Source organism: Enterococcus sp. AZ079 (assembly GCF_050547255.1).
GTDB classification, from domain to species: Bacteria; Bacillota; Bacilli; order Lactobacillales; family Enterococcaceae; genus Enterococcus_D; species Enterococcus_D casseliflavus.
Genome location: NZ_CP172955.1, coordinates 586,200 through 643,870 on the forward strand (window position 1 = coordinate 586,200; position 57,671 = coordinate 643,870).

A 57,671-nucleotide genomic window follows, 5' to 3' on the forward strand; every position below is an offset into this window, starting at 1 on the left:
CCTCGTATCCTAGGCGCTGCTAGCCGTTTACGTTCAGAAGAATTAATTGAACCTGTTTTGATCGGTAACCCGGTTGAAATCGAAAAAGCAGCGGAAGCTCGCGGAATCAACGTATCAAACTTTGAAATTTTAGATCCTGAAAATTATGATCGTTGGGATGAAATGGTTGAAGCTTTTGTGGAACGCCGCAACGGCAAAGCAACGAAAGAACAAGCAGAAGAAATCTTAAAAGATGTCAACTATTTCGGAACAATGTTGACTTACATGGGCATTACTGAAGGAATGGTTTCAGGAGCGATCCATTCTACGGGTGATACAGTAAGACCCGCTTTACAAATCATCAAAACAAAACCAGGTGTGAGCCGTACAAGTGGTGCTTTCTTAATGGTTCGTGGTCGTGACCAAGAAAAATACTTGTTCTCAGACTGTGCCATCAATGTAAACCCAACTGCACAAGAATTGGCAGAAATCGCTGTTGACTCAGCGAAAACCGCTGAATTATTTGAAATCGATCCAAAAGTTGCTATGTTAAGCTTCTCAACGAAAGGGTCTGCGAAAGCACCAGAAGTAGATAAAGTCGTTGAAGCAACAAAAATCGCCAAAGAATTGGCACCAGAATACCAAATCGATGGAGAATTGCAATTCGATGCTGCGTATATCTCAGCAGTTGCGCAATTGAAAGCTCCTGAATCTGAAGTAGCAGGTAAAGCAACCGTCTTTGTTTTCCCAGATTTACAATCAGGAAACATTGGTTACAAGATCGCCCAACGTTTCGGTAACTTTGAAGCGATTGGACCAATCTTACAAGGATTGAACAAACCAATCTCTGATTTGTCTCGTGGTTCAAATGAAGAAGATGTCTACAAATTATCAATCATTACTGCGGCACAAACACTAATGGAAAAATAAGCAGCCAATCGCTGCACTTATGAAAAACTGATCCCTTGAGGGTCAGTTTTTTGTTTTGCTCTTGGAAAGTTGAGGGCAGCAAAGGAGGAAGTGTGCGCAAAAGCAACGATCCAGTGATCGTTGGGGAATTTTTCCTAAGCTCCTTCTTTACAATTCCTTGAAAAACAAGCTATACTAGCAACTAGTAAATTAGATTGATCAAAGGATGGGGACTATGTTTACCATTAACGACTTAGAAGCAACCGCAGCATTTGCAAAAATCATTGGAGAGGCAGCCGAGCCAGGGGATAATCTGGTATTGACGGGCGATTTAGGTGCTGGCAAAACAACCTTGACGAAAGGCATCGCCTTGGGGCTAGGAATCGAGCAACTGATCAAAAGTCCGACCTATACGATCATTCGTGAATATACCAATGGGCGGCTACCGCTGTATCATATGGATGTCTATCGGGTGGAATACGGTGCAGAAGATTTAGGACTGGATGATTATTTCGAAGGGGATGGCTTGTGTGTGATCGAATGGGGCAATCTCTTAGAAGCCTCCCTGCCAGAGGATTATTTAGAACTGATTTTGGAAAAAGATGATACAGATGAACAAAAACGTCTTGTGAAATGTCATGCATATGGCACCAAAGCAACCGCCTTTTTGCAACGGATCACAACAAAATGGCAGGCAGCCCATGAGTGAGATCCAATTACAGATCAAAGAAGCCACGGGTGCTGATGCCAAAGCTGTGTTAGCAGTCAGTCAACAGCTAGGAGAAGAAACGGATTTTCTCTTGATGGACGAAAGCGGCTTGGCGTTACCAGAAGCCCTATTGGCAGAACACCTGGACGCTATCTATGAACGGGATGACTATTTGCTGTTGTTGGCATTTGATCAAGAACAATTGATCGCCATGGCATCAGTCAAAGGCCACGAAGATTGGCAATTAGCCCATGTCGGGGAGATCGGTATCTCGATTTTAAAAGACTATTGGGGCTTGGGCTTAGGTTCGCTCCTGATTGAAGAATTACTGGACTGGGTAGTAGAAGTTGGCGAATTGACCCGCATCGAGTTGACCGTCCAAGCGAGAAATCTACGGGCGATTCATCTGTATCAAAAATTTGGTTTTCTAACAGAAGGCTGTATGAAAGAAGCGGTGCAAACCCGCGAGGGGCAAAAAGTTGACGTCTTGATGATGGCACGTCTTTTTGAATCATAAAAAGGAGTGAAGGAAATGGAGTTTCGGGAACCGACGATCGCAGACTGCGATCAAATCGAAGCGTATCGGCAAGCCTTCGAGAAGAATCAAGAAGTCATTCACGGTGGGGCAGGACTTGTAGAAAGTCCCACAGCCAAAGACTGGCTAGAGGGATTGGCGGATTTTAAAACAGCAGAAACGGTACCAGAAGGATTCGTTCCCGCCCGTACCTATCTTGCTATCCAAGATCAAAAAGTGATCGGTCTCTTGAATCTGCGTCTGACACTTAATGCGTATTTGCGCCAAATTGGCGGACACATCGGGTATTCGGTGCACCCAGACCATCGAAAGCAAGGCATCGGCTCGGCAATGTTGGCACAGTCATTGGTAAGTGCCAAACAATTTGGCTTGAACAACGTGTTAGTAACCTGTGAAGAAGCCAATCGCGCCTCCGCCAAAGTCATTGAAAACAACGGAGGTAAATTGACAGAAAAAGTCTTTGATCCTGAAGATGGCGCTATAATCTGTCATTATTGGATCGATCTGACCTAAAATGAATCCTTTCTTAAATGAAAACGTGCGTCCTAAAGGCTAGCGCAATGCTGACTTTAGGACGCACGTTCTTATTTATTTGACTAAAACCAATTTTTTTAATGGATCGATACCAAATTCTTCTTCTTGACGCAATAAGATTTGGGCACATGCCCGACTATCTTCTAGTGCATCATGGTGGTTTAGTAAAGGAATCTGTAATTGCTCACAAACCGTGTTTAATTTATGATTTGTAAACTCTGGATACAGTTTGCGGCTCGTTCGCACCGTACATAAGGAAAGATAATTTGGTTGTGACAACCCATAATAATCAAGACATCCCGCCAAAACCCCAGTATCAAAACCAGCGTTATGCGCAACGATCAAACTGTTCAGTTGATAATATTGTTGGATTTGTTTCCATACGTCAGGAAACTTAGGCGCTTCTTGTACATCTTCTGGACGGATGCCATGAATTTGAATGTTTTTCCAAAAAAATTCCGTTTCCGGTTGGATCAATGTGTAATATTCGCCCACGATTTTGCTATCTTGTACCATGACTAGTGCAAGGGAACAGGCACTATGCTTTTGATAATTTGCTGTTTCAAAGTCCATTGCGATAAAATTCATCAGACTCACCTCATTGCCATTCTAGCACAAAATCAAAGAATGAAAAGCGAACAAACGTTAAGAAAAACTGAAGTTTTCTTACGGTTAGTTGAGATCCAGTTCCACCGGACAATGGTCACTACCAATGATATCTGTATGGATCTTGGCGTCTAGCAAGCGCTCATTTAAGTCATCCGAAACGACAAAGTAATCGATGCGCCAGCCAGCATTGTTTTTGCGAGCGTTGAAACGGTAGCTCCACCAAGAATAAATACCTTCTGCATCTGGATAGAAATAGCGGAACGTATCGGTAAAGCCAGCAGCCAAAAGAGTCGAAAACTTTTCCCGTTCTTCAGGTGTAAACCCAGCACTTTTTTGATTGGTTTTCCAATTTTTGATGTCGATATTTTTATGGGCAACATTCAAATCACCGCAGAGAATCACTGGCTTTTGTTGTTTCAATTCAGTCAAGTAAGCCAAAAAGGCATCTTCCCAAGTCATGCGATAATCCAAGCGGCGCAATTCATTTTGGGAATTCGGTGTGTAGCAAGTAATCAAGAAAAATTCAGGATACTCCAGCGTGATGACGCGACCTTCCGTATCATGTTCTTCGATCCCTAATCCATAACGGACCGATAGTGCAGGTTCTTTTGCGAAAATTGCTGTGCCAGAATAGCCTTTCTTCTCCGCATAATTCCAGTATTGATGATAGCCTGGTAAATCCAATTCAATCTGACCTTCTTGCAGCTTTGTTTCTTGTAAACAAAAGAAATCAGCATCGAGGGCTTCAAACACTTCAGAAAAATTTTTTTTAACGATGGCCCGTAAACCATTCACATTCCAAGAAATAAATTTCATCGAGATTCCTCCTTATTTTCCACTACGCCTCCCATTTTACCTAAAAAAGCCAGAAGCGCAAAGCAAGTGAGCGGAATAAGGAAAACAAGGAGGAAGAATGAGGATTAAATTTGGATGCTAGAGAAAATTCGTTTGTAGTACGGAAAAGGAACGATGGCTTCTTACGTTTACTTCCATTTTATGATACAGTCATTTTGAAAAGGGGGCAGTTTCATGACGATCAAAGCGCAAGTTTCAGCGAAAATGACTTCGAAAAATCAAATAACTATTCCAAAAAGTGTGCGGCAAATACTAGGCTTAAAAGAGAATCACTAGGTAGTTTTTGAATTTACCCCAGAAGGTGAGATCAAGGTAAGAGGCGAAAAAGCAGCACCTTCTTTTGAAGATTTTTGGAAACAAGAATTAGCGATCATAGAAGAAATGGGGAAATTTGACACAGGTGAGATGTTTTTTGAAAAAGATTTAGGTGAGGAGAACATTGAATGGTAAGGCAAGGAGATATTCTTTTATTGACTTAAATCCCACCAAAGGAAATGAAATGGCAAAAAAAGACCGTGTGTAGTGGTTAGTAATGATTATTATAACAAGAGTTTCAATAACGTCTTAGTGATGCCACTCAGTAGCTCAAAAAATATGTAGAAGAAAAATTTGCTCGATCGAATGCGTTTCAAACAGTTACCGAAACACAATAAAGTAAAGTTCAAGGGACGATTCTTTGTCAGCATATTTGCAGTGTGGACTTCTTGCATCGCAGCAACTTAGAAGTAGTCGATAAAGTCACTACGGAGATGAAAGAACGATTATCTGAAATAACAAAACACTTTTTTTGAAGCTTACTCTTTATTAATCAGGTCATTCGATTATTAAGCTTTTCTTTGATTCACCAGAGGTAGCAACTTTTCCTTGAACATGCTAAAATAAGTGAGATGTTTATTGTGAAAGGAAACCTTCTCGTGAATAAAGACTTGATGATTGCGCAATTCCCTGAAATTGCCTTATTAAAAGATGAACCCTTATTGAACTATACGTATACAAAAACTGGTGGACCGGCAGACATTTTGGCTTTTCCAAAAACAGCAGAAGAGGCCAAACAGCTGCTTGATTATTGCCGAGAACAAGCGATTCCTTGGATCGTCTTAGGAAATGCCAGCAACTTGATCGTCCGTGATGGTGGTATTCGTGGCGTGGTGATCATGCTATCAGAAATGAACCAAATCGTGGTAGACGGCACTTCTTTGATCGTCGATGCTGGAGCAAAGTTGATCGATACCACCTATGTCGCTTTGCATGAATCGTTGACTGGTTTTGAATTTGCCTGCGGGATTCCTGGCAGTGTCGGCGGTGCCGTCTTTATGAATGCTGGCGCCTATGATGGCGAGATCCAAGATGTCTTTGCGTCCTGCGACGTTTTGCTGGCTAATGGTCAAATCGTGACTTATACCAAGGAAGAAATGGAATTTGCTTATCGTCATAGCAAATTGCAAGAGCAAAAGATGATCATTTTAAGCAGTCGCTTTGATCTAGCAAAAGGCGATCAAGAGCAAATTAAAAAGCGGATGGATGAACTGACAGAATTGCGGCAATTGAAGCAACCGCTAGAATACCCCTCTTGTGGGAGTGTCTTTAAACGTCCAGTCGGTCATTTTACCGGCAAGCTGATCCAAGATGCAGGCTTACAAGGATTGAAATGGGGCGGAGCCCAAATTTCGGAAAAACATGCGGGCTTTATCGTGAATGTCGATCAAGCCACTGCAACGGATTACGTCGAACTGATCGCTCATATCCAACAAGTCATCAAAGAAACCTTTGATGTCACCTTAGAAACAGAAGTCCGAATCATCGGCGAAGAATAGAATAGCGAAAAGATTGTCCTGAGGGGCAGTCTTTTTTTTATGAGAGCTGATAAAAAAGAGCTTAGGTTTGTAAGCTTTCTCAGTCTTCGGTACAATAAACGAAAAGGAGTGAGCAGGATGAAAAAGTGGGGACGCGTCATTTTGTTTGTTGGGTTCGCCTTTCTTTTCGGCGGTTGTACGAAATTACCGCAAGAACAGTTTGCCGAACAGTTGACGAATCAGCAAGCAGCGAATGCTGGTGAATTCCAAGCGACGATCGATACCTTTGAGATGGGCAGCAGCAGCGAATACGGTCAAGAAGCCGATAGGTATGCCTCTATGTTGATGTCACAGTTAGTCGGCTCGTCATTTAAAGGGGACTTCGTCCAGGACAAAGAAACCAAAGCGATTTTACTCAATCTGGCAGTCGCTTTTGGGGGGCAGGAGCTGCCGATCAAGCTGATCGTCGATCCAGAAAAACAAGAAGCGTATGTGTCAGCTGAAATCTATGAAACACTGCAAGGGTATATCAGCGCATTTGGTAGTGACAGTTATGGGACAAAACCAGACGCTGCGGAATATGAAGGCAAATACCTGCGCATCGATCAAGAAACCTTAGATTCTTACTTTGGCGAAGGAACTTTTGCAGAGGACGGCGAGGGGACAACCGAAGCAGAAAAAGAGCCTGAAAACCTCTTTACCATGAACAGTCTTTTTCATAATGAGACATTTGCAGACTATTTGAAAACCTTTGAACCGGATGCTTTCAAAAGAGATGGAGATACGATCAGCCACACGTTTACCAAAGAAGAATTGGCAAATTATGCAGATTATGCCCAAGAACAAGGCGCCGATCAAAAGCAAGTCGCCGAATTAGAAACGATGTTGGAAGAAGTCGAGCAGTTTGACTTAACCATGACCGTCAATACGAAAACAAATCAGCAGAAAATGGCTTTTCACTTCGTGCAAGCGGATGAGCTGCAAACCACTATCGGAGCCACGGTGACTTTTACAGGGAAGAAAAGTGATACTGCTGTTGCAATCCCTACAGCGGAAGAATTGATTGACCCAGAAGAATTGTTTTCTCCCTATGATTATGGTTGGGATGACAGCTATGAAAATGATTATGATGATGAGTACTGGGATAGCTATGATGAAACCGATGATTGGTCTTCTTATATGCTGACGGATGAGGAGTTTGAAGAACTGCTGCTGCAAATCAAGCAAGAGCTGCCTTATTTGACCCAAGCAGATATCGATGATTATCTGACATTTTATGAAGAGTATTTGACCCAAGAGCAGTATCAAGAGCTTGTCGAAGCACTCCAAGTGACACAAAGTTTATAAGACACTCAAAAGGGAAGCGACCGCCTAAGTTAGCCAAAAAGCTAACTTTGGGCGGTCGCTATTTTTTTAGATACGATTTTTTTTGCGGTTCATGACTAAGCGCAAAAGGACGGTTCCAACTGCCATCGTGGCGATTCCCGCTACAATGGCTTCAGGTACACCTTGAGCGAAGATCACACCCAAAATCGCTGCATAGACAGCATTGCCAGCTTTCCCCACAACCTCCGCATATTCTTGCTGGAACAAGAAGTAGATCAAGTTCATTACCAGGATCGTATTCGTCAAGCCTCCAGCAACACCAGCAATCAGTAGCGAAAGACTTTGCTGTTTGTTTTTCCAGATTTTTTGACAGCCTTTGTACACAAAGTAAGGAACGACACCAATCAAAATACGAGGAATCAACGCTACGAGGATCGCTTTCCAGCTTCCTTGATCACTCCCATAAATCGGTACGAAAGGGGAGAAGACAAAAGAAAGCGGGGTGATGATCCAGGTCGAACGCACCATACTGATGATCCCAAAGGCGCCGCCTAAAAAGCCGCCGATCCGAGGTCCCAATACAATAGAAGCGATGATCACAGGAATATGCATCGTTGTCGCATTGATTGGTCCTAAGGGAATAAACCCAAGAAAGGGAACCGATGCTAAAAGAATCAAGATTCCTAAAAAGAAAGCTGTTAAGACAAGTTCAAAAGTTGATATTTTTTTCATTGTTAGACACTCCGTACTTCCAAAGCAGTCAATGCTTTTTCGAGAATCGTTTCTGTTGCTGCTAATGCGCCTCTGCCGAAATCACCGCAAGCCAGTAACGCTTCACGGGGTTCAATCTCTTGGAAGCCGACTTCTTTCAAAATCCCCAAATTTCTTTGAACAATCGGGTTTTCGTACATGACGGTATTCATGGCTGGCGCAATCAAGCGGGGCACGGATAACGGCAACGCTAAGGCAACTGTTGAGATCAAATCATCGGCTATCCCATGCGCCAGCTTGCCAATACTGTTGGCACTGGCTGGGGCGAGCAAGAAAAGATCGGCTTGTTTGGCTAGTTCAATATGATTGATGCGATCTGGTTGACGTTCTTGCATAACATCTACATGGATCGGGCGTTTGGATAATGACTGTAACGTCAAAGGCGTAATAAATTGTGTGCTGTTTTGAGTCATTAAGACATCCACTGCATAGCCCTTTTTGGTTAATTCATTGGTTAGGTCGGCTGCTTTGTATGCAGAGATACTGCCGCTGACGCCAAGCAGAACGTGTTTTTGTTTCATGTTTCTTTCTCCTTTTCTAAAAAACATCTAGCTAAGCACGCAGGTCATTGCGTAATGTGTCAACGATCAAGGTTGCGATCTCAGCTTTTGTGCGGCCAGTCCCGATTTGTCCTTCTTGTGTCAAAAGGTGTCCGACATGCTGGTTTCCAGAAATTTGCGTCAAGTCGTTGGCCAACACATAATCCGCTTGGCTAGCCAGCAGACTTTTTCGTGCGACCGCAAACAACTCGGCTTCCGCTACGTCTACTAATAATTTGAATCCGACTAATAAGGTTGTCGGCTGTAATGCTTTGATGGTTTGGATCACTTTCGGGGTTTTCTTCAACACTAAAAACAAATGATCAGTATTGGAAGAAACTTTGCCTGCCGTTGATTCAGATTGTGAGAGCACGTGTGCCATCAATGCCGGAGTGACCTGGTTGTCATAAGCTGGTAGGGCATCGTTGATTGCTTCATAAAACGCTGCTTCTGAAAAATGAGCAGCAGGGGTGAAATCACTGACTGCCATACTGTGGATCACAGCAGCATACGAATGGGTCGTCAATAAATCGGTCAACTGCGTCAACAAGTCCGTGGTCCCTTCAATGAAATGACAGGTAACGCATGGATCGGTCGGAGGTTGTTTGGCAGTTTTCGTCGTAACGTAATCGATGGCCACCTCAGGGTATTGCAGCCATTCCTTGGCAATGGCTTGACCAAGTGAGCCCGTGGAATGATTCGTGATTGCACGGACATCATCGATTTTTTCGGAAGTACCGCCAGCCGTAATCAAAATTCTCATTGCGCTTGTGACACCTCAACGATCGTCCGTCCTTGGTGCGTGCCTGCTAATAAAGCTGCCAACGTTTCTGGCAAGTCTTCCAAAGTGATGGCTTTCGTGTAAAGCTGATCGATCACATTCCACTCACCCGCTAATTTCTCCCATAATGCCGTGCGGATCTCATGGGAAACATTGACCGAATCGATCCCAATTACGCGAATCCCACGCAAAATAAATGGTAAGACAGTCGTTTCGATTTTGATTCCACCAGCATTGCCGCATAAGAAGGCACCGCCCCCATAAGCGATTTGCGGAAGCACTGCCGCAAGCAATGGACCGCCAACTGTATCGATGACCGCTGCAAACGTTTGTTTTGCTAATGGTTTGTCCTTTTCTGGTACCACGTCATCAGGACTGACGATTTTCGCTGCGCCTAGGTCCAACAACCATTGCGCATCGGTTTTCCGAGATAGCGCCACTATATTTGTATAGCCCAGTTTTTTCAATAAAGCAATGCTGACACTGCCGACGCCACCGCTAGCGCCTGTCACCAAAATAGCAGCGTCTTTTGCTAAGTGCAGCTGTTCTAATTCTTGCACCGCTAAAGCTGCTGTGAACCCAGCAGTGCCATAGGTCATACTGTCTTTTGCTGAAAAACCAGCAGAACGTTTCACGAGCCACTCGGCTGGGACCCGTTGAAATTGACTGTAACCGCCTGGGTGAGAAACCCCTAAGCCATAACCTGTCACTAAGACTTGGTCGCCTGGGGCAAAATCAGCAGACTGACTGTCCACGACTTCCCCTGCTAAATCGATTCCCGGCGTCATCGGATACGTGCGGATCACGCCGCCATTTTCTTTTGCTGCCAAGGCATCTTTGTAATTGACATCTGAGTAATCAACACGGACAAGCACATCGCCTGCTGGCAGCTCGTCAAGGGTTGCAGTTGTGAGTGAAGCAGTAAAATTTGGTTCATTCATGACACGAAAGGTAGAGAAATTCGTCATTTCAGACACTCCTTTGATGGTTTGTACTCATAATACCATAAGTTTTATTTTTTTAACCAGTGAAGCAAGAAAAGGCAGGTCTTCTTATCAAAAAATCAGCAAAAACAGATCATTATTAAATCTACCTTTTCTTCGTTAAAATAGAAGTTGTTCTTTTAAACCTTTAAAAAGCGAAAATGCCGGGACCACCAATCGTTTCCTTTATAACACAAGCGTTTAGCGTCACTCCTTTTTTTGATCAGGGAGAAAAGAATTCAAAAAAATGAAGAAAAAAGGCTTGTGTTTTTTGCAATTATTTGTATACTAGAAAAAGTGAAATTAAACATGAAGTTTACTTATAGCAAACTTTTTTATTTGAAGTTGTGTCAATCAAAGGGGGAATGAACATGGAGATTGGCGAGAAGCTGCGCAATTTGCGCGTTCAAAAGAATTTGACCCAAGAAGAATTAGGCGAGCGGACCGATTTGACGAAAGGCTATATCTCACAGTTGGAACGTGATTTGAGTTCGCCTTCTATGGAAACTTTTTTTACGATCTTAGAAGTTTTAGGCGTGACACCAGAGGAATTTTTCCGAGAAGAAAATGCGCAGCATCAAGTGGTTTATCGCGAAGAAGACAGCACGCTTTATTATGATGAAGAAAATGGCTATGAATTGAAGTGGCTGATTCCCGATTCCAATGAAAAAGAAATGGAGCCAGTCTTGCTGACCTTTGATAAAGCGGGCGAATACAAGACCTTTGAACCATCGTTAGCAGAAACATTTATCTATGTCTTAGAGGGCAGTGTGGCCTTGACACTAGGAGAAACGCAGTACAAGGCTCGTAAAGGCCAATCGATTTATTATCAGGCGACTGAGCCGCATCAATTAAAAAATATTGCGGGCAAAAAAAGCCGTGTGCTTGTAGTCGTGACAGATTCTTATTTATAGTACAGGAGGAAAGAGTGTGGGAAAAACAATAATTTCATTCAACAATGTGGTGAAGCGATTTGATGATGATGAAACAGTTTTGAAAAAAGTGAGTTTTGATATTGAAGAAGGTCGCTTTTATACATTGTTAGGTCCTTCAGGTTGTGGAAAAACAACCATCTTACGCATCATTGCGGGTTTTTCGGACGCAACAGAAGGCGACGTTTATTTTGATGGACAAAGAATCAATGACGTTCCTGCCAATCAACGGCAAGTGAATACTGTCTTTCAAGATTACGCCTTATTCCCACATATGAACGTTTTTGAAAATGTGGCATTTGGTCTGCGAATCAAAAAATTACCAAAAGATGAAGTGAATAAAAAAGTCTTAGAAGCGTTGCGGCTAGTACAACTTCCTGGTTATGAGAATCGTGAAATCAGCGAAATGTCAGGAGGCCAACGTCAACGGGTCGCAATCGCACGAGCGATCGTCAATGAGCCCAAAGTATTGCTTCTTGATGAACCATTGTCCGCATTGGACTTGAAATTGCGAACTGACATGCAATACGAGCTGCGGGAATTGCAGCAGCGACTAGGCATCACCTTTATTTTTGTCACCCATGACCAAGAAGAAGCGTTGGCGATGAGTGATGAGATTTTCGTTATGAACAAAGGGAAGATCGTCCAAAGCGGCACACCAGTGGATATTTACGATGAACCAATCAACCATTTCGTGGCGGATTTTGTCGGTGAAAGCAACATCGTCACAGGTACGATGATCGAAGACAACTTAGTGGAGTTTGTCGGCAAGCAATTTGAATGTGTCGATGGCGGGATGCGGCCGAATGAAGCCGTTGAGATCGTGATCCGTCCAGAAGATTTGAATTTGACGACCGTTGAAAAAGGCAAGCTGGTCGTTGAAGTAGACACGCAATTGTTCCGAGGCGTGCATTACGAAATCATTTGTTACGATGAACAAGGCAACGAATGGATGGTTCACTCTACAAGAAAAGCCACTGAAGGAAGCAAGATCGGTCTTTCCTTTGAACCAGAAGATATCCACGTCATGCGTTTCAATGAGTCCGAAGAAGATTTTGATGCTCGTTTAGAGAGCTACGAAGATTAGGAGGGAAAGCTAATGACGAAAATGCGTCGTTTTTATGCGATACCCTATGTCTTTTGGTTATTGCTATTTGTTATTGCACCAGTCCTATTGATCATCTACCAATCCTTTTTTGATATGAACGGCAACTTTTCGCTGGTCAATTATCAAAGCTACTTAGGTTCTGGCAAATATTTGATCATGACCTTAAACTCGGTTTGGTATGCCTTTTTGATCACCGTGATTACCTTAGTGATCAGCTACCCGACAGCCTATTTCTTAACTAAGCTGCGTCACAAAGATTTGTGGCTGCTGTTGATCATCTTACCAACGTGGGTCAACTTATTGTTAAAAGCCTATGCGTTTATTGGGATTTTCGGCATTCATGGCAGTGTCAACAACTTCCTAGAAATCATGGGTGTTGGACCAAAGCAGATTTTGTTTACCGACTTTAGCTTTTTGACGGTTGCCGTCTATATCGAACTGCCCTTTATGATCATGCCGATTTTTAATGCCTTAGAAGAAATGAATCCCTCTTTGATCAGTGCCAGTCGCGATTTAGGGGCAAACAGCTATGATACGTTTCGACGAGTGATTTTCCCTCTGTCGTTAAACGGGGTGAAAAGCGGCGTCCAAGCCGTCTTCATTCCGTCGCTCTCCCTCTTCATGTTGACCCGTTTGATTGGGGGCAATCGCGTGATCACGCTTGGTACGGCGATCGAGCAGCACTTTCTCGTTACCCAAAACTGGGGCATGGGTTCGACCATCGGCGTCATTTTGATCATCGCCATGTTCCTCGTGATGCTGTTTACGGGAGAAAAGAAAAAAGGAGGGCAACGTAAATGAAAAAATTTCGCTGGTCGAATCTTTATCTGATCGTCGTCTTTATTCTTTTGTACGTGCCGATCTTTTATTTGATTTTCTATTCCTTCAATGAAGGAGGCACCATGAATGCTTTTACGGGTTTCACTTTTGAACATTACCAATCCGTCTTTCAAGATACCCGCTTGATGATCATCGTGTTGAACACCTTTATGCTGGCATTTTTATCAGCATTACTGGCAACGATCATCGGCACATTTGGAGCGATGGGCATCTACTATACCCGCAAACGTCGAACGAGAACGGCATTGTTGAGTTTGAATAATATTTTGTTGGTTTCACCAGATGTCATCATTGGTGCCAGCTTCTTGATTTTCTTTACGATGATCGGCAACTTGTTCCGTGGGTTTAGCTTAGGCTTTTTCAGCGTATTGCTTTCGCATATCGCCTTTAGTATCCCGATCGTGGTCTTGATGGTCTTGCCGAAACTGCAAGAGATGAACGATTCAATGATCGATGCTGCCCGTGATTTAGGCGCGAATAATTTTCAAGTCATTAAAAATATCATTTTGCCTTTCTTGACACCGGGCATCATCGCCGGCTATTTCATGGCCTTTACTTATTCACTCGATGATTTTGCCGTGACATTCTTTGTGACAGGCAATGGCTTTAGTACCTTATCGGTAGAGATCTATTCTAGAGCACGTCAAGGAATCAGTTTAGAAATCAATGCATTAAGTACACTTGTCTTCTTATTCTCCATGATCCTGGTGGTAGGCTATTACTTTATCAGTAAAGAAAACGGCGCGAAGAAATTGCGTAAAAACCGCCGTGTGGAGGTGGCAAATCTGCGATGAAACGACTACAATCTCTGATTATCGGTATTGTTGCGATCGTCCTGATCTTGCTCTTTGGTGTCCGTGAATTGGAACGCTCCTCTGGTATGGCAGGCGCTGAGGTCGTCAACATCTACAACTGGGGCGACTACATCGACCCTGATTTGATCAGTAAGTTTGAAGAAGAGACAGGCTACAAAGTCAATTATGAAACCTTTGACTCAAATGAAGCGATGTTCACGAAGATCCAACAAGGCGGTACGTCCTATGACATCGCCATACCGAGTGAATACATGATTGAGAAAATGATGGAACAAAATCTTTTAAAACCATTGGATCACAGTAAAATCAAAGGGTTAGACAATATCGACCCTCGCTTTTTGGACTTGAGTTTTGATCCTGGCAATCAATATTCCATCCCTTATTTCTGGGGAACACTGGGGATCGTCTATAACGATAAATTCTTTGATGAAGGTGAGATCACCCAATGGGACGATCTTTGGAAACCCGAATTAGCAAATAGCATCATGCTGATCGATGGCGCGCGTGAAGTGATGGGATTAGGTTTGGACAGCTTAGGCTATTCTCTAAACAGTAAAGACGACGATCAGCTGCAAGAGGCATTCAATAAGCTACGGACCATGACCCCAAACATCAAAGCCATCGTCGCAGATGAAATCAAGATGTACATGGCAAATGAAGAAGCATCGGTTGCGGTCACATTTTCTGGGGAAGCAGCCGACATGATGTACGAAAACGAGCACATTCATTACGTGATCCCTTCGGAAGGCTCCAACCTGTGGTTTGATAATATGGTCATTCCTAAGACCTCACAAAACGAAGCCGGCGCCTACGCCTTCTTGAACTTTATGCTGGAACCCGAGAACGCTGCACAAAACGCAGAATACATCGGCTATTCCACACCTAACCAAGCAGCCATGGCATTACTGCCTGACGAGATCACCGAAGACGAACAATTCTATCCATCCGATGAATTAATGGAACACCTCGAAGTCTATGAAAACTTAGGTGCTGAGTATCTGGGCATCTATAATGATTTGTTCTTGGAATTGAAGATGTATCGGAAATAGTGTTAAAACTCAGTAAGAATGGGGATTTATCAACGTTCTAAAGAGCTAAAAATCATCCTTTTTCTATCTGAGTTTTCCAATCTTCTACCAAAAGTGGCTGAAAAGCCGCTTTTTTTATGTTATTTTATTTTTTCTACCACGTTTTACTACCAGAGAAAAGTGGTGAAATCAGTTTAGATTCTTTTGGTTTTAAGGTAGTTAAGTAAACAGAAAAATAGCCGGAAGTATATCTCTTTTACGCTTATTTCAAGAAATTTCCTTTTTTATTATAGAAAAAGACTACATGGAGTGATTATCATGTAAATGATACAATTAATAGAAGGTGGTGTGAAATGATGAATCATGAGAGAACGGTCAGCATTCTTAAGAAGTTATCTCAGTCTGAGTACATCAGCTCTGAAAAGTTGTCTGTCGCACTGGGCTTAAGTAGTAAAACAGTCCTAAATGAGATCAAAGAGATAAATAAAAAATTGAATGTTTTTGACGCTAGTATAGAAATGAAACCTAAATCTGGATGTCGTTTAGTTATTCATAACAAAGATTTATATTTAAAGTTTTTGACATCACTACAATTATCACCAGATGATGGAGTACCATCAACTCCCGATGAACGTATTCGATATATTATAATTACTTTACTGGAAGCGAAACATTGGATAAAACTTGAGGAGCTATGTGAAGAACTCTATATATCTCAATCTAGCCTTTCAAAGGATTTGAAAGAGGTGAGGAATTACTTCACTAAATACAATTTGAAAATTGAATCAAAGCCTAATTATGGGATGCGAATTAAGGGGGATGAATTTGACATTCGGCTATGTCTAGTTAGTATAGTTACCGATCAGAATGCAAAATTTTTTGATCAAGATATAATAACTAGAGAAGAAAGAAATAATATTATTATAATCAAGAGTATTTTAGATCAAGTATTTGAAGAGGTTGATTTTCAAATTACTGATATTTCTTATCATAATTTAGTGTTTCATATTTTATTCTCTTTGAAAAGAGTTGCTGAACAACATTATGCACAAATATCTGAAAAACAACTAGTTTTACTTAAGCGAAAAAAGGAATTCTATATTTCGAAAAGAATAATGGAGAGTGTCTATAAGGAATTTCAGTTTTCTCCAAAAAAAAGTGAAGAAGAAATTGCTTATATTGCTATTCATCTTGAAGCTAAAAGAACAGTTGGAATAGATAATTTAAACCATAATATAGTCATAACGGATGAAATTAATGAAATGGTCTCATTGATGCTGAATGAGGTGAAGGATATTTATTATATTGATTTTAATGATGATTTTGACTTAAGGATGATGTTAGCTCTTCATCTGATTCCGTTTAATGTGCGAATGAAGCATGATTTAATTTTACGTAATCCATTGTTAAAAGATATAAAGACACAATATACATTTGCTTTCAATTTAGCAGTTGCTGCCAGTGATATATTACGAAAACACTTTAATAAAAGTATTGAAGAGGAAGAAATAGCATACTTTGCTCTACATTTTAATTTAGCATTGGAAAGAAAGAAGAGCAATATTGAAAAGAAAAGTATTTTAATTGTTTGCGGTACAGGTAGAGGTACTGCTCAACTACTTCTTTTTAGATTTAAAGAAAATTTTGGTAAATATTTAAAAAATATTTATACTAGTGATGTATTAAGTGTTAAAAACCAGGATTTCAGTAAAATTGATTATGTAGTAACTACCGTTCCTTTAGATGTAGAAATACCTGTCCCAATTTTAGAAATAAAGTCATTAATGGGAGAAACGGATATAAAAAAGGTTCAAAGATTTTTAACAAATAGTGGGAAGAGTTTTATAGAAAAGTATTTTTCGTCTGATCTTTTTTTTAAAAATATCGAAGTTTCCACCAAAGAAGAAGTTATTAGATATATGGTTGATGAGATTAAAAAAGTACGCTCTGATATAACGGATGAATTTTATGATTCTATCATAAAAAGAGAAAATCAAGCAACTACAGAGTTTGGAAATTTATTAGCAATACCACACCCATATAGAGCAATGTCAAATGATACATTTGTTTGCGTGTGTATTTTAAAAAAACCAATAACATGGGATAAAAAAAAGGTACAGCTTATATATATGACATCGATGGAAACTAATACTGATAGGGATCTGATGACATTTTATAAAGTAACGAGTAAGCTTTTGGTAAATAATAATTATATAAGGGAAATAATCCAAACAAAAAGCTTCCATTTTATGATTGAACTCTTAAGGAGTATTGAGGAAAACATAGATTGAAAGAGGTGAAATCGATTGAATATTTTATTAGCGTGTAATGCAGGCATGTCTACAAGTCTATTGGCTGAAATAATGAGGCAAGAAAGTACAAAGCAAAACAAGAAGAATACAATATGGTGCATTGATATTGAAAAGGTCGGAAAAGAATTAAATAAGTGCGACATTTTACTTCTAGGTCCTCAGGTAAAGCACACTTTAAAAAGATTGACTAATGAGTTTGGAGGTCAAATACCCATTATCATGATACCACCAAGTTATTATGGTCGTTTGGATGGTAAAGGGGTATTAAGTGTTGTAGAATATGAATTTGAAAATTACTATCATAAAAGAAAATAATTTTAAATTAAAAAAGTTTTAGTGAAGAAAATTCTTTTATCTTCACTAAAACTTTTTTAATTCTGACTTTCGAAACTTCCACATTGATTGTGGAAAAAGACGAAATGGAATTAGAAGTTCATAGAGTTTATTCTTAAAGAGTAGAAAGAATACTATATAAAAGGAGAGTTTTTATGGACGAAAGCTATGCAGTATCATTTGGATTAATACTCAATGCAGGGAATTCCAAATCAAAGTCTATAATGGCTATTGAATCAGCCAGAGAGTTTAATTTTATTGAGGCTAAGAGTTTGATCGAAGAAGCCAGTGAAGATTTAAGATTAGCTCATCAAATGCAAACGGATATGATTCAAAAACAAGCTAAAGGAGAGGAAGTGAATGTCGATGTAATCTTGATTCATGCTCAAGACCATTTAACGATGGCTACATTGATGCTAGATCAAGCACAAGAATTTATTAATATCTATGAAATGTTAAATAGTTTTTCTAAATTAAAGGAGGAACAATAGTTATGAGAATTATGTTAGCTTGTAATGCTGGAATGTCAACAAGTTTAGTAGTAAGTAAAATGCAAGAAGCTGCAATTGAAGAAGGAAAAGATTATAAAATTTGGGCTGTAGAACAAGGTGAAGTTCAAGATGAATTGGGTAATTTTGATGTTTTGTTATTGGGACCACAAATTCGGCATATTCAAAAAAGAATTAATAAATTAGTTGGTGATCAGGGGAAAGTTGCTGTTATTGATCCAACTGCGTATGGTATGTGTGATGGAAAAAAAGTATTAGCACAAGCCGAAACACTGATGAAGGGGAATTAAAATGAGCGCATTTGAAAAGATACAAGATAAATTATTAGATGTAGCTGCTTTAGTAGACGAGAATAAGTACTTAGGTGCAATTAGAAGTGCGTTTACAGATTTTGTTCCATTTATCATTATTGGGTCTTTCGGTACATTGCTAAATACTCTGGTAGCGGGAGAAAACGGTTTAGCACAATGGATTCCATGGCTTACTAATTTATCTCCAGCATTTTCTATGATAAATTTTGTTACAGTCTCATGTATGACTATCCCAATAGTTTTTCTGATTGCGATGAATTTGGCTAAAAAGCAAGAGATGCCAGAATTTATTTCTGGTATCTGTGCCTTAGCATCTTATTTGCTTGTATGTCCGTCAACAATACCTGTTTTAGTTGAAGAAGCCGAAAACACTGTTGTTGGACTTGGGTCTAGTGTGATTGGCGCTCAGGGATTATTTATTGGTATGATTATGGCAATTATTTCAACGCAGTTTTTAAAGAAGTTGATGTCTATCGAAGCTATTAAAATTAAATTACCAAATTCTGTTCCACATGGTATTGCAGTTTCTTTTAATACCCTTATTCCAATATTTATTATCCTTATTATTACGGCAGTGTTCGGAAATATTTTCTATTTATTTACAGATAGCTATTTAAATGAATGGATTTATGCTATTGTACAAACCCCGTTACAAGCGGCGTTTCAATCTCCAGTTGGAGCTATACTGATGGCAATTGTAAACCAATTGTTCTGGTTTTTAGGAGTACATGGTGGTATGGTAATCGAACCAATTAGAGGTCCGCTTTCTGCAGCAGCTATAGCAGAAAATATTGCAGCAGTTAACGCAGGCGGTATTGCACTAAATCCAGTGACTAGAGGTTTTTGGACTTGCTTTGTAGTAGCTGGAGGAGGAGGAATAACGATATCTTTGATTCTCGCAATTCTAAAATTCTCAAAACGTGAGGATCATAAAGCTATTTCTAAATTGTCGATTTTGCCTGGATTATGTGGAATAAACGAACCAATAGTATTTGGTCTACCTTTAGTACTAAATCCAATTTTTGCTGTTCCATTCATATTTAATTCTGCAATTGCAGCTGGAATTGCATTATTCGCTACTAATATTGGCTTTATAAATGCAGGAATTTTTGATGTTCCACCAGGACTTCCGCTTTTTATAAATGCATTTATTGGTTTTGGCTGGAAAGGGATTATTGTTCAAGCCGTTATCATAATAGTAACATTTTTCACTTGGACACCATTCGTCTTGATGTCAAACAGTGAAAAGAATGTTGAATCAATAACAGAATAATAAGAAGAATTGGGAGTGAGCAAATGGCGTTTCCTAAAAATTTTTTATGGGGTGGAGCAACTGCTGCTAATCAATATGAAGGTGGTTGGAATGAGGATGGAAGAGGTATTGCTGTTCACGATTTAATGACAGACGGTACGAAAGAATCACCTCGTCGAATATATTGCAAAAATAAATATGGTGATGAGATTTCAATTCAGCAAGGAGAGTGTATTCCCTTTGGCTATGAAGGCTTTTTAAAAGAAGGGTATTATTATCCCAGTCATCAGGCGACCGATTTTTATCATCATTACAAAGAAGATATTGCTCTGATGGCGGAAATGGGATTTAAAACATATCGTCTTTCAATTTCATGGACTAGAATTTTTCCTAATGGAGATGATACGGTACCTAACGAAAAAGGTCTAGAATTTTATGATAATGTTATTGATGAATTGAAAAAATATGATATTGAACCTTTAGTTACTATTTTACATTTTGATATGCCTTTAAATTTAGCTACTAAATATGGAGGTTGGATTAACAGGAAACTAATTGATTTTTATTTAAATTTTGCTGAAACTTTATTTGAACGATGGAAAGATAAGGTTACTTATTGGATCACAGTAAATGAAATCAATGTTCTTGGAGGGTACTGGACATTAGGATTGGCTTCAAATAATAGAAAGGACAGAGCGCATTCTAATCAAGGGGAAATACCACTGGCAGATGGTGGAATTAAGTTTCAATCTATTCACCACTTATTAGTAGCAAGTGCAAAAGCAAATAAATTAGCCCGTAATATTAATCCTAATTTTGTATTAGGAACAATGTGTGCTTTATCAGGTATTTATCCTGCCACATGTCATCCAGAAGATGTTTTCGGGGCTTACGAATTTAGAAGAAAAGCATTGATGTTTTGTGATGTTACCTGTAGAGGAAAGTATCCAAATTATACTCAAGCTATTTTCGATGAATATAATTTTGAGTTGAAAGTTGAACCAGAAGATAAGAAATTACTTGAAGAGAATACTTCAGATTATCTTGCATTTTCTTATTACCGAACAACTGCTTTCGATCGTAACTCGCCGAACACAACTACAACGGGGGGGCAACAAGCCTCTGCAAACCCTTATTTAGAACTTACTCCTTGGGGATGGCCGATAGATCCAATTGGGTTACGATTTGTATTAAATGAGCTTTATGATCGTTATCAAAAACCATTATTTATAGTAGAAAATGGGATGGGAACTACTGATACAATTGAATTAGATGGAAGCATTCATGATGTGGATCGAATTAACTATTTAAAACGTCACATTGAAGAAATGAAAAAAGCAGTAGAAATTGACAAAGTCGTTTTACTTGGCTATACATCTTGGGGATGCATTGATATCGTTTCTGCTGGTACTGGTGAAATGAAAAAGAGATATGGATATGTATATGTTGATTTAGATGATAAAGGCAAAGGAACACTAAAAAGAATCAAGAAAGATTCATTTTACTGGTATAAGAATGTAATTGATTCTAATGGAAATAATTTGGACTTCTAGTCTTAAAATTAGTTTGACTGTTCTTATCCGTTTACAGAGTTGACGATTACTAGTCATATGTCACAAAATGAGTGAAATAGTGAAGCCTAATCATCATTAATAGATGATTAGGTTTTTTATTTTTATCTAATTACTTGAATTGCCTTATAATTTTCTAATTATTGGTACTAATCGTGATTTGGTTTTGAGCCATTGTTTTTTTGAATACATTGCTATCTATAGTGATTTATCTAACCAATGGAGTATTTTAGAAAAAAAGTTACTGAGTAGGGGAGAGTTTTGGACAAAATGGAAATTTCCTCCAGAAGTAACTGCTCCTCGATTGAAATCAATCAAATAATTAGAATTTGAGAATGTACCGATAATTTGTATGACATGTTCTGATAAAATATATAGTAAACACTTCTGAAGGTTGAGATGTGTACAGATTTAACAAATCACTTATCCTTTTCGGAAAAGTAAAATGAACTAATCAGAGAGTCATCAAAAATAAGTAGGGAAGCTGGACTTAATGGCTTTTTCACGTTGATTACGGAGATATCAGTCAGTTTGATTAATTTTTATGATTCAAAATAGAAAGACAAACTCCAGGTCGGGTTTCGCCACAAGCGAATTACCCGATCTGGAGTTTTGTCTATTGCAGGAAGGCGTAGCCGGACTGCATGAATAAAGCCCCCGGTTCTAACAGGGGGCTAACAAAGAACAGGAAACTGTGACAACTACCCATTGGGGAGTGTCCTAGCAGTATTTTCTTTGTCACGTGCTTATAAAACTTGTCACCTTATTTTGATGATGGATACGCTACATTTAACAGGTGTTCTTTCTCGATTTCCATTGCAAATGGTAAATAAAGATATTGTTGTTCTAGTAAGTATTGATTGGCCTCTGTGTACTGATAAGAAGCGGTTTCTTTTGAATAGACCAACGGGGTAATTTGAATATCGCCGGTCAATTGATTTATTGAGTATAGGAGGATGGCTTTTTCAACTAGTTTCTTGGGCAATTGCTTTCCAAAATAGGAATAGGATTCTTGATTTGCTAAATAGACGAGTAAGCGATCCACACTAAAGTTGGAGAAGGTAAAGGGCATCATGTGCAGAATATGGTTTTGATTATCATGGTGTAAATAGAGCTGAGCTTCTTTACCAAAATTGGTTGAACCAAGGTAAAGCCGCTTTTTCTCGTCGATACATTGGAAAGTAAACTGATCTTGTTCAGTTGGTGGAATGAGATTTGTAATAAAAAATTCAATCATTCGATCCATTTCTTTTTCACTAACAAGACTTGCTTGTTTTAGTTTGTCTACTATCAGTCCTTCAATCTTAGGATCAAGCTTACCTGCCTTTTTTTGAAGCATTTCTAAAATGTATTGGTTTTCTCGCTCACCATATAAAAGATATTCATTGGTGACATGACCTACCTCTGCGATTTGATGAAGGGTTTCGGTTTTTGGAAGGTTAATCCCACGCTCCCAGTTATTGACTGTACTTCGCGGTAAATCACCAATTAGTTTGCCAAATTTCTCCATACTCAACTTTAGCTCTTGGCGAATCTGTCGAATTCGATTGCCCACGGCTTGCTTGTCTATCTCCATGAAAAATCCTCCTCATGATAAGTTCTTAAATTTAGTATACATGTGTACTTAAAAAAAGTCAAAATGTATTGACTTAAAATAAATACAGGCGTACAATTGGTATGTACTTAAAATAAGTGCGAAAGTTCTTTGACAAACAAATAGTAAAAGGAGGGTTTTCTATGAATCAAGTTAATCAACATGATCTCGGGGAAGCCATTCGACTTTCTCGAGAAGAAAGGGGGTGGACACAACGATTTTTGGCAGAAAAAGTTGGGATTTCGAGATCGTTATTATCGAAAGTAGAAAAAGGAACGAGACAATTAAGTGAAGAAAAACTGAATCTCGTATTGGATAGTTTGCGAGAAGAGATCGTTCCAGTTAATCGCGTTTTGATTGACTATCTAACCATACACTTTTTCTCGAATCAACATTTAAAGCTAATTGAAGAGATCATTGAAATGCCCATTGAACGTTTTGAGGAACTGGATTATGCGCCAAAAGGATATACCGGGCAGTACGTATGGAATCAAGTAATTACGATTCGGTACTCTATTGAAGATACGGTAAAAGGAACTGTGATGGAGTTTTCAGGTCAAGGCTGTAAACATCTTGCCATGCGTTTGAAGACCGCAAAATCAAATTGGCAAGAGTTCTTCCGTAAGGTATTAGACTATCAGGGAAATTTTACACGGATTGATTTTACTTTAGATGATTTTGTGGGGAGTCTCAGCATTCCAGAACTTAAGCGTAAGGTAACACTAGGCCATGTGTGGACCACTTTTCAAGTGAGTGAATCCCATGGTGGTACGGATATTATAAATAATGAATCAAATGGCGAAACATTGTATTTAGGCTCAAAGAAGAGTCAGTGTCGCTTTTGTTTTTATCAGAAGGATTATGAACAACGAAAGCGACGAGGAATTCCTTTAGAAGAAGCAGAAGTAAAAAATCGCTTTGAACTACGGTATCGAAAAGAGAAAGCGCAAAGCTTGGCAAAGATTATTTCAAAAACCCATGATTTAACCAAACTGTTCTTTGAGTTACTTAATGGAGCAATTTGTTTTTATGACCGTGATCCAAATGATCCAGTTGCAAAAGTTGATGCCAAATGGGCAGCCTTTATTAGCAATTATGGCGCAATCACCATTTCTTTAGATACAATTCCTCAAAGTTTTGAGAAAACCATGAGTTGGTTAATTCATGGTGTTTCACCATCATTAGTTTTTATTGCACAGGTCGATCAAACATTTCATTCTTCCTTGTTGCCTTTGATTATTGAACAAGGAGAAATGAATCCAAGACAGATCAAACTTCTCCAAAATATGAAGGCAGACCCGGAGTATTATCAGGAGGAGGTTGAGTATTATGAACGAAAATTACAAAGTATATCAAATGAGAAAACAAGCTACTAAAAAAGCAAAGTACTGCTTACACAACAAGTTGTGCAACGTACTCCGCCTCGACAAGACGAGTATAACACACCCATCGAATGATAAACAATTGATTATAAAGAGGATTATTTTAAAAGGAGTAAAGAATCAGGAGGTGAGAGATTGGAAACAAAATGTGATTTCATGGTAAATCGTGCAATTCTGATAGAAATGGGCTTTAAACCTAGTCAAGCTGCACGAATGATTAAAGAGAGCAAGGCGTATCTTGCAAGGGTTGAAGGTATTGATTTTTATAATAATCGCCAAGTTGGTGTGGTGCCATCTCGAGTAATTGAACATCTTTTTCACATTCAAGTTGCGGAATAAACAGTACAAGCTCGGTACTATTAAAGTAGCTTTTCTCAAGTACAGGGAGGAATGGAACGATGCCAAAAATTAAAAATATTTACCAAGATAAAAAGACAAAAAAATGGTTCTTCCGAGCATATCTAGGTATAGATGAAAATGGAAGAAAGGTTCAGAAGACTAAACGAGGTTATGCTTCACAAAAAGATGCCAAAATTGCTTATGACAAGTACATGGAAACACATGATTTTAACAAGACGATTCCTAATCAACTGTGTTCTACCAATCAAATGACTTTCGAAGAGTTTTACAAGGATAGGTTTGTAAAATGGTACGAGAGACAGGTCAAAAGTCAAACATATGAGAATGCGCAATTCATTTTCGAAAAGCGTATGCAGTTTTTCTATCATTTTCGTGTTCGAGATATTACAAGTCACGATATTGAGGATTGGTTATTTGAACTAAGCCAGACAGAGTCACGTAATTCACGGAAAAAAGTCAATGGCGAAACGTTATCAAAATCTTATATCAATCGGATTCGAGGGCACCTAAAAATTGTATTGGATCGGGCTATTAAAGAGGGGGTGATTGCTAAAAATCCCGTTGAAGATGTTTCTTCGCTTCCTTCTGAGAATAAGAAAGTTGAGTTTTGGGAACACAGTGAGTTTCTAAAAGTGATGAATGAATTGAAGGATGATAAGATTCAAACCCACCATCGGAAGATTGTGTATGAAATGCTATTTTATACTGGCATTCGGATTGGAGAACTTGAAGCTTTGTCTTGGTCAAATGTAGATTTCGAGAAAAACACGATAACGATTGAGAATACATTGATTTATAATACAAAAGACGATTGGTACTTTTCGACTCCCAAAACTAAATGCGCTTATCGAACGATTGGGATGGGGAAGAAGCTTTCCTTAAAGCTCAGACAGTGGTATGACTTGCAAAAACGTATTGGAAATTTTGAATATGTTGCTCAGTTGGACGGAACCTTTACGCCACCTTATTCTTTTTCGAACTGGTTAAAAGAAGCTGCTAAAAAAGCGGGTGTCAAACCGATTAAACTTCACGCGCTACGACATTCTCATGTTGCATTTCTGATTGAGCAGAATATTCAACCGCTATCTATTCAAGAGCGATTGGGTCATGCAAACATTCAAATCACTTTAGGAACTTACGGTCACTTATATGCGAAGTCAGATCAACAAGTGGTAAGTGCAATTGATGAAGTTCAAGATGATGTTATTATAGTTGGAATTGATAGATGATCATTAGTAGTTTAAGTTTTACGCAATTCTACTAGCTAATGTACGAAAGCTTTCATTTTGAAAATGTACAGGAAGTAATAGTAAAACTCGATAAGAATGGGATTAAACCAGCAATCTTCGAGTGAGCCAACCTGTAAAAATGATATTAATTTTTCTTCCACAGAATAGCCGTTAAAGTTGATAGGCACACTACCACCATCTTTTGGTGGTTTTTTATTGAAAGGAGTAGCGAATGAAAATAAATACTAAGAAGAAAATAGAAATCTGTGCTAAAGCTATTCTACTAGCATAGGTTCTTTTTCAGTTATCAGCCCATTAATTGCGATGACTGATATTAATAGCTCGGAACAAGTTTCAGTCAAATATAGTGATTAAGCATACTACGATCTTGAAGGTAAGCATGCTAACGGATCAAGCTTTAGCCACTTCAGCGCGCCTACAAAGACCTGATGCAAAATACTAGGGCGATGGGATTCGGGATCAGTTTAATTTTTGGGTGGCACTGGGTCGGATGAGTGAGGTGGGTTATCAGATGATCCTTGATGAGATAAACAAAGTTTTTTTCTCAAGCAAGTAAAAGGTCGCGGTTATATCGATACCGGTATCAGTGTGATCAGTGAGTTTTGTACGCCACTAGTACCCAAAGGACATGAGTTATTTCAAGTTATTTTGAGCCTTGTTAAAGAGCATCCTTTAAATGTTCAAGATGAAAATGGGGCTTGGAAGTCTAGAATGAATGGGGTTTATCATAGTAATTATAGTAAACTATGTTTTCTCAGATGATTATGATTTATGATGAAAGAACCATTGTGTAGCAACAATGGTTCTTTCAACTGATAATTTGCGTTATAATTATTGGAAATTGAAATAAATTGTTGGAGGAACTCTTTTCATGAAATTACGTTTTCAATGTACCACCCACGAGCAAGTAAATGTCAATCTCCAAAGACTGGTCGAAATATTGAAAGATGATTATTTCTATTTGAACGAATCATACAATTCAGTGGACGAAGCGAGATATTACCCGATTATGGTTAAATCAGGATTTCCCAACCTTCATGTTGGGACTGTTGAATTTTCTCAGAGAGTTGTACCCAATGGAAATGGATTTGTTCAATTTCTCGATGGGTGTTTGGAAGTCGATGATAAGCTGTTAGATTTTTCAATAATTGACAATGATGATAACAACAATTTTGAAAAGTTTAAATTTAAACTGATGAAATTTTTTCTTAGGGAAAACGGAGTCAAGTATTTCTCCAGGATTGTGGTTTATGAAGATTTTCAGGCAAAAAAAATCTCTGAAGCGTTATTTAGCCTTGTTTATGAATTAGAAAATAAATTTAGAGAGATTCTTGATAGTGTGCTAAGCAGAGAGCTTGGTCCCGATTGGCTACGAAAATATGATGTGGCCTATTCATTAAATAAAAAACAAGGTGCGTTTAAGCAAGATATAACTGATTACTCCTTTGTAGATGCACGACTTTTGGGTCTATTAACTGATCAATTGCTTGAACTTATTGAACCTGCAAAATATACCATTGGATCAAAAGCAAATGATTCACAGTTTGTCAAAGATCAGCTCAGCAAAATGGTTAGTGCGCTTCTTGATAAAACGAGTACGGCTGACAAGGTAGTTCAACTTCTTGTAGAAGGTGGCCTGATTGAAAAAGATTCTGGCTTTTCTTTGCATGAGGAATATTTTAAAATACTGGATATTGATGGGGGTGACAGACGCTTTAAAAACAGATGGGGACAGGCCACGTCGTATCGAAACCATATAGCCCACACGAAACTGTTAGATATTAAATTTTATCTTAAATCTAGTAATCTTTTTGACTCCCTCATAATGAGTATGGATGAGTTTCTGCGAAATAGAGATGTAGTGACCAAAGAGAGAGCAGTTTATTTCATCGATGACTCTGCTCATCTCCCGGAAGAATCTACTACAATAGTTGATAATACCAATGATAATGAAGTTGATTGGGACCTGACTCCTGAAGAAATTGAGGTTCTTGACGATGAATTTACTAAACAGAAAGAAGAAGAATACAAGTTAATGGCACAGATGGAAGCAGGGGTGAACGTTAGAGAACGTCCAGCTATCCTCACCATTTTTATGGATGCGATAAACTCAAATATTGATGAGTTATATAATGTTCTTGATTTAAACGATGCAGAGATTGTTCTAAATAACTCTTTTTCTGATGATCCCTCAGGAATTATCTTGATTCAGGCACAGCACAAATATCTGAAAGATAAGCATTATACAATACGAGTAGCTGAAGTCTCCATTAATGATGAACAAAGTTCTGAAAGCTTCGTCAAATTACTTGCTGAAAGTCAAGATTCTGAAAAAGAAATATTGGTGACTTATATAAATGGTGGATACCAATTAGATCCTGAAAGTAACATATTTATGCCGGTTACAGAGGACGAATTATACACGAATCTATTGGAACATTATGTTGATGAAATGACTAGTAATCCCAACGAAATGATTCCCAATTATTTAGAAATGATAAAAGAGGATTCTAAAAATTATATTCGTGGTACAGAAGGCGAACCCGACCTTCTGATTGAAGGAGAATGCCCATACTGTGGGGATTATGGTACGGTTACTACTGAGGAATCATATTTTGAGATGATGGATAAAAGTCAAGAACCAGGAGACGGCATTTGCTTGAAATGTGGGGCAATTTGTACGGTTGGTGAAAATGCGCAAGGGTATATCAAAATAGTACCTTATGGAGACGATCCTTATTATGCGGATCTCATTGACAAAGATGATTAACGTAGATTAATACATTACTAAGTGTAGAACATTTTTTATAAACACTCCCTTATCTATTTAAGTTTCTTTACTTTAAAAATTAGTTCACAAATTTTTGAAAATATTTTTTCTGAATAATCATGGCGGGACTGTGCGAAGCAAACAGTCCCACCATGATTATTTGAAGGTGGCAGTGTTTTTCTGCCACAAAATGTAAACTCCCGCTCGTATCTAACAGGGAGTTGTCACACGTATATAAAATTTGTCACCTTAGGTTGATTGAGAATACGCTACGTTTAACAAGCGTTCCATAGTGAATGGTAGATAGAGATGTAGATATTGATTGACCTCTGTGTATTGAATAAGAGGCTGTTTCTTTTGAACAAATCAACAGGGCAATTCGAATACCTCCGCTCAATTGATTACTCGAGTATATGTGAAATCATATCAGCAAGTGGTAAATGCGATTGATAATGTTCAAGAGGGCGCTATTCTTTCAAAAAATGACGATTTATTACTAGTCTGAGTTTTCCACTGCGCTACCAGAAGATAGACAAAAGCTTTTGTACCAGTGTTTTTGGTTGAGTTGCTCCTGTTGAAGATGTATCGGAAATAAGCAAACTGCCATTAAGCAGGGAATGGATCCTGTTTAATGGCAGTTTTTTTATAATTTACTATGACATATCAAATGAACCTCTAGGAATATGTATTAGAAAAGAAAATTTATAGAGAATAAACCTGCAATTGTTTCAATAATTAGAAAAAATCAACCTCGTTTTATTCAAAATGTTTCAAAAACCACTTGACCTAAAGTCAACTCTAGGTGGTATCTTTTTAGATAGAAGAAATGAGCAGCGATTGTTGAAACTCAGAAAAATTACGATTTCCCTTTAGGATAACTTGCTATTTCACGGTTTGACAGGAATTTAAAAAAGAGCGTCCAGCTCCGATTGCCGCTTTTTTCATTCCAGAAAACGATCCACTCATTTCGACTTCGTGTCTTTTTCCTTGTGAGTAAACACACGAACCATTCAAACATTTTTACAGGAGGTACGTACATGTTATTAGAAAAAATCAAAAGCCCCAAAGCGTTAAAAGAATTGACCAGTGGGCAACTTCAAGAACTGGTAGTAGAAGCACGAACTGCTTTATTGGAAAAAATCAGTCACCATGGGGGGCACAATGGCCCCAATCTGGGGATGGTCGAGATGACGATCGCGTTGCATAAAGTCTTTGATTCCCCCACCGATAAGCTGATTTTTGATGTGTCTCATCAGACCTATATCCACAAAATGCTGACGGGACGCGCCCATGCCTTTCTTGATGCTATGCAGTATGATGCGGTTTCTGGTTACACGAATCCGAAAGAAAGCGAGCACGATCTCTTTACGGTCGGTCATACCTCCACCTCAGTTTCGTTGGCAAATGGTGTGGCGAAAGCCCGTGACCTAAAAAATGAAACGTATAACGTCGTTGCCGTCATTGGCGATGGTTCTCTATCAGGTGGCTTAGCGTTTGAAGGCTTGAACAATATTGTGGAATTAGGCACCAATACTATCGTGATCCTCAACGACAATGACCAATCGATCGCGGAAAACCATGGAGGGATGTATCAGAATTTGCGGGCATTACGGGAAACCAAGGGGCAAGCAGCAGACAATCTGTTCAAAGCGATTGGTTTTGAGTACCACTATTTAGATGAAGGACATGACCTCGCTGCATTGATTGGTTTATTTGAAAAAGTGAAAGACATTGATCATCCTGTTTTATTACACATTCATACGATCAAAGGCAAAGGCTTCAAGTTTGCGGAAGAAAATCGTGAAAAGTTTCATGCAGGCGGTCCCTTTCGTTTAGAAACAGGCGAATATATTTCTGTTGGGGGCAATCAAGTAACCTACAACAGCTTAACGACGGATTATTTATTAGAAAAAATGGCGACAGATCCTACAGTCGTGGCAGTAAATGCTGGTACACCGATGCTGCTTTTTTCTCCAGAACAACGAGAAAAAGCAGGTAAACAATTTGTAGATGTGGGTATTGCAGAAGAACATGCGGTATCGATGGTTGCTGGGTTAGCAAAAAATGGAGCGAAACCTGTCTGGGCCGTTTTTTCTACCTTTATGCAACGTAGTTTTGATCAAATTTCCCATGATTTGGCCTTAAATCATCTGCCTGGAACGATTCTGGTATACGGTGCATCGATTCATGGAATGAATGACGAGAGCCATTTGGGAATTTTTGATATCCCCTTTTTGGCACATATTCCCAACCTTGTTTATCTTGCGCCAACCTCTAAAGAAGAATATCTAGCAATGTTGGATTGGTCGCTGGAACAAACCAACGCTCCAGTTGCGATCCGGGTACCGGTTGGACCTGTCAACGAAACGGTACGAGCAGCCTCTACTGACTACAGCGATCAAAAAAATGAGGTGACTCAAGCTGGCACGCAGGTAGCCATCGTCGGGGTCGGAAACTTTTATGCGCTAGCGGAAGAGATCGCAGAACAATTGAAAATGCAACATGGAATTACCCCAACGGTGATCAATCCTAAGTTTATTTCAGGGGTCGACAAAGAGTTGCTGGATGCTGTGGCACGAGCGCATAAACTCGTTGTCACGTTGGAAGACGGCATACGAGAGGGCGGCTATGGACAAATGATTGCCAGCTATCTTGGTGATCGTGAGATTGCCGTCAAAAACTATGGCTTAGAAAAGAAATTTTATGATAACTACCGAGCAGCGGACGTTTTATCCGAACTTGGTATCACTGCTGAGGCAATTACGAAAGATGTCATAGAACAGCTGCAGAAATAAGTTCTCTTAGGGTGTCTTGTGTGGCTGATAGGATTGTTAAAAAATGAATGATCGAAGGAAACCTTGCAGTAAAACAAACTGCAAGGTTTTTTCGCAAACAATCGGTGACGATCTCCAGCAAATGCAGAAAACCAATGCTTTTCAAGCATAAAGCCTCAGCGTAGGAAGCATTGGTCAAAAGCTGGCGATCCAGCAAATAATAAAGAGGTAGGAAAAGATTGCTTTGGTGTCTTATCCGGTTGAGCTCAGAGAAACAAAAAAAGTATTTTGTAAAAAGAAAAGGGGTAACTATGAAATTTTTTTCAATGAAGTTGCTGGCACTGTTGTCGGTGGCAATGGTCGTCTATTCGGCACCGGCGATTTCTGCCAATGTTCCCGCGATTGCGGCAAGCTTTCCAGAAGTAGATGCGGTCTACGTCGGGTTACTGACCACGATTCCGTCATTGTTTCTTTTGCTAGGGATTTTTACTACTAGCATGATCGAAAAAAGGATCGGCAAAAAATACACGATGGTCACCGGCTTGGTCATTGTGGCGATTTTTGGCACGCTGCCGGCATGGTATCAGGGGAGCTTTCCCGTCTTGTTTCTTTCGCGCGCGATTCTTGGCTTTGGGATCGGCTTATTCAATCGTTTGGCGATTCAAATGATTAGTTTGTTGTTTCAAAATGAGCCGCAAAAGAAAGCCAAGGCTCTTGGGTTAGAAAGTGCCGTCGGTGGTTTAGGCGGTATCTTTATGACTTTGCTGGTAGGACAGCTAGTGAAGATCAGTTGGGAGATCTCTTTCTTCGTTTATGGCTTTGCCTTGATCAGTCTCTTTTTTGTTCAGGTATTTATTCCCAACGAAACAAAAGGGATCACTGATGAGGCTCTGATAGCGAACGTCACGGTTTCAACAGAACGGAAACAAAAGTCATTTGTTTTGGGTGTGCTCTTGTTTCTGATCGTTGTCTTGTTTATCAACTACAATCTGCAGATCACCCCGTTGTTGTTGGAAAAAGGAATCGGTGATGCGACCGATGGCAGTAACATGATCGCCGCCATTGCGACGGGGGCATTTATCGCAGGCAATGCCTTTGGCTTGATATATAGCCGCCTACATCGCTGGTTGCTGCCCGTTGCGGCATTGCTTGCAGGAAGCAGCATCTATTTAACCTATCCCTTGCAGACGGTGGGGCTGCTCTTGGGTTGTTCTTTACTACTAGGCTTTGCCTTTCGCAGCATCATGCCTTTTTTCACCCACTTGCTGACGACTGGTGGTGAAGCGGAAGCTAAGTTTGGCACGATCGTCTCGATCGTTGCTTACAATTTAGGAGTCACGTTAGCACCTTATGCATCACGCTTGCTGATACTAGTCAGCGGCAATGAAACAGCAGGGATACAGATGATCTTATCAGGGGGCATGCTATGTCTGATTGGTATGATCGCCCTTTTGGGAAATAAATTCTTTTTGTATTTTGAACGAGGGTAGGCATACGCTGGCGTGCTCCACGCTTTTCTGTCTTCAATTCATCACTTTCAGTGCTTTTAGATAGAAAGAAACGTGAATGAATGGGACGTGTAAAACTAACAGCAGCAATCAGAAGGGAGAACCAGATGTATCTTTTTCAAAAAATTGAAGAAGCAGCGTTTAAACAAAATGATGCAAGAAGGACGATCGGTGATTTTTTACTAGGCAATCGGGAAAAAGTCAGTGAGTATACTATGGAAGAAATCGCAAAACTGACCCATACCTCAAAGCCGACGTTAGTCCGTTTTGCAAAATATTTTGGCTTTTCCGGTTGGAAAGAATTTGTGTATGCCTTCGTGCATGAACTGGCACACTTTGATGATGGCTCAGCAACGATCGATGTGAATATCCCTTTTGGTGAGGCGGCAGACACATTAGAAATCATTGAAAACTTGGCGAACTTACGCATGCAGACGATTAAAGAAACAGCGGCACTTATGACGGTAAAAGACCTGAATCAAGCCGCTCGACTCATCAATGGCGCTCAAACCATCGTCATCTATGGGCGTAGTCCAAATTCGTATTTCGGGCAGCTGTTTAAACGCAACTTAAACACGATTCATAAAAAAGCCTTTGTTGCGGATACGGACGAAGCGGGCTTGATCTCCCAAACGCTTACCCCGCAGGATTGTGCCATTCTTATCTCTTATTCTGGCAATAATTCAGAGACCTATCCTATGAAAAATGTGAAAACATTGCTGAAAAATGGTGTGCCAATTATCAGTCTTACGAGTGGTGGGGACAACTATTTGCGGGACTATTCGACGATCGTCTTGACGATTGCTAGCCGAGAAAAACTATATTCTAAAATCGGAAATTTTTCCACAGAAGAATCGATTCAATTCCTTTTGACGGTTTTGTTTGCTCAGATTTTTTCCCTCGATTATCAGGAGAATATCCAAATGAAAATCAGCAACGCTCGTTATTTAGAAACGAGCCGCAAAACGACGTTTAAAGAGATGGCAGAAGAATAAAAGGACCACACCAAAAACGGTGTGGTCCTTTTTCCCTATTCTAAATTGTTGGAAGTGGTTGATTTCAATTCGATCGGCTCACCGGCAGCAACTAGACGAATCCGTTTCGGATTGACGATCCGATCGTACAAAGCTTCAGGGTCCCCATTAAAAGCATCGATATGCGGAGCATCCACTGATCCCCAATGGGAGAGGATCAATTCAGCATGAGGATAGGTATTTGCCAGTTTCACGGCGTTCTCAAAGCCGATATGCCAAGCGTTGTCGTTAAAGTCAAACAAGATCGCATCTGGTTGAGGCATCTCTAATTGTTCTGGTAAAAGACGAGAATCGCCAGGAATCCACAAGGAACCATCCGGAGTATCGATCCAAAAGCCGCAATAGTCCTCAATTTGGAAGACACGGTCAAATTTTGTCGTCTCATTTTGCCAAAGGTGATACGCCTTTGTTAAAGAAATCTCCAAATTTTTAACGGTGAATGAATCATAGATTTCGTGACCTTGGGCAGCAACTTGAAAGTGCTCTTGCATAAGTTCGGCAACATATTTGGGTCCATGGAAGCTATCGGTAACCGGGACTAATTTTTCAATCGTCGGAATGCCGTAGTGATCATTATCTGAATGGGTGATCAATACCGCATCTAAGTGAGGGACTGCCGCCGGTTTGATTGGCAGATCGATCAGTAACGGCAGGTCAAATCCTTCTAAGACCGGATCGACCATGATACATGTACCACGGCTGTTTAGAAGAATACCGGAGTTTCCTAACCAGCGAATGATCGTTTGATCTGTTTTTTGAAAAGCTTCTTCATGAAAGAAAATCGTTTTTGGGGGTATTGCTTGTTTCACGTTTGTCATGTTTCTTCGTTCCCTTCGCCTGTTTTTTATAAATCCAACCTAGAATAGCCGTTCATAACAGGCTAGACCAAATCGTTGATTCAGTAAGGATTGCTTCAATGGTTGGGGGAAGAAGCAGTGGTTTGATCCGTTGTTGCGGGATCATCGGGGCGTTCTTTTTCGGTTGGTGGGTCCATTACGTTGAAAAAGCCTATTATGATCGCGATAAATCAAAAGTAACACAATCATCTAGTAAATTATATCATTGTTTCTAGTGGCTTCGTCAAGGCGATGTTTGGTCTTTTAATGGAATGGATTTCGAAAAAAGAGCGGTTTTTAATGAAAAGATGAAATCCATTTCGTCTTTGGGAAAATATATTGGAAACGCTATCTATAAATGGTACATTGCTGGCAGAAAGAACAGTATGTTATACCGGTAAGCACATACAACATAGATTTTCTTTGAAATTTATTTAGGGGTGGAATGTATGAGTGAAAATTATCAATCATTAGCAAAAAAAATCGTCCAGTATCTGGGGGGACAAGAAAATATCACGGATGCCTATCACTGTCAAACCCGATTGCGCTTTAAAGTCAATGAAGAAAAGCGTATAGATCAAGGAGAACTAGAGGCGCTCGATGGGGTTGCCAAATACATCAATAACGCAGGGGTACATCAAGTCGTGATCGGAACACATGTCAAAGATGTCTATGAAGAAGTCACAAAATTGGTTTCGCTTCAATCATCAGGGGCGTCGGAACCTGGGGAGAAAAAAGGACCAGTAGCTGCAGTGATCGATTTTGTGGCAGGAACGTTTCAACCAATTATTCCCGCACTGTCCGGTGCCGGAATGGTTAAGGCAGTTTTGGCTTTATTGATAGTTTTTGATGTGATCACGGCTGATTCGCAAACCTATTACATGCTGAATCTTTTTGCAGATGGTGTTTTCTTCTTCTTACCAATGATCCTGGCCTTCACTGTGGCACAAAAATTGCGATGCAATCCGATTTTAGCGGCTTCAGTGGCTGCTATGATGATGCATCCTAATTGGGGTGCCTTGGTCACAGCAGGCGAACCCGTTCACTTTTTTGGGGTTATTCCTTTTACATTAGCAAATTATACGGGATCAGTCATTCCGATCCTGATCGTGATTTTTTTCCAATCGTATGTCGAAAAGTTTTTGAACAAAGTGATTCCAAAATCAGTGGAGCTGGTTTTTGTTCCGATGCTAACATTCTTGATAATGGGTACATTAGCCTTCTCGCTATTTGGACCGATCGGTAGTATCTTGGGTGGTTATTTGGCAACATTCTTTACCTTCTTAAGTGTCCATGCTAGCTGGGTTCCAGCGGTTTTGATTGGGGGCTTTTTGCCAATCATGGTGATGTTTGGATTGCACAATGGGATTGCTCCTTTAGGGGTGATGCAAATGGCAGAACTTGGGTATGACAGTATTTTTGGTCCAGGGGCATTGGTCTCAAACATTGCTCAAGCAACCGCAGTAGCAGTTGTCGCATTGCGTACGAAAGAGAAAAAAACTAAGCAGTTGGCGGTATCAGGGGCAATCACTGCCTACATGGGGATTACCGAACCCGCTTTATATGGCATCAATTTGCCCAAAAAATATCCGTTGGTTGCGGCAATGATTGGTGGGGCTTCTGGTGGTTTGTATGCTGGCTTGACCAATACGCATCGCTTTGCGACCGGTTCGTCTGGTCTCCCAGCAGTCTTACTATATATCGGTGATGATACGATGCGCTATTTTTGGAACATCATTATCGCATTGGTGATTGCAGCTGTGGTGAGTGGGGCCGTTACCTATGTCTTAAGTTTCAAATATGAAACAAAAGTGACAATTGATGTTCCGGAGATGAAAGCAGTAGTACTAGAAGATACCGGCTTGATCAATCCTGTACCGGGAATCGTGATTCCGTTGAATCAAGTCAAAGATGACGCATTTGCTTCTGAAGCACTCGGAAAAGGATTTGCGGTCGATGAACCCATCGGTGAAGTCATTGCGCCTTTTGATGGAAAAGTCGCTGCTGTTTTTCCTACCAAACACGCGATTGGCTTGGTTTCAGACACCGGAATCGAATTGTTGATCCATGTCGGTTTAGACACAGTGGAACTAAATGGTCAGTATTTTGATGCTTTAGTAGAAGCAGAGCAAAAAGTTACAAAAGGGCAGCGATTGCTGACGTTTGATGTACCGCAGATAAAAGCTGCAGGATATGTCACACAAGTACCGATCATCGTTACCAATACACCACAATATACCGCAGTCGAACGTGTGAAAGAAGGTTTGGTAGCTAAAGAAGAGGAAGTACTTGTAGTCAAAGTTTAGGAGGAAATAACATGGGATTATCAGATGATTTTTTATGGGGCGGTGCAACGGCTGCCAATCAAGCAGAAGGTGGTGTATTAGCAGGAGGACGTGGCTTATCAAATGTCGACCTCTTACCAACTGGTCCTGATCGCGCAAGAGTCGCTGCTGGTGAGTTGGAGATGTTAGAATGGCAGGAAGATTCTTTTTATCCAGCCCAAACGGCCATTGATATGTACCACCATTATATGGAAGATATTACCCTTTTTGCCGAAATGGGTTTTAAAGTGTATCGGATGTCACTTTCTTGGTCAAGGATTTTTCCAAATGGCAATGACGAAGAGCCCAACGAAGAAGGACTGCTTTTTTATGAGAAAATCTTCAAAGAATTGAGAAAACATCAAATCGAGCCATTGGTCACGATTGCCCACTTCGATGTTCCGCTGCATTTGATCAAGGAATTTGGGGGCTGGAAAAATCGTCGGCTCATTGATTTCTATGTGACCTATGCGGAAACCGTCTTCCAGCGCTATCGCGGGTTGGTCAAATATTGGCTGACGATCAATGAAATCAATATTTTGCTGCATCAGCCTTTTGTAGGTGGCGGGATCGTCTTTAAAGAAGGGGACAATCGTCAAGAAATCAAATACCAAGCAGCGCATCATCAGTTAGTCGCCAGTGCCTTAGCAACCAAAAAAGCTCATGAGATCGATCCGACCAATAAAGTCGGCTGTATGCTGGCTGGCGGCAGTCATTATCCTTATACTTGCCGACCTGAAGATTACCAAGAAGCAATCAATCGTGATCGCGAAGGCTATTTCTTTATCGATGTGCAAGCCCGAGGCAAATACCCCAATTATGCCTTGAAAAAATTTGAGCGAGAAGGCTTAACGATCAAAATGACACCTGAAGACGAGGCGATTTTAGCGGCTTCTCCTGTTGATTTTGTCAGTTTTTCTTATTACTGTTCGCGAACGGTCAGTGCCCATCCAGAAGACTATGCGCAAGCGACCGGGAATCTCTTTCCATCAATTAAAAATGAACATCTACCATCGACTGAGTGGGGGTGGCAGATTGATCCGTTAGGACTGAGAAATTCATTGAATCAATTGTATGATCGCTATCAAAAACCGTTGTTTATCGTAGAAAATGGGTTAGGGGCGATCGATACCCCTGATGAGAACGGGTTTGTCGCAGACGATTATCGGATCAACTATTTAAAAAAACATATTCAAGCCTTCAAAGATGCGGTGATGATCGACGGCGTGGAACTACTTGGTTATACTACTTGGGGTTGTATTGATCTTGTAGCAGCCAGTACCGGTCAAATGAGTAAACGCTATGGCTTTATCTATGTGGATCGAGATGATCAAGGCAACGGCACCTTGAAACGAACCAAGAAAAAATCCTTTGAGTGGTATAAAAAAGTGATCGCTTCAAATGGGGAAGTTTTATAGCATACAAAAAGAATGACACATTTCCTCGTGTCATTCTTTTTGTATTGTGTCATCTAACATCAGGAAAGGGAAGCAACAACTCTTTTTTCACGAGCCAATGATTGGCGCTTTGCAACGGCTTGCTATTTTTTCCCTACAAAATGCGCAAAACGGACAAACTGATTTTGGGCTTCTTCTTGTAAAAATTCTTTAGGTGTCAGCTGAAATTCTTGTTTGAAGCATCGTAAAAAATGGGTATAGGAGTTGAAGCCGCAAGCTTCGAAGGTGGCGGTGGCGCTTCTGGTTTTACGTAAAATTTCTTTGCTCTTTAAGAGTCGTTTCTTGACGACATAAGCATGAAAGGCGACGCCAGTTTCTTTTTTGAAGGTCCTCGAAAGCGAGTATGGGCTCATGAAAAGGGCTTTGGCGACGGTCTCTAAGGAGAGATCAGCGGTCAAATGCTGATTGATATAGGTAATGGCAGCCAAAATGTCTTTATTTTTATAGAGTGAGTCGGATAAAAACAGCGGTTCTTTTTCCTGATAGGCAATCGTATTGATGGAAATCAAAAACGCGATCAAATGATTTTGATAAAGTAAGTCGGTGCCATAATTGCTATCCGTTTTTTTGCGCAAAGGTCGCAATAGCTGGTCTAGTTGGTCGGCATCGATCGATAAAATACGACTGTTGATGCCGCCGTTGCTACGAAAACAGGCAGTGAGATCTGTTTGGGTAGTGGAGAGGGCAGTGAGATAACTAGGATTGATATACAGGTAGGTTCGCTCGAAAAAATCAGAAGTTTGATGGACGATTCGATGCAAGACATTCGGAGGAATCAAGATGATCGTACCAGGTTCTAGAGGGAATTCTCCGCCATCGATAAAGAAGACCGCTGATCCTTTTAAGGTACAGTGAATCTCATAAAAACTATGGTAATGATAAAGGGTATTGTTTTCTTCTACGATGTCTTTGATATGAAAGGCCTCAAAACGATCGTTGATCATCGTATCCGCACTTTGCTTCTCCATGATTGGCTCCTTTCGTACTCGTTTGTTTTTATCATACAAGAATAGATAGTAAAATGTCAATAACTGCTATTTTTGTGTAAATGTAAGCGTGTTACGATCAATCTATCAAAGAGAAATGAGAGGATGAACCCAATGGTGATTTTAGAACAGTTATTTGTGGAAAAACGTGTTGTAGAAGAAAAAATTGATCGCATGATCGAAAATTTAACGACGATCAAGGATGATAATGGCGAATTTCTATTAGACTTTGACGGCTTGATCGTTGATGATAAAAGCTGGGGGATTTGGAACTGGCCGCAAGGGGTGGGACTATACGGCATTTATAAAAACTACCAAATCACCAAAAATCCCAAAGCGCTCCAAGTTGTGGAAGAATGGTTTGAGCAGCGGATGTTAGAAGGCGCGCCGCCTAAAAATGTCAACACGATGGCGCCGCTTTTGGCAATGGCGTATCTTTATGAAGACACCAAAGATTCTCGTTACTTGCCGTACCTTGAACAATGGGCGGAATGGGTCATGCATGATATGCCGCGAACCGATGAAAATGGTCTGCAGCATGCGACCTATGGACCAGAAAATCGCAACCAGCTTTGGGACGATACCTTGATGATGACCGCTTTGCCTTTGGCGAAAATTGGCATGTTGCTGAATCGTCCGGCCTATATCGAAGAAGCAAAACAACAATTTATGATCCATATCAAATACTTAGTTGATAAAAAAACTGGTCTTTGGTTCCACGGCTGGACCTTTGAAGAACGCCACAATTATGCGCAAGCGCTTTGGGCAAGAGGCAACTGCTGGATCACCATTGCGATTCCTGAGATCATTGACATTCTCGACTTGCAAGAAGGAGATGCGTTACGAGGCTTCTTGATCAATACCCTCTTAGACCAACTAGCTGCCTTGCAAGAAATGCAAGATGAAAGTGGTTTGTGGCACACCTTGTTAGATGATCCTAGCTCGTATGTGGAGGCTTCTGCGACGGCTGGTTTTGCCTATGGGATTTTAAAAGCCGTTCATAAGCGTTACATTGACAAAGCTTGGGAAGATGTTGCCTATAAAGCGTTAGCCGGTTTGATCGAACAAGTCGCAGAAGATGGAGAAGTCCAAAATGTTTCCATCGGTACTGGAATGGGAGAAGACTTGGCGTACTACAAAAACATCGCGATTACAGCAATGCCTTACGGGCAATCACTGACAGTTTTAGCATTTACTGAACTATTGGTTTCATTTTGTTAAGCAGAACACCTTACGTAATAAAGAGAGGAGCAGACAAAGATGATCAAAAAAGCGATTCGGATGAAGCTACATCCTGGTTATGAAGCAGAATATGAAAAACGGCATCGCGAACTATGGCCAGAACTAAAAGAGCAGCTCATAGCACACGGGGCGAAAAGCTACCAGATTTTCTTAGATCCAGAAAGCCTTGCGTTGTTTGGCTACCTTGAGATTGAAGATGAAACCCGCTGGCAGCAGTTAGCGGCAACCGAGATCAACCAAAAATGGTGGCAGTACATGGCAGAACTTATGGAAACAAATCCGGATGATTCGCCAGTGACACAGGAGTTAAAGGAAGTCTTTACGCTGTAAGCTAGACAAAAATGTTTATTTCTTAAAACGAACACGGTCGCATCAATTGTTTGACATCAATTACTGGTTAGTCAAAGAGGTAGTTCGCTCACGAATGTGAGCGGACTACCTCTTTTGTTGAAATAGCAACACAGTCATTTCGGATAGAAGAAACGTTAAGAGAGAAGTGCTTTTTCTTGCTGCTTCAAAAATTTCTTTGGTGTCATACCGGTAATCTTTTTAAACGTTTGAACAAAATATTCGGGGGCATTACTAAAGCCCGTCATCGCTGCCACTTCGTAGACTTTGTAGTTTTTCTTCAGCAGTTCTTGTGCTTTTTGGATGCGGTATTCGGCTAATTTTTGATTGAAGCGAATCCCGGTTTCTTTGTAATAGGTTTTTCCTAAGTATTCAGGATTTAAGTACAAAAGATGGGCGGCGATCCATTTCAATGACAATGCTTCATGGTCATAATATTCTTCGATGATCAGGTTGACTTTTTGGGACAGCTGCATGTTCTCGCTATCGTCTAAGCTGCCCCGCATCAAATCGATACAGTGAAGCAGCATAAACTGGAGTTCGTGCCAATTATTCAAGAGCATGATCTTTGGGGAATAGTCATCAAAGTAGATGTCTTTTTTGATGCGATGGTTTTCAAAAATTGCCGATAACAAATCGTTGACCTGCAGCCGCAATAGTTGGACAGGGTAAAGCTCCATGCGACAGGTAGAAAAAAAGTTTTCCGTAAGAACTTGGGCTAAAGTCAGTTCGCCTTTGTCGATCAATGCCAAAAGTTTTTCACGGTATTCCATATAGAGACTATTTTCATAGACATTTTCTTGTGAGATTTGGGCTTCTTGGATGACTTCAAAGGTATCAAAATAAAACTCCTTATCCAAGTTCCGCTTGCCTAAATGATAACTGAGTAAAAATTTTTCGGGGGTTTCGACCCAGCAATTGATGGCGATCCCTTTTCCTAGATGCGCAGCCTGTACCTTCGTTTTAAAAAAGAGATTAAAGGTATTTTCCGTACTGAAGTTCAGGATATAGCCAACTTTGTTTTGATGACCGATCACCAACTCGTGATGGTTCTCATAGCTTTCGATCCGCTTGGCGATGGCGTGATAGAATTTCGAATCAAATAAGTACATACAAAATGGAAAAACGAACGATTCAGGCAGCGGTTCTTCTCCGCAGCTATTGATGTATTGTTCAATTTGTTGTTTTAAATAGAGGGTAGATTCCATTTGACGACGTTCAGAACGTTCGATCGTCTCAGCCAACGCTTCTGAAAGCTTGCTCGGAAAAACAGGTTTTTCAAGGAAAAATTTGACCCCTAAAGCCATCGCTTCTTTGGCAAAGGAGAAGCTGCCAAAGCCTGTCAAAATAATGATTTGAATCGCAGGATTGATGGCTTTTAATTTTTTGATCAAGGCAAGTCCATTGACTTTAGGCATATTGATGTCGGTAATCACGATGTCGATGGTGTTTTGCTGACAAAATGCCAAGGCTTCTTCACTGTCTGTGTAAATTCCTTTGACCACTAATGGGAAATCAAAAGAAGCAACGAGGTTAGCCACACCATTTGCTATCAAGGGTTCATCGTCAACAACGAGGATATTTTTCATGTTTCACTCACTCCTTTTAAGGGGATCACAAAGCGCACCGTCGTCTTTTTGAAGGGAATCGAGGAGACGATGGCTAAGGACGCTTGATCACCATAATGCAGTTGCAATCGTTTTTGAATATTGGTCAATCCGATGCCGCCTTCTTTTTCAATCGAGAAGTTGGCTTTAAAACCAGGGCCATTGTCAGAGACACTGACTTGGAGAAAGGTTGCTTGTTGTTCAATCGTAAGGACGAGGCGACACGTCTCCTTCATATCATTGACGGCGTATTTAAAGACATTTTCAATCAATGGTTGAATCAGTAACTTAGGAATCTTAAAGGACAAGTCATTCACCAAAATTACTTCGATATACTCGATCCGTTTCCCGAAGCGAACGTTTTGAATATTGATATAGGCGTGCACGATATCTAATTCATCTTGTAGCGTTGTGAAGTCAGACTTGGTATCGATTTTTTTTCGAAACAAATAGGCAAGGGAGGTGACCATCTCTGAGATCTGCCACTGCTGATTTTCAATGGCGATCCAGTTGATCGAGTCTAACGTATTGTATAGAAAATGTGGATCTAATTGCGCTTGCAATCCTTTAAATTCGATTTCTTGGGACAATATACGCATTTCATAATTGTCCTTGATCAAGGCATTTAATTCATCGATCATCGTATTGTAGCTTTCATAAAGGACCATGATCTCTTCTTGACTATTTTCTGGGACAGCGAGGGTCTTTAAAGAGGCCAGTTTTTTCGTTTTCCGCAGAACGGCCATTTGCGAAGCCAAGTCAGCTAAAGGGCGGGTCAGCTGATTGCTTATTTTCCGAATCACAACAATAATCAAACATAAAAAAGGCAAACTCACAGCGATGGAAAGGCCTTGTAGTTTATAAAGATCCGCTAAGACTTGGTTTTCAGGCAGTAAATAAATGAAGGTCATATTCGGCATCGTCTTCCGATCCATTGCATAGTAGTACTGGCGATTATCAAACGTCATGGAGCCGATCGATCGCTGGAAGGTTCCCATTTTCTGCTGCAAGGTATTTTGATCCGCAGCGAGGGTTTGCTCGTCATTTGCGGTACTATAAAATTGGTTCTGATACGCCATGAAAAATTGGTTTTGTTCAGAGACGATAGGAAGACTTTCGATCTCGTTACGAAAGAAGGACGTATTGACTAGAAATATCACCGTACCAATATAGGTTAAAGAAAGATCGGCTGTTGAATAGATTTTTCGCAGGTAGACACCTTGAGAAAGGTCTTTTGCAAAAAACCAACTCCCTTTGGCAGGCTTATCGGGCAAAGTCTCGATCATATCTTTGATGGTTTGGCCATTAAAGATATGGTCGGTCTCGGCTAGAAAGTTGATCATGTTTTCGTTCGTTGGGGTAAAGAGATAGACGTTTTGAATCGTTGATTCATTGCGTACGAGGGCGTTGATTTCTGCACTTAAGGCATTCTTTTGGTCGATCGCCTCTAAGGATTGCAAGGAATCTTGTGCCAAGATCCTTTGCAGGCCATTTTGGATCGGTGCACTATCGATAATGCGAAAAGAGAGGGTTTCGACGGCAGTTAAACGTTTGGCAATATTTGTTGAAATGATCGAGACATCTTTATACGCGGCTTCTTTCAGCTGCGCCATGTAGACTTGTCGCCAAACTAAGGTCAGGAGAACAGCCAATGAGACGATAATTGCCACCGTCGCAAAAAAGACAAAATGTAACTGTCGCTCAAAAGGCTGCTTTTTAAAGTGATTGATCAGCTTCTGGGACTTCATGGACACTGCCTCGCTTTGCTTGCAATTGTTTGGTTTTTTCAATCATCTGACCATGAAAAAATTCAGCGAAAAACAAGAAAATCACCAGTCCAAAGACGAGTAACAAGGAGGTTTTGGCAGTCAATAAGAGAAACAATAAATACCAGGTAAACAACAAGGCAAGGCCTTGCAGTGGGTAGCGAAAGACTAGAAAGATACTGACGTACAAGGTCTGTTTCCAAGCGTGTTGTTCGGCTTTGGCATAGGTCATAAAGCTGATGAATGCAGTGTAAAGGAGGAGAATCGTTAAAAGTAAATAGACAGGACGCAGCCAAGCCATTTCAGTCGGGAAAAAATGAGTAATCCGTAAGTTAAACAACAACAGGAGTACTGTACTTAATAGTCCAATGCCAAAAAGGGAAAAGGTGCGAAAGGCTTGCTTGTAGGCTTGCCAGAAGGCAACAGCTGAATAGTCATGACCAGTTTTACGAAAATCATGTAAACATTTGATCGTGACAGCGGTGGCAGGACCGAAGCCAAAAATCCCCAACCCTAAAAGGGTAAAGAAAAGCCATAAAAGGTTTAATTTAGCAAAATAAGCTGTTACCGTAAAAAGACGAAACAGTCCGGTTTGTATTTTTTTCATTGTTTCCACCTACCTTGTTTTTTGAAAAGTAAGCCTTTTCAACGCTAGTATAGCATAGTATATTGGAAAAAATAGAGCATGTCTGTTTTTTTACATTTTTCATCTGTTTTTCTATTTTTTTCTAGCTATTGCCGGTGAAGGCTTAGCCTTCAGCAAAAACGGCAGTCTAGTTTTTCACATATTTGCTCTTGTTTTTTCATTTTTATTAACGAGGATTTCCATTACAATCACCTTGTAAGCGCAAACAAAAAGGAGTGTAGAAGAATGAAGAAAACTTTTTTAAAAGCAGCGAGCTTGTTGTTTCTTGGTGCGACCTTAGCAGCTTGTGGCAACAACGGCAATAGTAGCGGAAGCTCAGAAGCTGATGCAGATGGGAAAACGACGATTTCCTTTACCTGGTGGGGCTCAGAAGTCAGACACGAGAAGTATATCGAATCGATCAAAGAATTTGAGAAACAAAATCCTGACATCAAAGTTGAATATGAATATGGTTCTTGGGATGACCATTGGAAAAAACTAGCAACAAAAGCGGCTTCTGGAGAATTACCTGATGTGATCCAGATGGATGTGCAGTACATTGCGCAATATGGAACGAAAAATCAATTAGCAGATATGTCGGAATTTATCGGCAATGAGATTCAAACCGATGATATCAAAGAATCGATTTTAGCAACTGGCGAGTTAGATGGAAAAGTTTTTGGCATACCAACTTCTGTCAATACGATGGCGATGCTCTACAATCCATCATTGGTAGAACAAGGGGGCACTGGGATCGACTTTAGCAATTATACCTTCGATGACCTTGTAGAAAGTACGGCAGCGATCGCTGAAGCAACCGGTGATTATGGTTGGAATGATAACAATGACAACAGTACGATTTTGCAATACTTTTTACGTACTAAAGGCGAAGATCTATACCAATACGATGCAGACGGCAAACCAGAGATCGGTTTTTCCAAAGAAAACTGGGTTGAATTTATGGGGGCTATCGCGGACCTTACGGAAGCCAAAGCAATGCCAACCGCAGAAGTGACTAGCAATGCCAACAGTATGGATCAATATCCGTTTTCACAAGGAAAAGCAGCCTATATGATGACTTGGTCCAATCAATACTTGACCTATAAGGCCTCCGCCGCAGAAGATGTCGAAATCAACTTGGCTCGTCCATTCGACTCAGAAAACGGGGCGATGGCGTATCGCCCAGGGTTCTTTTATTCGATCGCGAATGCTTCTGAATCAAAAGAAGCAGCTGCGAAGTTTGTTGACTTTTTAGTGAATAGTGAAGAAGCCAATAAGATCATCGGTACTGAGCGGGGGATTCCTTCCAATGATGCCATCAAAGAATTGCTTTATGCCGACATGACACCAGAAGAACAAGAGTCCTCTGATTTCTTAGATGATATTGCAGACATCGTCGGTGATCCATCCCCAATCCCACCAATTGGGTTTGCTGAAATCAACACGTACTTTAAAGAGCTGTACGCAGAGATCACTTATGGCACGATGACACCAGAAGAAACTTATGATGCCTTTACGCAACGCTGCGAAGAAATTTTTGCAGAAAACTATCAATAAGCATAGCTGTGGCGCCTTTACTGACTTTTTCAGTAAAGGCGTTTTTTTAGGAGAAACAATGGAGGCAAAAAATATAGGTCCTCTAGTTTTTCACATTTCTGTGCTTTTTTTTCTATTCATTCTTAAGAAGCACTTTGTTAAAATCAACTTGTAAGCGTAATCAACTATAGGAGGTAGGAAGTGAAAATTATGGAACTACAATCAAAATCACCCACGGCAAAAGAGCCTGGGAAACTCAAAAGCTGGTTTAATCGATTACCAGAATCAAAACAGAATATGGTTACAGGCTATTTATTTATCTCACCCTTCATCATTGGCTTTTTTGCTTTTATTATCGTCCCGATGGGGATTTCTCTTTTTATGTCTTTTCACGACTATGATTTATTGACAGAGGCGCAATTTGTTGGCTGGAATAACTTTAAGACGATTTTTACGAATGATCCCAAGTTTGTTCAGTCACTGACTGTTACGCTGAAATATGTTGTGTTGGCAGTCCCTTTACGGCTGATCGTCGCATTAGCAGTGGCGATGCTGATCAACCGCCCATCGAAATTAAGCGGTGCTTATCGGGTATTATTTTATATCCCTTCGATTTTAGGTGGGAGCGTGGCGGTATCGATCATGTGGCGGAATCTTTTTGGCGATTCAGGGTTGATCAATGGCGTACTAGCGGCGATCGGCTTAGACCCGATCTACTTCTTTAAAAGTCCTGGCTTAGCGTTGATGACCTTGATTTTATTAGCAGCGTGGCAATTTGGCTCGTCGATGTTGATTTTCTTATCCGGTTTGAAAAATATTCCGAAAGATTATTATGAAGCAGCGGAAATTGATGGGGCAGGAAAAATCAGACAGTTTTTCAATATCACGGTTCCAGTCCTGACACCAATCATCTTTTTCAATCTGATCTATCAAACGATCATGGCCTTTTTGACGTTTACACCTGCGTTTATCATTTCGAATGGGACGGGTTCACCTCGTAACGGCACGTTAGTCTATTCCTTGTACATGTATCAACGAGCCTTTACCGATTTCAAAATGGGCTATGCTTCAGCCTTAGCGTGGATTTTACTGGTCATCGTTGGGTTGATTACGATTCTGTTGTTCGCAACATCGAAATTTTGGGTGTTTAAAGAAAACGAGGAGGTTTGATTGATGCGTGAACAAAAACAAAATTATTTCTTTGATGCCGTGATCTTAGTTGCTGCATTACTGATGCTTTATCCGATTTTCTGGCTGCTGTTTAGTGCCTTTAAACCTAGTAGTGACATTTTTCGAACGGCAACGGAGTTGATCCCCCGAAGCTGGACGTTAGAAAACTTTACCAAAGGGTTTGAAGGGATCGCAGGGATTCCCTTCATTCGCTATATTTTCAACTCGTTGCAAATCGCGTTGATTTCAATGGTAGGGGCGGTCTGTTCTTCGGCTGTCATTTCTTATGGATTTGGTCGAATTCCTTTCAAAGGAAAAGGCTTTTGGTTTGCTTGTATCTTGGTCACGATGATGCTGCCGCAAGAGATCATCATGGTGCCTCAGTATCTTTGGTTTAATCAATTAGGCTGGCTTAACTCGATTCGTCCGGTAACCGTTCCTTCATACTTCGGACAAGCTTTCTTTATTTTCATGATGGTTCAATTCGTCTCTGCGATCCCGACAGATTTAGATGAAGCAGCAAAAATGGACGGCTGTGGACGGGTCGGTATTTTCTTCCGTGTGATTCTACCGTTGATGAAGCCTTCCTTGGCAAACGCTGCGATCTTCTCTTTCTATTGGAAATGGGAAGAACTGATCGGGCCGATGCTGTACCTTACACGTCCGCAAAACTACACGGTATCGATTGCCTTAAAGCAGTTCCTAGATGCTAGCAGCACCTCCAATTGGGGAGCGATGTTCGCGATGTCTGTCGTCTCCTTGCTGCCTGTGTTGATCATCTTCTTTATTTTCCAAAAATACATTGTTGAAGGCATCAGCACGACTGGTCTTAAATAAGTGTGGAAAAAGATATTCGCTGTTTTGGAATATCTTTTTTCTATTGAATGAATTCGTTGAAGAAAGGACAAACCGATGCAACCATTTCAAGTAATTGATTTTCATGTCGTACCAAGCACGATCGGCGCTCATCAAGCGACCCTTACTTGGGAGAAGCCGCTGCACGCCCAAGCTATTTTTGGTTATCAATTGTTTTTAGACAACGATTTGATCCAAACCAGACCAACAAACAAGACGCATTGGACGTTGACAAACTTATCTGCCGATCAAACGTATCAAGTAACGATCATCTGCCTCGATCATCAGGGGTGCCTGCTTACAAATACCGCAGTCACGACGACCTTTCGTACAAAGAAAAAAAGTGTTTTGTTAGATGTTACGCAAGCACCCTACCATGCTGATAGCGCAGGCAAAGAAGATAGTACCACCATTCTCCAGCAAGCGATCAACGATTGCCCTAGCAATGGCACTGTCTGGATCCCAACAGGGGCGGTGATCCTTTCTGGTGCTTTGGAGCTAAAAAGCAATATGATTTTTCAGGTAGATGGCACATTGCAAGCAAGCCTCGACATAGAAACGTATCGGGTTGCCCCTCACGAGTATTTAGGAAGCGTGAATCAAGAGGGCTTACCATTAAGCCGTTATGAAGGCTGGGAATTGTTTTGCTTTCGTTCATTGATCAACATTGGGTATATCGATCAAGGCGATCGAGGGCGTATCGTTTGTGAAAATGTCCGTCTTTGTGGCAAAGGAACGATCATTGGTGGCGGGAATCCATTAGGACTGGCGATGCGAAACTCTTATGCAGACCGTGAACAGTATCCAGAATATGTTTCTGATGGAAAACCTGGAAGACGAGTAAGGGGACGTTTGATCTGTATGATGCAGGCCAAAAACATCCATTTGACAGAGCTGACGTTGAGTGACCCACCATGCTGGACTGTCCATATGATTTATTGTGACACCGTTGTGACCCACGGGGTGAATATTCAGTCCAAAGGCATCGACAATGGCGATGGTTGGGACCCAGATTCTTCGCAAAACTTGCTGATTTTTGACACCGTTTTTGATACGGGTGATGATTGTATCGCAATCAAATCTGGCAAAAATCCAGAAGGAAATCAGATCAATAGACCAGCGAAAAATATTCGGCTGTTTGATTTGGCTATTCGAGGGGGACATGGCATCGCGATTGGTAGTGAGCAATCTGGTGGTGTCGAAAATATCTCCTTTCGAGATTGCCAGCTGACCAATACGCTTTATGGGCTAGAATTGAAAGCGCAGAATGATCGTGGTGGCTATATTCGTCAAGTGACAATCATCGATTGCCTGTTGGATCGTTTCATGGCTCATCCTGTTGCTTACAATGCCGATGGTCAGGCAGCACAACAGTTACCAATCATTTCGGATATTTTGGTCAAGAATACCCGTATCGTAGGGCAGAACCCTTTGGTCGAGCTAAAAGGGTTTGTCGATGAACAAACACAGCAGGTTTCACCTATCCAACGCGTTGTTTTTGAGTCAGTTGCCTTTGAATCAGCTAAAGGGCAAAAGAAAATGATTTTTGAACAGTGTCAGGAGGTCAGCTTTAAAGAGGCAGCGATCATTGATCGAGCGGCCATAAGTGACACAATAAGTTGCCAAGAAACAGTCGAACTATCCATGGTGGGGCAAAAGAAACGCACGTAGAACAAGCTTTTGAAAATGATCTGCGTTGGTTCTCCCAATGAGAAACAGTTAGGTAAGCACCTTATTTCCTCCATTGACAGGTTGCGCCTTTTTGCTTTTGTAGACAAAAAGGCGCATTTTTCTAACAAGAAAGGACGTTGCAAAAAAAGACGATTCCCAGAAATCAAAAAGAACTTTCTTTTCCCGCTAAGGGGACTATAGTAAAGAATGTAGAGAAAAAAGACGCCAAAAATACATGGGAAAAGACAACGAGATGAGCCAAGAGGAACGCTTTACTTGATGGGCAGCGCCAGTAAGAAGCACTTAGTTCTATCCAAATAAACGATAGATGAAAAAAGGTTGGCGATGCGCAAATTTTTCAAAGTCATGGATATCGACAAACCTATTTGTAGCGTAAAACAAAAGCGCAGGAGGAAAGCAAGAATGGAAGACATCACGCAATTATTGCAACGAGAAATTGACCAAGCATCAACTGTGCAGGGAACAGTGATTACACCACCCGGCGCCTATCAAATCGGCGCACTGTTTTTAAAAAGCAATGTGCACTTGATTGTCTCAGAGGATACGATTCTGTATGGTAGTCAAGAACTGACCGATTATCCCGAAGTAAATAATCGGGTCGCAGGGATCAATATGAAGTGGCCTGCAGCGATGATCAATGTTTTTCACGCAGAAAATGTCATGATCTCGGGAAAAGGAAAACTTGATGGTCGTGGAGAAACATGGTGGCAAACGTTTTGGGGAACAGATGAAGCCAGCGGGATGATGGCGGATTACGCAAAGAGAGGCTTACGCTGGGCAGCAGATTATGATTGCAAGCGTCCACGGAATATCCTTGTTTATGAAAGTCAGCAAGTAACCATCAAAGATATTTCGTCGGTACAGTCGGGTTTTTGGAATACCCAACTCACGTATTCTCACCACATATTGATCGACGGCATCACGATAGACAATGGGAAAGGGCCTAGTACCGATGGCATCGATATTGATTCCTGTGAAGAAGTCACGATTCAAAATGCTCACATTTCCTGCAACGATGACAATATCTCGATCAAGGCGGGACGTGGAGCAGAAGCCTTAGCCCAGCAAAGAAGCTGTCGGAAAATCACGATCAAAGACTGTCAGTTAGGGTACGGTTCAGGAATTGCCATTGGCAGTGAAACCTCAGGTGGGATCGAAGAGATCAAAATCCAAAAAGTCGTCTTTGAGCAAACTGGCGCAGGGTTTCGGATCAAATCCGCCAACAATCGAGGTGGATTTATACGCAAGGTCACTGCTTCGGATTTAACGATGAAGGATGTTGGCTTTCCTTTTCTCTTACAAACAAATTGGTACCCAGATTATAGTTATCCAGAACTGCCAGCTGATTATGCGGAAGAGATTCCCGACTATTGGCACAAATTGATGGCACAACCGGCTGTTCCAGTAGGTCCAGCAAAGGTCTGCGACATTACTATTGAAAACGTGCAAGCTACCAAAACAGGACAACAAAGCGTGCGTGCTTTTTTCATCGAGGCCAGCCCAGCAGAACCGATCCGCAATCTAACATTGAAAAATCTTTCCATCCATGCCGATGAGTTCGGCAAGATTGCAGGGGTTGAGAACTTAAAGATGGTGGAAACGAAGTTCACTGCGTTAGCGCCAACCTTGGATCAAAATGATGTGTATGAGCGGTAGTACTCTTTCTGTCAAATATGAATAAGTGGTGATCCGCTTAGTACTACAAAACTGATGAATTATCAAAGAAGACCAATGAGTTGGTCTTTTTTTCATGATAAGATGTTCCCAAAGCTCTAACGAATAAGAACTTCAGTACTTAGGCTATGCTTTCTATAACTAGAATTTAAGAATGATAGGAATCAGAAAAACTGCGATAATAAGATTGATTGAGCGAACTAAGAACACGAAGAACTATTTATTCTTTTTCCTATAATTTACGATACCTGCAAATGTAGAGCAAAACTCCCTATCTAGCCATATATCAACGATTAACAAAAAATGTCAATTGCTGGAAATCCTGCTTTTCGTTATGCTTTTGGTATTGAAAGCGGTTTATTTAATCGGGCTCAACAACAAAATCTAAGGAGGAAAAGTAGTGAAAAAATTAAGTACGATTCTTGGTTTGGGGTTACTATCAGTTGCCTTTTTATCGGCATGTGGGAAGGAGGAAGCAGGTTCCACAACAGATTATGATACGATTTCGATTTTATCGCCGTACATTGAAACTGAACCACCTGCAAGTGACAACGAGATTTTGAAGCAATTAGAAGCTTACACTGGCAAAAACATTGATATTACCTGGGCACCCAATACATCCTACGAGGATAAAATGAATATTACGTTAGCTTCGGATGATATTCCAGAAGTGATGGTCATTCAAGGAAAATCAGGAGGGTTTATCAAGTCAGCAGAAAATGGCGCTTTTTGGGATTTGACCGACTATTTAGCTGATTATCCTAATCTCTCTCAATCTAACGAGGATGTTTTGCGTAATTCTTCTGTGAATGGCAAAGTGTACGGAATTTATCGGAAACGTGATGCGATGCGGACGGCGGTGATCATCCGAAAAGATTGGTTAGAAAACTTAAACTTAGATGTACCAGAAACGATCGATGATCTCTATGAGGTTGCCAAAGCATTTACTGAGAACGATCCCGATGGGAATGGTGAAAATGATACGTTTGGTTTGATTATTCCCCAATGGCCTGGCTCGATCAATTCAAATAGTCCTTACGATGTGTTAGCTACTTGGTTTGGGGCAGGAAATGCTTGGAAAGAAATAGACGGCACTTTAGAGCCATCCTTTATGCAACCAGAATACCTAGAATCAATGCAATTTGTTAAAGATATGGTGGAACAAGGCTATGTCAATCGTGATTTTGCAACTATGGCAGCAGATAAATGGGATGAGCCGTTTATCAATGGACGTGGTGGGATCATTATTGATACGTATTCACGAGCAGCACAAATCAGTAATAAATTATTGCAAGCTGGAGAAGAAGACCTCGTCGTCTTTACAGGGAATTTAAAAGATAATAGCGGTACGATGAATGCGTTACCGACAGATGGCTATTCTGGTTTCTTGGCGATTCCTAAGTCGAGTGTCCAGACAGAGGAACATCTAAAAGAGGTGTTGACGTTCCTTGATAAATTAAATGATAAAGAAGCACAGGTATTGCTGAACAACGGAATCGAAGGAATCAATTTTGAAGTAGTGGATGGAATGTCCGTCGCATTAGAAGGATCAGAAGCTGAAGCGTTAGCCAATGCGGTCAAAGGGTACTCACAAATTGGGATGAATGTAACGGAAGATACCCTGTACTATATTGCTAAGCCTGATACAGAAGCGGCTACTGAAAGCTATGAAAAACGATTGTCATTGATGGAAGCTGATTTAGAGCACGCTGTCTTTAACCCAGCAGCCTCCTATAATACAGATACGTATGTAACAAAAGGGGCACAGCTTGATCAGATCATTAGTGATGCGCGGGTTCAATTTATTGCAGGACAAATCGATGAAGCGGGTTGGGAAGCTGCGATCGAACTTTGGAAGAATCAAGGAGGCACGCAGCTGATGGAAGAAACGAATGCCCTTCATCAAGCACAATAACGACAGTCGAAGAAGGTTGAGTGGATCTTGCTCTCAACCTTTTTCTTTTTCAATGATTTTTTTCAGCTAATAAAATGGAGTAATAGTCAGGTGAGACGAGACAGGTAGTAAGAAATCAGAAAAGAAAAAATGGAAAAAAACAAGTGGAAACCCTGATCTAACGCTTGATATCAAGGAATTCAAAAAAAGTCAATTGTTAGAAATGTAGGTCAAGTTTACTATGAAAAGAGAAAAGTAGCTCATATACGCATAAAAGGAGAAGAAGAAATGTTAGCGAAATTGATCTATGAAAATCCGCTGAATCAAGCAGCAGATATTCAACACTTTATTGCTGAAGGAGAGCCCAAGATTACTTTCCAAGACGGGATGATTCTGGCGAATACGTATTCTGAAGAATCAAACAAACAACCACATTTTGTTTTATGGCTGCCTCAACAATTTCCAGCGGACCTACGAATCACCTGGCAGTTTCAACCACTGGCTGAACCAGGCTTATGTATGCTCTTTTTTGCAGCAGCCAATCGCAAGGGTGGCTCGATCTTCGATTCTGGAGTACCCAAACGAACCGGGGCATATCCCGAGTATCATTCTGGAGGGATCAATGCTTACCACCTTTCTTATTTTCGAAGAAAGTATGAGGAGGAACGGGCGTTTGAAACGTGTAATTTGCGCAAAAGCCATGGGTTTCATCTGGTCGCCCAAGGCGCAGATCCACTTCCGAGTGTAGCAAATGCCCGAGGGTTTTATCACCTAAAAATCGATAAGGTAGGTGCAACGATTTCCTTTTGGATCAACGACTTATTGGTGTTAAGGTACCTTGATGAGGAACAGTTTGGTCCCGTATTAACCAAAGGAGCGATCGGATTTCGGCAAATGGCGCCAATGAAGGCCCGCTATAAAGACTTAAAGGTATATTCCTTAGAGGAGGAACGGTGATGAATTGGCAGAAAGCATATCAAGCAGCAGATTTTGTCTTTTATTGTTTGCTGATAAATGTAACCGTTATTATAGGTGCACTAGTAGGTGGGATCATCTTTGGACTGGCGCCTAGCGTACAAGCAGGATTCCACGTAGCAAAGAAAACCCTTAAACAGGAATCGCCGCCTTTTTTTCAAACGTTCTTTGGGTATTACCGCAGGAACTTTTGGCGATCGAATCGCTTGGGCTTACCGATCATTCTCTTTTATTTGTGCCCCATGGTGGTGATCCAGCAAGGATTTTTAGCGGCATTGACTCAAACAGGCTTGATCCTATTGATCGTTAGCCAATGCGTCGCGATCGCTGTGATCAATACATTGCATAGCATGTACGAATATTATGTGCTCCCAACGAAGAAGTACCTAGGCGCTTCGCTACGCTTTCTTTTTTTTCAACCTATTGGCACCTTTTTAGGCGTCCTTTGGTTTGGGATTTGTAGTACGATCAGCTTTTTTCTCCCCGGTCTCCTTCCTTTTTTAAGTATTGGGATGTGGATCATTGGCACAATGGGGATTTACTTGAAATTATTTGATGAAAATGAACAAAAGCTAAAGCAACAAAACGATGCAGTTCAACCTGCAGAGAGGGAAGAGGAGGAGATCGAACATGGCATTGAAATGGCTCAAAAATAAACCTAAGGGAAAACGTGGGCTGAGTTTTGGGTATCCATGGGAAAAAGGGGCTTTACAACCTGAGGTTCTAAGGGAGGAACTGTTTTTGCTGGGGGAGGAGCCGCTGCAAACGAAAGTACTGGCTTACTGGCCAGATGGCAGTGTGAAATGGACAGGACACAGTGGTCTGGTGGCAGAAACGACGCAGTTACTTTTTCAAAGAAAACAGCGTGTCCAGAAGAAACAGGCGATTGCTAGGGAAGCTTACAACGGTATTTATTTTGACAACGGTACGATCAAAGGCTTCTTCCCGAAACATGGGGAAGGGAAAAATGTATTGGACTGGGTAGCGGTCAATGGGCAGAAAAAATTGCAAGATCTTCACGCAATCCTGCAATACCAAAACAAAAAGGTGCAGTCCAAAGTAACGGACTTGATGTTGGAAGAAAATGGTTCCGAGAAAGCCGTTATCAAAGTATCGGGCGTCATTGAGATCAATCAAGAAGTGGTGCAAGAGTTTATTTTACGGTTCCGTATCTTTCGCGAAATCAGCAAATTGGAAATCATTCATACGGTCATTATCATCAAACCACTTGTTTATGAAGGCATGGGGATAGCATTTGATTATGCGTTCACAGGTGAAAATTGGAATCGACAAGTCAAATTTATTGCAGATGCTGTGTATCATGAAGCGGCGCAATTGTTACTTTCACGGCGACACTATCAGCAAAACATTCCCTATCAAGAACAAGCCAGTGGCCAGCTCGTTTCATTGACCCCAGCGGACGAGCCGATGCTGTCTCATGCGGTGGAAAATGCTATTTGGGACAATTTTCGGGTCAATCAAATCAATCATCGGTCATTTGAATTAGAAAAACAGACCGAAGCTGGGTACTGTTGGTTGCCCATTGGGGATGGTGAGCATTATTCAGGTACCTTTTACGCTGGGGGAGAAACCGGCGGCGTTGCTTGCAGCATGGAGAAATTTTGGGAAAAAGCACCATCTGCGATCGAGGTGACAGGCATCACCCAAAAAGAAACCCAAATCACGATGTGGCAGTGGTCACCGAATGCCAAGCCAATGGATTTTCAGCACTATTCCAAACGGGATCATATGCTTAGCGGATACGAAGGAATGGAAGAGATTCGTTCGACCGCAGTTGGTGTAGCAAATACGACGCGTTGTTGGTTGGATCTATATGAAGAAGCCCCGTCAGAAGAAGTGTTGCTGGGCTTAGCTCAAGAAAACCAAGAACCTGCCCAGATCGTTTCATTGCCAGAGCGTTATCAAGAGACGAAGGTTTTTGGCAGGATCAGTTTACCAGATGAATCAACGAAAACGAAACAGTTGCTGGAGCAACAATTGGCTGAGATGCGTCAATTCTATTTAGCAGAAGTCCAACAAAGAAGTTGGTATGGCTATTGGAACTATGGTGATGTCATGCATACCTATGATCAGTTTCGACACCAATGGCGCTACGATCTTGGTGGGTACGCTTGGCAAAACACTGAATTGGTCCCTAACATGTGGCTTTGGCTAGATTTCTTACGGACTGGTGATCCAAGCGTCTACTATCTGGCTGAAAGCATGACGAGACATACTTCAGAAGTCGATCAGTATCATGCTGGTGAATACAAAGGATTAGGGTCACGGCATAATGTCGTTCATTGGGGCTGCCAAGCAAAAGAAGTTCGAATTTCAATGGCGGGTCTCCATCGCTACTACTACTATTTGACAGCGGATGAACGCATTGGGGAGATTATGGAACAAGTCAAAGACAATGAAACCTATGCTTTTGATGCGTTACCACCGATGCGCGAGTTTTATGAACGAGAAACGAAGCGGATACCGATTCGCATCGGACCAGATTGGGCTGCGCTAGTCTCGAACTGGTTTACCCAGTGGGAACGGACGAATGATCCTGTTTACCTTGAAAAAATTCGCACGGGCATCACCTGCATCAAAGCCATGCCCCAGCGCCTATTGTCTGGTCCCACAGTGTTATTTGATCCACAAGACAAAACCTTATCTTATATGGGAAC

51 protein-coding genes and 2 pseudogenes (2 of these 53 cut by a window edge) are annotated in these 57,671 nt (G+C 40.8%); 41 read left to right on the forward strand and 12 right to left on the reverse strand.

Annotated elements, in window-relative coordinates:
* The 4 genes from pta to IGJ15_RS02835 all read left to right on the forward strand — a co-directional run.
* Positions 1-909, forward strand: partial view of a phosphate acetyltransferase gene (gene pta, locus IGJ15_RS02820; RefSeq protein ID WP_005228517.1) — the 3' portion only. It extends 75 nt beyond the left edge of the window; 909 of the gene's 984 nt are visible here — the last part of the coding sequence; the start codon falls outside the window, past its left edge; it ends in the stop codon at positions 907-909.
* Positions 910-1,123: 214 nt separating this feature from the next.
* Entirely contained in the window at positions 1,124-1,597 is a 474-nt protein-coding gene (gene tsaE, locus IGJ15_RS02825) for a tRNA (adenosine(37)-N6)-threonylcarbamoyltransferase complex ATPase subunit type 1 TsaE (RefSeq protein WP_010749889.1), read from the forward strand.
* Positions 1,590-2,114, forward strand: a complete 525-nt coding sequence (locus IGJ15_RS02830; RefSeq protein WP_231434912.1) for a GNAT family N-acetyltransferase — start codon at positions 1,590-1,592, stop codon at positions 2,112-2,114. The genes tsaE and IGJ15_RS02830 overlap by 8 nt, the downstream gene beginning before the upstream one ends.
* Positions 2,115-2,129: 15 nt before the next feature.
* A complete protein-coding gene (locus IGJ15_RS02835; protein WP_231434911.1) occupies positions 2,130-2,645 on the forward strand; it encodes a GNAT family N-acetyltransferase in 516 nt (171 codons plus the stop codon).
* Between the two features lie 75 nt (positions 2,646-2,720).
* Here IGJ15_RS02835 and IGJ15_RS02840 read toward each other — a convergent pair whose 3' ends face one another.
* On the reverse strand, positions 2,721-3,254 hold the full coding sequence (locus IGJ15_RS02840) for a 3'-5' exonuclease (RefSeq protein WP_010749886.1): 534 nt from the start codon (positions 3,252-3,254) through the stop codon (positions 2,721-2,723).
* 84 nt (positions 3,255-3,338) lie between these two features.
* The gene (locus tag IGJ15_RS02845; RefSeq protein WP_005234144.1) at positions 3,339-4,091 is read right to left on the reverse strand and encodes an exodeoxyribonuclease III; all 753 of its coding nucleotides are present in this window, start codon (positions 4,089-4,091) and stop codon (positions 3,339-3,341) included.
* Positions 4,092-4,304: 213 nt separating this feature from the next.
* Here IGJ15_RS02845 and IGJ15_RS02850 point away from each other — a divergent pair.
* The 4 genes and pseudogenes from IGJ15_RS02850 (at position 4,305) to IGJ15_RS02865 (ending at position 7,270) form a co-directional block, all read left to right on the forward strand.
* A pseudogene (locus tag IGJ15_RS02850) lies at positions 4,305-4,580 on the forward strand (AbrB/MazE/SpoVT family DNA-binding domain-containing protein).
* 72 nt (positions 4,581-4,652) lie between these two features.
* Positions 4,653-4,730: a type II toxin-antitoxin system PemK/MazF family toxin gene (locus IGJ15_RS02855; protein WP_231434930.1), complete on the forward strand. Its 78-nt coding sequence runs from the start codon at positions 4,653-4,655 to the stop codon at positions 4,728-4,730.
* A gap of 329 nt (positions 4,731-5,059) precedes the next feature.
* Entirely contained in the window at positions 5,060-5,944 is an 885-nt protein-coding gene (murB, locus tag IGJ15_RS02860) for a UDP-N-acetylmuramate dehydrogenase (RefSeq protein WP_370447898.1), read from the forward strand.
* Positions 5,945-6,061: 117 nt separating this feature from the next.
* Positions 6,062-7,270 carry a hypothetical protein gene (locus IGJ15_RS02865; protein ID WP_231434910.1) on the forward strand — a complete coding sequence of 403 codons (1,209 nt, stop codon included), beginning with the start codon at positions 6,062-6,064 and terminating at the stop codon, positions 7,268-7,270.
* Positions 7,271-7,336: 66 nt separating this feature from the next.
* Here the strand turns inward: IGJ15_RS02865 and IGJ15_RS02870 are convergent, their stop codons facing one another.
* The 4 genes from IGJ15_RS02870 to IGJ15_RS02885 are packed head-to-tail and all read right to left on the reverse strand — an operon-like array spanning position 7,337 to position 10,308.
* Positions 7,337-7,981: an ECF transporter S component gene (locus IGJ15_RS02870; RefSeq protein ID WP_005228527.1), complete on the reverse strand. Its 645-nt coding sequence runs from the start codon at positions 7,979-7,981 to the stop codon at positions 7,337-7,339.
* A 2-nt stretch (positions 7,982-7,983) separates the two neighbouring features.
* A complete protein-coding gene (gene coaC, locus IGJ15_RS02875) occupies positions 7,984-8,541 on the reverse strand; it encodes a phosphopantothenoylcysteine decarboxylase (protein ID WP_005228528.1) in 558 nt (185 codons plus the stop codon).
* Between the two features lie 31 nt (positions 8,542-8,572).
* Positions 8,573-9,322 (reverse strand): phosphopantothenate--cysteine ligase, encoded by a 750-nt coding sequence (gene coaB, locus IGJ15_RS02880; RefSeq protein ID WP_086295677.1) that lies wholly within the window; start codon positions 9,320-9,322, stop codon positions 8,573-8,575.
* Positions 9,319-10,308 carry an acryloyl-CoA reductase gene (locus IGJ15_RS02885; RefSeq protein ID WP_060791398.1) on the reverse strand — a complete coding sequence of 330 codons (990 nt, stop codon included), beginning with the start codon at positions 10,306-10,308 and terminating at the stop codon, positions 9,319-9,321. Before IGJ15_RS02885 ends, coaB begins: the two co-directional genes overlap by 4 nt.
* A gap of 386 nt (positions 10,309-10,694) precedes the next feature.
* Between IGJ15_RS02885 and IGJ15_RS02890 the strand changes: the two genes are divergently transcribed.
* From IGJ15_RS02890 to IGJ15_RS02940, 11 genes are all read left to right on the forward strand, one after another.
* Positions 10,695-11,237, forward strand: coding sequence for a helix-turn-helix domain-containing protein (locus tag IGJ15_RS02890; RefSeq protein WP_015510239.1), 543 nt, complete (start codon positions 10,695-10,697; stop codon positions 11,235-11,237).
* A 16-nt stretch (positions 11,238-11,253) separates the two neighbouring features.
* A complete protein-coding gene (locus tag IGJ15_RS02895) occupies positions 11,254-12,342 on the forward strand; it encodes an ABC transporter ATP-binding protein (RefSeq protein WP_005234156.1) in 1,089 nt (362 codons plus the stop codon).
* Between the two features lie 12 nt (positions 12,343-12,354).
* Positions 12,355-13,164, forward strand: coding sequence for an ABC transporter permease (locus tag IGJ15_RS02900; protein WP_010749878.1), 810 nt, complete (start codon positions 12,355-12,357; stop codon positions 13,162-13,164).
* On the forward strand, positions 13,161-13,997 hold the full coding sequence (locus IGJ15_RS02905; protein ID WP_005228535.1) for an ABC transporter permease: 837 nt from the start codon (positions 13,161-13,163) through the stop codon (positions 13,995-13,997). Before IGJ15_RS02900 ends, IGJ15_RS02905 begins: the two co-directional genes overlap by 4 nt.
* The gene (locus tag IGJ15_RS02910) at positions 13,994-15,067 is read left to right on the forward strand and encodes an ABC transporter substrate-binding protein (RefSeq protein WP_074933293.1); all 1,074 of its coding nucleotides are present in this window, start codon (positions 13,994-13,996) and stop codon (positions 15,065-15,067) included. The genes IGJ15_RS02905 and IGJ15_RS02910 overlap by 4 nt, the downstream gene beginning before the upstream one ends.
* 332 nt (positions 15,068-15,399) lie before the next feature.
* A complete protein-coding gene (locus IGJ15_RS02915; RefSeq protein WP_430599272.1) occupies positions 15,400-17,337 on the forward strand; it encodes a BglG family transcription antiterminator in 1,938 nt (645 codons plus the stop codon).
* 15 nt (positions 17,338-17,352) lie between these two features.
* Positions 17,353-17,673, forward strand: a complete 321-nt coding sequence (locus tag IGJ15_RS02920) for a PTS sugar transporter subunit IIB (RefSeq protein ID WP_270286504.1) — start codon at positions 17,353-17,355, stop codon at positions 17,671-17,673.
* Between the two features lie 173 nt (positions 17,674-17,846).
* Positions 17,847-18,182: a PTS lactose/cellobiose transporter subunit IIA gene (locus IGJ15_RS02925; protein WP_270286505.1), complete on the forward strand. Its 336-nt coding sequence runs from the start codon at positions 17,847-17,849 to the stop codon at positions 18,180-18,182.
* A gap of 2 nt (positions 18,183-18,184) precedes the next feature.
* Positions 18,185-18,490 (forward strand): PTS sugar transporter subunit IIB, encoded by a 306-nt coding sequence (locus IGJ15_RS02930; protein ID WP_270286506.1) that lies wholly within the window; start codon positions 18,185-18,187, stop codon positions 18,488-18,490.
* Position 18,491: 1 nt separating this feature from the next.
* Complete coding sequence (locus IGJ15_RS02935) at positions 18,492-19,784, forward strand: PTS sugar transporter subunit IIC (protein WP_270286507.1); 1,293 nt, start codon at positions 18,492-18,494, stop codon at positions 19,782-19,784.
* Positions 19,785-19,807: 23 nt separating this feature from the next.
* Positions 19,808-21,316: a glycoside hydrolase family 1 protein gene (locus tag IGJ15_RS02940; RefSeq protein ID WP_270286508.1), complete on the forward strand. Its 1,509-nt coding sequence runs from the start codon at positions 19,808-19,810 to the stop codon at positions 21,314-21,316.
* A gap of 781 nt (positions 21,317-22,097) precedes the next feature.
* On the opposite strand, the gene IGJ15_RS02945 is transcribed toward IGJ15_RS02940, so the two are convergent.
* A complete protein-coding gene (locus IGJ15_RS02945) occupies positions 22,098-22,910 on the reverse strand; it encodes a helix-turn-helix domain-containing protein (RefSeq protein WP_270286509.1) in 813 nt (270 codons plus the stop codon).
* A gap of 161 nt (positions 22,911-23,071) precedes the next feature.
* On the opposite strand from IGJ15_RS02945, the gene IGJ15_RS02950 reads away from it, so the two are divergent.
* From IGJ15_RS02950 to IGJ15_RS02985, 8 genes and pseudogenes are all read left to right on the forward strand, one after another.
* Complete coding sequence (locus IGJ15_RS02950; protein WP_430599275.1) at positions 23,072-24,304, forward strand: replication initiation factor domain-containing protein; 1,233 nt, start codon at positions 23,072-23,074, stop codon at positions 24,302-24,304.
* Between the two features lie 141 nt (positions 24,305-24,445).
* Positions 24,446-24,649, forward strand: a complete 204-nt coding sequence (locus tag IGJ15_RS02955) for a DUF3173 domain-containing protein (protein ID WP_270286511.1) — start codon at positions 24,446-24,448, stop codon at positions 24,647-24,649.
* 59 nt (positions 24,650-24,708) lie between these two features.
* Complete coding sequence (locus IGJ15_RS02960) at positions 24,709-25,899, forward strand: site-specific integrase (RefSeq protein ID WP_270286512.1); 1,191 nt, start codon at positions 24,709-24,711, stop codon at positions 25,897-25,899.
* Positions 25,900-26,338: 439 nt separating this feature from the next.
* Positions 26,339-26,682: pseudogene (locus tag IGJ15_RS02965) on the forward strand (hypothetical protein); the annotation flags it as partial.
* Between the two features lie 109 nt (positions 26,683-26,791).
* Positions 26,792-28,690, forward strand: coding sequence for a hypothetical protein (locus tag IGJ15_RS02970; RefSeq protein WP_270286513.1), 1,899 nt, complete (start codon positions 26,792-26,794; stop codon positions 28,688-28,690).
* Between the two features lie 1,037 nt (positions 28,691-29,727).
* Entirely contained in the window at positions 29,728-31,485 is a 1,758-nt protein-coding gene (locus IGJ15_RS02975) for a 1-deoxy-D-xylulose-5-phosphate synthase (protein WP_221692700.1), read from the forward strand.
* A gap of 290 nt (positions 31,486-31,775) precedes the next feature.
* Entirely contained in the window at positions 31,776-32,954 is a 1,179-nt protein-coding gene (locus IGJ15_RS02980; protein WP_221692699.1) for an MFS transporter, read from the forward strand.
* 125 nt (positions 32,955-33,079) lie between these two features.
* The gene (locus tag IGJ15_RS02985; protein WP_231434909.1) at positions 33,080-33,967 is read left to right on the forward strand and encodes a MurR/RpiR family transcriptional regulator; all 888 of its coding nucleotides are present in this window, start codon (positions 33,080-33,082) and stop codon (positions 33,965-33,967) included.
* 35 nt (positions 33,968-34,002) lie between these two features.
* On the opposite strand, the gene IGJ15_RS02990 is transcribed toward IGJ15_RS02985, so the two are convergent.
* Complete coding sequence (locus IGJ15_RS02990) at positions 34,003-34,824, reverse strand: MBL fold metallo-hydrolase (RefSeq protein WP_201705248.1); 822 nt, start codon at positions 34,822-34,824, stop codon at positions 34,003-34,005.
* A 98-nt stretch (positions 34,825-34,922) separates the two neighbouring features.
* Here IGJ15_RS02990 and IGJ15_RS02995 point away from each other — a divergent pair, with 98 nt between their 5' ends.
* The 3 genes from IGJ15_RS02995 to IGJ15_RS03005 all read left to right on the forward strand — a co-directional run bounded on the left by IGJ15_RS02995 (position 34,923) and on the right by IGJ15_RS03005 (position 38,584).
* Entirely contained in the window at positions 34,923-35,078 is a 156-nt protein-coding gene (locus IGJ15_RS02995) for a hypothetical protein (protein WP_005234170.1), read from the forward strand.
* Positions 35,079-35,291: 213 nt separating this feature from the next.
* Entirely contained in the window at positions 35,292-37,148 is a 1,857-nt protein-coding gene (locus IGJ15_RS03000) for a beta-glucoside-specific PTS transporter subunit IIABC (protein WP_333718687.1), read from the forward strand.
* Positions 37,149-37,159: 11 nt separating this feature from the next.
* Entirely contained in the window at positions 37,160-38,584 is a 1,425-nt protein-coding gene (locus IGJ15_RS03005) for a 6-phospho-beta-glucosidase (protein WP_231434905.1), read from the forward strand.
* 122 nt (positions 38,585-38,706) lie between these two features.
* On the opposite strand, the gene IGJ15_RS03010 is transcribed toward IGJ15_RS03005, so the two are convergent.
* Complete coding sequence (locus IGJ15_RS03010; protein WP_201688482.1) at positions 38,707-39,591, reverse strand: AraC family transcriptional regulator; 885 nt, start codon at positions 39,589-39,591, stop codon at positions 38,707-38,709.
* A 132-nt stretch (positions 39,592-39,723) separates the two neighbouring features.
* Between IGJ15_RS03010 and IGJ15_RS03015 the strand changes: the two genes are divergently transcribed.
* Complete coding sequence (locus IGJ15_RS03015; RefSeq protein WP_081117554.1) at positions 39,724-40,830, forward strand: glycoside hydrolase family 88/105 protein; 1,107 nt, start codon at positions 39,724-39,726, stop codon at positions 40,828-40,830.
* A 39-nt stretch (positions 40,831-40,869) separates the two neighbouring features.
* The gene (gene rhaM / locus IGJ15_RS03020) at positions 40,870-41,181 is read left to right on the forward strand and encodes an L-rhamnose mutarotase (RefSeq protein WP_061053170.1); all 312 of its coding nucleotides are present in this window, start codon (positions 40,870-40,872) and stop codon (positions 41,179-41,181) included.
* 155 nt (positions 41,182-41,336) lie between these two features.
* Here rhaM and IGJ15_RS03025 read toward each other — a convergent pair whose 3' ends face one another.
* The 3 genes from IGJ15_RS03025 to IGJ15_RS03035 are packed head-to-tail and all read right to left on the reverse strand — an operon-like array spanning position 41,337 to position 45,179.
* Positions 41,337-42,788, reverse strand: coding sequence for a response regulator (locus tag IGJ15_RS03025; protein ID WP_005234181.1), 1,452 nt, complete (start codon positions 42,786-42,788; stop codon positions 41,337-41,339).
* Entirely contained in the window at positions 42,785-44,554 is a 1,770-nt protein-coding gene (locus tag IGJ15_RS03030) for a sensor histidine kinase (RefSeq protein WP_151195168.1), read from the reverse strand. The genes IGJ15_RS03025 and IGJ15_RS03030 overlap by 4 nt, the downstream gene beginning before the upstream one ends.
* A complete protein-coding gene (locus tag IGJ15_RS03035) occupies positions 44,523-45,179 on the reverse strand; it encodes a DUF624 domain-containing protein (RefSeq protein WP_010749870.1) in 657 nt (218 codons plus the stop codon). Before IGJ15_RS03035 ends, IGJ15_RS03030 begins: the two co-directional genes overlap by 32 nt.
* A gap of 264 nt (positions 45,180-45,443) precedes the next feature.
* On the opposite strand from IGJ15_RS03035, the gene IGJ15_RS03040 reads away from it, so the two are divergent.
* The 9 genes from IGJ15_RS03040 to IGJ15_RS03080 all read left to right on the forward strand — a co-directional run.
* Positions 45,444-46,754: an ABC transporter substrate-binding protein gene (locus IGJ15_RS03040; protein WP_060791387.1), complete on the forward strand. Its 1,311-nt coding sequence runs from the start codon at positions 45,444-45,446 to the stop codon at positions 46,752-46,754.
* 189 nt (positions 46,755-46,943) lie between these two features.
* Positions 46,944-47,903: a carbohydrate ABC transporter permease gene (locus IGJ15_RS03045; RefSeq protein WP_016608843.1), complete on the forward strand. Its 960-nt coding sequence runs from the start codon at positions 46,944-46,946 to the stop codon at positions 47,901-47,903.
* A gap of 3 nt (positions 47,904-47,906) precedes the next feature.
* Positions 47,907-48,740: a carbohydrate ABC transporter permease gene (locus IGJ15_RS03050; protein ID WP_005234188.1), complete on the forward strand. Its 834-nt coding sequence runs from the start codon at positions 47,907-47,909 to the stop codon at positions 48,738-48,740.
* Between the two features lie 75 nt (positions 48,741-48,815).
* The gene (locus tag IGJ15_RS03055) at positions 48,816-50,429 is read left to right on the forward strand and encodes a glycosyl hydrolase family 28 protein (RefSeq protein WP_231434788.1); all 1,614 of its coding nucleotides are present in this window, start codon (positions 48,816-48,818) and stop codon (positions 50,427-50,429) included.
* Between the two features lie 423 nt (positions 50,430-50,852).
* Positions 50,853-52,106 carry a glycoside hydrolase family 28 protein gene (locus IGJ15_RS03060; RefSeq protein ID WP_231434787.1) on the forward strand — a complete coding sequence of 418 codons (1,254 nt, stop codon included), beginning with the start codon at positions 50,853-50,855 and terminating at the stop codon, positions 52,104-52,106.
* 418 nt (positions 52,107-52,524) lie between these two features.
* A complete protein-coding gene (locus tag IGJ15_RS03065; protein ID WP_010749864.1) occupies positions 52,525-54,039 on the forward strand; it encodes an extracellular solute-binding protein in 1,515 nt (504 codons plus the stop codon).
* A 267-nt stretch (positions 54,040-54,306) separates the two neighbouring features.
* Entirely contained in the window at positions 54,307-54,975 is a 669-nt protein-coding gene (locus IGJ15_RS03070) for a DUF1961 family protein (RefSeq protein ID WP_231434786.1), read from the forward strand.
* Positions 54,975-55,649, forward strand: a complete 675-nt coding sequence (locus IGJ15_RS03075) for a YesL family protein (protein WP_060791381.1) — start codon at positions 54,975-54,977, stop codon at positions 55,647-55,649. The genes IGJ15_RS03070 and IGJ15_RS03075 overlap by 1 nt, the downstream gene beginning before the upstream one ends.
* Positions 55,624-57,671, forward strand: partial view of a hypothetical protein gene (locus IGJ15_RS03080; RefSeq protein WP_060791380.1) — the 5' portion only. 466 nt of this gene lie beyond the right edge of the window; only the first 2,048 of its 2,514 coding nucleotides appear in the window; its start codon is at positions 55,624-55,626; its stop codon lies off the right edge, out of view. The genes IGJ15_RS03075 and IGJ15_RS03080 overlap by 26 nt, the downstream gene beginning before the upstream one ends.

Coding starts and splice junctions, on each gene's coding strand:
- tsaE (WP_010749889.1), top strand. CDS start 1,124: ATGTTTACCATTAACGACTTAGAAGCAACCGCAGCATTTGCAAAAATC.
- IGJ15_RS02830 (WP_231434912.1), top strand. CDS start 1,590: ATGAGTGAGATCCAATTACAGATCAAAGAAGCCACGGGTGCTGATGCC.
- IGJ15_RS02835 (WP_231434911.1), top strand. CDS start 2,130: ATGGAGTTTCGGGAACCGACGATCGCAGACTGCGATCAAATCGAAGCG.
- IGJ15_RS02840 (WP_010749886.1), bottom strand. CDS start 3,254: ATGAATTTTATCGCAATGGACTTTGAAACAGCAAATTATCAAAAGCAT.
- IGJ15_RS02845 (WP_005234144.1), bottom strand. CDS start 4,091: ATGAAATTTATTTCTTGGAATGTGAATGGTTTACGGGCCATCGTTAAA.
- murB (WP_370447898.1), top strand. CDS start 5,060: ATGATTGCGCAATTCCCTGAAATTGCCTTATTAAAAGATGAACCCTTA.
- IGJ15_RS02865 (WP_231434910.1), top strand. CDS start 6,062: ATGAAAAAGTGGGGACGCGTCATTTTGTTTGTTGGGTTCGCCTTTCTT.
- IGJ15_RS02870 (WP_005228527.1), bottom strand. CDS start 7,981: ATGAAAAAAATATCAACTTTTGAACTTGTCTTAACAGCTTTCTTTTTA.
- coaC (WP_005228528.1), bottom strand. CDS start 8,541: ATGAAACAAAAACACGTTCTGCTTGGCGTCAGCGGCAGTATCTCTGCA.
- coaB (WP_086295677.1), bottom strand. CDS start 9,322: ATGAGAATTTTGATTACGGCTGGCGGTACTTCCGAAAAAATCGATGAT.
- IGJ15_RS02885 (WP_060791398.1), bottom strand. CDS start 10,308: ATGACGAATTTCTCTACCTTTCGTGTCATGAATGAACCAAATTTTACT.
- IGJ15_RS02890 (WP_015510239.1), top strand. CDS start 10,695: ATGGAGATTGGCGAGAAGCTGCGCAATTTGCGCGTTCAAAAGAATTTG.
- IGJ15_RS02900 (WP_010749878.1), top strand. CDS start 12,355: ATGACGAAAATGCGTCGTTTTTATGCGATACCCTATGTCTTTTGGTTA.
- IGJ15_RS02905 (WP_005228535.1), top strand. CDS start 13,161: ATGAAAAAATTTCGCTGGTCGAATCTTTATCTGATCGTCGTCTTTATT.
- IGJ15_RS02910 (WP_074933293.1), top strand. CDS start 13,994: ATGAAACGACTACAATCTCTGATTATCGGTATTGTTGCGATCGTCCTG.
- IGJ15_RS02915 (WP_430599272.1), top strand. CDS start 15,400: ATGATGAATCATGAGAGAACGGTCAGCATTCTTAAGAAGTTATCTCAG.
- IGJ15_RS02925 (WP_270286505.1), top strand. CDS start 17,847: ATGGACGAAAGCTATGCAGTATCATTTGGATTAATACTCAATGCAGGG.
- IGJ15_RS02930 (WP_270286506.1), top strand. CDS start 18,185: ATGAGAATTATGTTAGCTTGTAATGCTGGAATGTCAACAAGTTTAGTA.
- IGJ15_RS02935 (WP_270286507.1), top strand. CDS start 18,492: ATGAGCGCATTTGAAAAGATACAAGATAAATTATTAGATGTAGCTGCT.
- IGJ15_RS02940 (WP_270286508.1), top strand. CDS start 19,808: ATGGCGTTTCCTAAAAATTTTTTATGGGGTGGAGCAACTGCTGCTAAT.
- IGJ15_RS02945 (WP_270286509.1), bottom strand. CDS start 22,910: ATGGAGATAGACAAGCAAGCCGTGGGCAATCGAATTCGACAGATTCGC.
- IGJ15_RS02950 (WP_430599275.1), top strand. CDS start 23,072: ATGAATCAAGTTAATCAACATGATCTCGGGGAAGCCATTCGACTTTCT.
- IGJ15_RS02960 (WP_270286512.1), top strand. CDS start 24,709: ATGCCAAAAATTAAAAATATTTACCAAGATAAAAAGACAAAAAAATGG.
- IGJ15_RS02970 (WP_270286513.1), top strand. CDS start 26,792: ATGAAATTACGTTTTCAATGTACCACCCACGAGCAAGTAAATGTCAAT.
- IGJ15_RS02975 (WP_221692700.1), top strand. CDS start 29,728: ATGTTATTAGAAAAAATCAAAAGCCCCAAAGCGTTAAAAGAATTGACC.
- IGJ15_RS02980 (WP_221692699.1), top strand. CDS start 31,776: ATGAAATTTTTTTCAATGAAGTTGCTGGCACTGTTGTCGGTGGCAATG.
- IGJ15_RS02985 (WP_231434909.1), top strand. CDS start 33,080: ATGTATCTTTTTCAAAAAATTGAAGAAGCAGCGTTTAAACAAAATGAT.
- IGJ15_RS02990 (WP_201705248.1), bottom strand. CDS start 34,824: ATGACAAACGTGAAACAAGCAATACCCCCAAAAACGATTTTCTTTCAT.
- IGJ15_RS02995 (WP_005234170.1), top strand. CDS start 34,923: ATGGTTGGGGGAAGAAGCAGTGGTTTGATCCGTTGTTGCGGGATCATC.
- IGJ15_RS03000 (WP_333718687.1), top strand. CDS start 35,292: ATGAGTGAAAATTATCAATCATTAGCAAAAAAAATCGTCCAGTATCTG.
- IGJ15_RS03005 (WP_231434905.1), top strand. CDS start 37,160: ATGGGATTATCAGATGATTTTTTATGGGGCGGTGCAACGGCTGCCAAT.
- IGJ15_RS03010 (WP_201688482.1), bottom strand. CDS start 39,591: ATGGAGAAGCAAAGTGCGGATACGATGATCAACGATCGTTTTGAGGCC.
- IGJ15_RS03015 (WP_081117554.1), top strand. CDS start 39,724: ATGGTGATTTTAGAACAGTTATTTGTGGAAAAACGTGTTGTAGAAGAA.
- rhaM (WP_061053170.1), top strand. CDS start 40,870: ATGATCAAAAAAGCGATTCGGATGAAGCTACATCCTGGTTATGAAGCA.
- IGJ15_RS03025 (WP_005234181.1), bottom strand. CDS start 42,788: ATGAAAAATATCCTCGTTGTTGACGATGAACCCTTGATAGCAAATGGT.
- IGJ15_RS03030 (WP_151195168.1), bottom strand. CDS start 44,554: ATGAAGTCCCAGAAGCTGATCAATCACTTTAAAAAGCAGCCTTTTGAG.
- IGJ15_RS03035 (WP_010749870.1), bottom strand. CDS start 45,179: ATGAAAAAAATACAAACCGGACTGTTTCGTCTTTTTACGGTAACAGCT.
- IGJ15_RS03040 (WP_060791387.1), top strand. CDS start 45,444: ATGAAGAAAACTTTTTTAAAAGCAGCGAGCTTGTTGTTTCTTGGTGCG.
- IGJ15_RS03045 (WP_016608843.1), top strand. CDS start 46,944: ATGGAACTACAATCAAAATCACCCACGGCAAAAGAGCCTGGGAAACTC.
- IGJ15_RS03050 (WP_005234188.1), top strand. CDS start 47,907: ATGCGTGAACAAAAACAAAATTATTTCTTTGATGCCGTGATCTTAGTT.
- IGJ15_RS03055 (WP_231434788.1), top strand. CDS start 48,816: ATGCAACCATTTCAAGTAATTGATTTTCATGTCGTACCAAGCACGATC.
- IGJ15_RS03060 (WP_231434787.1), top strand. CDS start 50,853: ATGGAAGACATCACGCAATTATTGCAACGAGAAATTGACCAAGCATCA.
- IGJ15_RS03070 (WP_231434786.1), top strand. CDS start 54,307: ATGTTAGCGAAATTGATCTATGAAAATCCGCTGAATCAAGCAGCAGAT.
- IGJ15_RS03075 (WP_060791381.1), top strand. CDS start 54,975: ATGAATTGGCAGAAAGCATATCAAGCAGCAGATTTTGTCTTTTATTGT.